We start from the raw sequence: 57,671 nt of genomic DNA on the forward strand, positions 1-57,671 counted from the left end.
GACAGTCGCTTGCTTGGTCATTGAGCGCATACCAATCAACAAGTGCGCGAGCAATCGTCAACCGCTCGTGCACATCAACTGATTCGTCCTTGATCAGCTCCTCAATCTTTGCGATTACCTCGCCCGAGTCTGATTGGAGAGCCTCTTCCATACGCTCGCGCACACGCATGTGCGAAAAACCCGTGCCACTCCCGCCCCAGTCAGGGGCATGCGAATCGGCGGGATTCCCTGCCTCGTCGATAGGGGTGGCAGACGTGCACTGAAGTGCCATGATCGCGTTCCTCCTTGTACGCATTGGTCACTGGTGCACCCACTATCTGCCTTCGATGAAAAGTGCGCCATCTTCCCAGTGGCAAATTGTGGATAACTCAGGGGGTGTGCACTGTGTGGATAACTTCGCGCCCGCCATCACGCGGCACAGGAAGCACCTAACGGCAGGTACTGGCTGGATATCGGATCGGGCGCATGGGACACATCAGGTCGCCCATCCGAGGTTCGCTTGGACCGAGCTCTTGTCGTGAGCCCCAGCGCTATCAGGCGTGAGGGCGCCACTGTGCCTCGCGACACGTGGGAAATGATGCTTCAAGCGCTCAAGAAGCACCCATAAGCGCGTTTAGTGAGCGCATTCACGCCCACTTTCCGCTAAGAAAATAGCGTTCGACGTATCGCGCTGGTAACGTTGTTAGTCGGACTCCCGGCCTGGTCGGGCAGGGGGTCTGGTCCGAGCCGTTTGCGGATGTCCCCACGTCCCAGTCCCGGTTCTGACACAGCCCTCACCGACCCTGTAATCACTTCAAGCAAGGAGTTTTCCGACTGTGGCGAATATTAAGTCTCAGATCAAGCGGATCCGCACCAACGAGAAGCGTCGTCTTCGTAACCAGTCTGTGAAGTCCGAGCTCAAGACGCTCGTTCGCAAGACCCGCGAAGCTGTTGAAGCAGGAGACAAAGAGCTCGCAATCGAGTCCCTCAAGACTGCTTCCCGCAAGCTGGATAAAGCCGTTTCCAAGGGCGTTATCCACAAGAACCAGGCCGCTAACCGCAAGTCCAAGCTTGCAAAGCGAGTTTCTTCGCTCGGCTGATCGCTCATTCTTCACCTTTGGGGTCGCATCCACGTGAGATGCGACCCCAAAGTGTTTGTGTACGGCGTGTTCATCAGGCAACGGACGGACGTGTTGGGTAACCCGTTCGCCCCGCGAACTTGAGCGTTTAACGCCTTCGACGCAACCGACAGATCGTCGTAATGGCCTTTTCAACTGCGTAGCGCGGGTCTCGGGACAAGCCTTTTGTTTCACTGTCTGCACGTCCAAGCGCTTGGATAGCATCTGCGAGCGAACGATCGTTCCACCCCCGCAACTGGCTACGCACGATATCCACCTGCCACTGTTGCATTCCCACGTTGACTCCGCGTCCGCTTGATGAGGCAGATACTTTCACCATCTGTCGGATCTTGATTGCCAGGGCAGCGACAAGCTGTTGAGGTTCAACACCCGTAGCGAACGCGTGCCGTACAAGGGTGAGGGCTCGCGCTGTTTCACCAGCGATGGCTGCATCGGCTACTTCGAATCTGCTTGCTTCAATGCGTCCCGCGTGATAACGATGCACGTCCTCTAGCGTGATTGTGCCGTCGCAATCAGAGAGAAGCTGGGCAACTGCGGCCGCCATTTCGCGCAGGTCGGAGCCAAGCGCGTCAACGATCGCTTGCATCGCATCACGATCCATCTGACGGTGAGCACGGCGAACATCAGAGCGGATCAGCTCAAGCTTATCCCGGTCAGATTTAATGATTTCTGCTGAGATAACGGGGAATTTAGCTTTTGCGATAGCGTCGGTGACCTTTTTTCCCTTCGCGTTTCCGCCGGGGTGAACCAGAAGAAGCCACACATCGAAGGCAGGGGCCGCAATATAGGTCAAGAGGTCGTTGGCAAGAGCGTCGCTCATCGTTTCAAGGTCACGAATGATCACCAGTCGGCTTTCACCAAACAGTGACGGCGAGGTAATCATGTCCAGTTGACCCGTCTGATAGGTGGCAGCGTTCAGGTCTGTGCGTTCAAGGTTTGGATCTACAGAACGCGCCTGCGAGCGCAGAGAATCAAGAGCGCGATCGATCAGCAGCCCTTCTTTGCCCTTAATCAAGACAATAGGAGCCAGTTCAATAGCAACCGGAGCTGGCGGTTTACTTCCCCGACTAGCCATTGATTACCTCTCTTTCTTCGCACGCCCTATAAGTCTGACACGTTCCATGTACACATGCGTTTGCACTCGACGTAGTAGGGGGATGACGAGCGCACGCTTCCAGTAGAGCACCAGTGCCGCGCTCACAATGCTAGCGACGATCACGTCACGCGACGAAAGCTGATGACTAGCCCCTGGAAGGTGTGCAAAGAAGAAAGCAACGTTCGTAATCCACCGCGTGAAGAACGCTGATCCTTGCGCGCACGCGTGAGCGAGCCAAGGAGAGACTCCAAGCAGGCATGTTGCCGCGATCGCCAGCAATGTCGCCGGCGCAACCGCTACCGAGGCCATAACATTCGCAGGTATGCCGTATACCGGGACGCGTGGGTTGGCAAGAAGCAGGATGGGGAAAGTCATCGCATAGCAACTGACTGGGATTGCCAAGTAGTCAATCGCGACGCCAATTGTTTTGCCGATGAGTGTGTCCGAACGGATTTTTCTGCGCCGATAATCGAGGATGTGCCGAGCGATCACAACCATTCCAAAGGTCGCCGCTACGGAGAGTGAAAAACCGAAGTTACTTGCGACCCACGGGTTGAACAGGATTGATCCGATGGTGACTGCGCTTAACGTCGTCACCCCCTGTTTTCCCCTACCGCTAGCCTCTGCCCCAATCCCCAACGCCGAGGTGAGTACCGCTCGCATTACTGCAGGCGTTGCCCCAACTATTGCAACCACAATGGTCAGAACTACTACGATTCCGAACAGACGAAAACGTGTGCGGCCTCGTAGGACGAGGGCGGCAACTCCCATGATGATCGCCAAGTGCGAGCCGGAGACTGCAGTTAAATGCAATAGTGAGGTCCGGCGAAAAGCTTCCTTCAGTTCTTTCGTCATTGCAGAGTCATTACCGATTGCCATTCCCGGAACCAAAGCTTGCGCTTGAGGTTCCAAGTCAGCAACCAGATCGACGAGGCCGGTGCGAATTCTTCGCACCGTAGCTCGCCACCCTTGTGGCCTAGCAACACATTTCAGTTTCGAGGTGTGAATGATTCCTGCCCAAGGAAGATGCGCGCTGAACTCAGTGTCGATCACTCCCCTGGTTTCAACTGTGTCCCCACGATAGAGAGTGGGCCAGTGGCTTCCTGTTAGTCGCACTTTAATAGGGCGAGTTGGTCGCATCCCTTGTGTGCCCGCGCCTGTCACGCGAAGGGAAACGATCTGCGAATCTGACGAGAACTTCCCTGAGACTTCAGATGGATCATCTTCTAGCTCGCCACGTATCGTGATCAGCGATCCGGTTTGAGCCGCTTGAAAGACCTCGGTGCGCCGTGCACTGTTGTGAGCGACCGCCCCCACACACACGGCCACAACAGTGGCAAAACAGACCAGTGCTAGCAGGGCTCGCAGGGAACCAAATGGGATCAGGGTGTGACGCCCTTGGCGTGGATGAACCGCATTCAACGATGCCAGCATCCACACGCACCCCAGGCTTGTAGCACCAGCAACAGCAGCTATGGCCGTGTTGCTGTCCGTTTTCGTTCCGAAGAGGGCACCGCACCAGACTGCCACCGCCACGGGGGCAAGACGCCAATCATGCATTGCCGGTGGCGGTTTCATTGACACGCCCGAGAACGGATCTTCTCTAGTAGTGCTGGTCCTATCCCCGGCACCGCATCAACGTCATCCACCGATTGGAACGGACCGGATTGGTCTCGGAACTCTTTGATTCGCCGGGCAAGTGCCGGACCAACGCCATCTAACTGCTCGAGAGCACCAACATCGGCCGTATTCAGGTCAATACATGAGCTCCCAGTTGTTGATGCGGTCGGTGACGAGGAATCAGAAGGGGTGTGTGCGACCTCGCCCACCCGAGGAATCACAATATGTTCCCCGTCCACTAGTGGGCGCGCTAGATTTACTTGTTCAACATCGGCATCTTCTGCCACTCCGCCCGCTTCTTCGAGTGCGTCAGCGACCCGTTTGCCCATTTCTAGGGTCAATAGGGACGGGGAATTGACCGCTCCCGTCACATAAACGGTGACCTGTTCTCTGTTCTGTTGAGGTGCCGGAAGCGACGTGGGTTGGCTGGCGGATGACGCTACCCGAATCGACTGCCCAGACTCAGTGCTGGCGTAGTCTTCACTGTCATTCATCTGTTTCGCCGACGATGCCGTGGTTGTTTTCCACACACCGATCCCCGCAACAAGAAGAACAACGACTCCCAGTAGCACCATCGATTGAACCGACGGGAGCAGACGCACCTTCCACTCGGGACGCGGCTCATCGAGCGGATCCTCATCTTCAGGCTCAAACACTGCCTCGGTCAGACGAGCGACATTCAGACGATTCGTGACATTCATGCGCACACACTAAGAAGCAACACCTCCTCGCGCACCTACGCAATAAGAAAACTGTGGATAACTCATCCGGCTATCAACAGGTTGGCTTGAGTCACGCCACCCGGCCTCGTCCCCCTTGAGGATGAAAGGTAGAACGTCGAGTTCAGACATTCCCCGAAACGCCTTTGGCGTTGAACGAGGTTCTGACGCATCGTGGTACCGGACAAGCATGTGTCACGGTTCTCAATGAATCAGGTCGCCCAACTCCGGTTGCGCCGACGTCCATGTGGGCACCGCTTGGGTCATGGGACCGGCAAGCGCTGACTTTTGAGAAGGACTCCAAATCAGACAGGCGCGCACACTACGGCCTATCCCAAGTAGGCTAAGGGTGTAAGGAACACAGCAGTGGCGAGCATCTCGCTTCATCCACTGCGGGATGCTTCTTCATCAAGCAGAGCCTGAAAGAGGAATCGACATGCGCATCGGATTTATTGGAGCCGGTTCAATGGTCGCCGCAATTGCACGTGGTGCGGTTGCGGCCGGAATGAACGGAGCTGATTTCCTTTTCACTGACGCGAATGGTGTCCATGCTCCGGCGCTTGCCCGCGAAGTTGGTGGGCAGGTTGCTTCATCCAATGGGTCGCTCGCTCATCAGGTTGACCTGCTTGTCCTTGGGGTGAAACCTCATATTCAGTCTGAAGTGATCGAACAGATCGCTCATATCGTTCGCGAGCGTCCAGATATGGCCGTTGTTTCTTTGGCTGCCGGTCGCACCCTTGATTCGATGCTCCACGATTTCGGCGCAGCGGTTCCCTTGATCCGCGTGATGCCGAATGTCAACGCACAGGTTGGCCAGTCAATGAGCGCAATCTGCTCTCAGGATGCAACCGAGGCTCAGCTTGGAGCAACCGAACGCCTGCTCGGCGCTGTCGGGCGTACCGTGCGAATCAGCGAGAAAGAATTCCCTGCGTTCATGGCGTTGGCAAGTTGCTCGCCCGCGTGGGTTTTCCAGATTATTGAGACGCTTGCCCGAGCCGGCGTGAAACATGGGCTGACGAAGTCTTCTGCCACCTTGATTGCCGCCCAGGCTGTTGCTGGCTCAGCGGACCTGCTTCTTGCAAGCCAAGAACGCGGTGTGAATGCTGCCCAGCTTATTGATTCGGTCTGCTCGCCCAATGGCACCACGATTGCCGGTCTGCTGGCCGCTGAAAACGCCGGTCTGTCCCCCGCACTTGTGACAGCTGTCGACGCTGCTATTGCACGCGATCAGGAAGTGTCTTCCTGATCTTTGTCTATCCGGCGCGTCATCGCTCCCAGTTGCGCGAACCCGACCAAGAAAACCCCATCTCACAATGAATGCTGTTGTCCTCTGATTGCGGATTTCACACTCGCGTGACTGGCTACGAAGGAGACTTCGTAGCCAGCCTTTATTGTGTTTCATTGACGAGGTTCCTCCCCGGGCCTCGTTGATTGATCGCCAGGGGGCAAAGGTCGCGAATACCCGATGCGCACGTTTGGTTTTCCCCTTGAAACCCCACTACTCTAGTGGGGTACATGTCCACGACTCGGATGGAGAATATTGATATGGGTGGCCGTCTTTCGACCCCGACTTCTGTTGTAGCACCGACGGTTCCTGACCGTGTTGGCGCTGAAGGTTTGGAACACAAGTGGGGTGAGAGCTGGGAGAACGCAGGTACCTACGATTTCGATCGTACGGCAACGCGCGAGCAGGTGTACTCGATTGACACTCCGCCACCCACGGTTTCGGGTTCTCTTCACGTTGGACACGTGTTCTCGTACACCCACACTGACGTTATTGCGCGTTACCAGCGCATGATGGGTAAGTCCGTTTTCTACCCGATGGGTTGGGATGACAACGGTCTGCCGACTGAGCGTCGCGTGCAGAACTACTTTGGTGTTCGCGTTGATCCGACGCTCCCCTACGATCCTGACTTTGTTCCCCCACATGAGGGTGGCGAAGGTAAGTCGATCAAGGCTCGTGATCAGAAGCCGATTTCGCGTAAGAATTTCGTTGAGCTCTGCGAACGTCTGACGGTTGAAGATGAGGCTCAGTTCGAGGCGCTGTGGCGCTACCTTGGTCTGTCCGTGGATTGGAAGCAGCATTACCAGACGATCGGTAAGCGCGCCCGCAAGGTCGCTCAGGCTGCATTCCTCCGCAACTTGGCTCGCGGTGAGGCCTACCAGAGCGAAGCTCCCGGTCTTTGGGACATTACATTCCAGACCGCTGTTGCTCAGGCTGAGCTTGAGTCGCGTGAGTACCCGGGTTTCTACCACCGTCTGGCGTTCCACCTCACAGATGCTGATGCTGCCGCGAAGGCTGTCGCTGCCGGTGCTCCCGTGGAGAACGGCGTGGATGTCTGCATCGAGACAACTCGTCCAGAGTTGCTCGGCGCGTGTGTTGCCCTTGTTGCTCACCCGGATGATGAGCGTTACAAGCCGTTGTTCGGAACGACCGTTGCCTCCCCCGTCTTCGGTGTTGAGGTTCCTGTTCTTCCTCATCCGCAGGCCGAGATGGATAAGGGCGCTGGTATCGCCATGTGCTGTACCTTCGGTGACACCACGGATATCGACTGGTGGCGTGACCTCGACCTTCCTCTGCGCGCGATCCTACGTAAGGACGGCCGTATCATCGCTGAAACGCCCAAGTGGATCACGTCCGCTGAAGGTATCGCAGCATTCGAGGCGATCGCCGGTAAGACGACGTTCTCCGCACGCGAGACCCTGGTTGCGATGCTCGCCGAGTCCGGCGAGATGCGCGGTGAGCCGACGAAGACGATGCGTCAGACGAACTTCTTCGAGAAGGGCGATAAGCCACTCGAAATCGTGACCTCGCGCCAGTGGTACATCCGTAACGGTGGCAAGCCGTGGACGAACCCGGCGTCGGGTAAGGATCTGAACGAAGAGCTGGTTGCTCGCGGTCGCGAGCTGGCATTCCACCCCGACTTCATGCGTGTACGCTACGAAAACTGGGTGACTGGCCTGAACAATGACTGGTTGGTTTCCCGCCAGCGTTTCTTCGGTGTTCCGTTCCCGCTGTGGTACAAGGTGAACGAGGCCGGCGAGGTCGATTACAACCAGATCATTACGCCGGCCGAAGATGAACTGCCCGTCGATCCTTCGTCTGATGTTCCGACTGGATACACCGAAGCCCAGCGTGGCGTTGCCGGCGGTTTCGTGGGAGAACTGGACATCATGGACACGTGGGCAACGTCGTCCCTGTCCCCGCAGCTGGCATGTGGTTGGCTCGAGGACGAGGATCTGTTCAGCCGTACGTACCCGATGGATCTGCGCCCTCAGGGTCAGGACATCATTCGTACCTGGCTGTTCTCGACCGTTGTTCGCGCAAACCTCGAGTTCGGAGAACTTCCGTGGAAGCACGCTGGTATCTCGGGCTGGATCCTTGATCCTGATCATAAGAAGATGTCGAAGTCCAAGGGCAACGTGGTCACCCCGATGGGGCTGCTTGAAAAGTACGGTTCGGATGCGGTTCGCTACTGGGCAACGTCCGCTCGACTGGGCTTGGATGCAATCTTCGACGAAGCGCAGATGAAGATCGGTCGTCGTCTGGCAATCAAGGTTCTGAACGCTTCGAAATTTGCTCTGACCATGGGTGGTGAGGGCGCGGCGATCGATCTGGATCCGGCGCAGGTGACGGTGCCGCTGGATCGTTCGGTTCTGGCGACGCTGGCCTCCGTCATCGACGAGGCCTCGGCTGCTCTGGCGTCCTACGAGCACTCTCGCGCGCTCGAGGTCACGGAGTCGTTCTTCTGGACGTTCTGCGACGACTACCTGGAGCTGGTCAAGGAGCGCGCCTACAACCGTGATAGCGCGTGGGACGAGGCCTCGGCCGCATCCGCCCGTGCGGCTCTGGCGATCGTTATCGACAACGTCGTGCGTCTGCTCGCCCCCTACCTGCCGTACGTGACGGAAGAGGTGTGGAGCTGGTACCGCGAGGGCAGCGTGCACACCGCTCCGTGGCCGGTCGTAGCTGACCTGGCTGGCGTCGAGGGCAATCCCTCAGTGCTCGAAGCCGCGTCCTCTGCTCTGATCGCGCTGCGTCGCGTGAAGTCTGAAGCGAAGGTGTCGCCGCGTACGCCGTTCCTAGCGGTGACGGTGCGCGCCCCGCAGGCTCAGGTCGAGGCTCTGAAGTCCGTGAAGGGTGACCTGGAGGCCGCGTCAAAGGCCGTGGATGCCCTGACCGTGACCGCCTCCGATGACGCTGAGGCCACCGAGGCCGTCGTCGAGTCCTTCAAGCTGGGCGAGGCTCCTGCCAAACGCAAGGGCTGAGCGTTAGGCTGCTGGGGCCTCCGTGGGAAACCACGGAGGCCCCTCGTTTTACCCAGTATTGAAAGACGGGGCTAATGTCCGAAAGACACAGGTCTCAACAGCACTGATCTGCACGTTTACGACCTAGGGTGAAGCCATAGCAATCAAGAGGCTCAATGGGTTCCTGGCGACCATCCCACACTCCGACAACCGCGCTCGGATGGTAGAGGTGGCGGACTGGGGTGTTCACACCTACCCGGAACTGGAGCTGCGCATCGCGTGGAACCAGCCGATGTTCGCTCACCACAGCACGTATATCATTCGCGCTGAACTGGGATTGAAATGAACGAGCGATGCTCTCGCCTGATCCTGTCCCGCAAGGCTCGGCGACAGTTCAGAGAACTTCGACGCTCCCTCTCCCCCATTCTACGGGCGCGTAGGATAGGGGGAAACAGTAGGAGCGCCGCTGGCCCCGTCCCGCAGCACACACCGCCCAGCGACCAGGGAGCAGACATGACCGCCGAAGAAACCCCGGCCTCGTCCAACGACGACACGACGACGCAGGCGCAGACGACCACCAAAGCCCTCGAGTGGCACGCCCCCGTCCTGGTGCGCATCGACGATCACACGACGATCCCCCACCTGCTGAAAGAGCGCGTGCAGCGCAGTGCCACCCGCCCCCTCATCCTGCGCAAAATCGGTATCGGCGACACGTGGCGTTCCATCACGGCGCGCGACTTCTACGATGAAGTGCACGCGCTCGCCGCTGGCCTCATCGCGCGGGGCCTCGAACCCGGCGACCGCGTCGCGATTATGAGCCACACCCGCTACGAGTGGACGCTCCTCGACTTCGCGTGCTGGGCGGCCGGCCTCGTCCCCGTGCCCATCTACGAGACCAGCTCCATCGACCAGGTCGCCCACGTCCTCGTCGACGCGGACGTCAACCTCATCATCACCGAAACCGTGTCCATGGCAGAGATCGTGCGCGCGGCAGCAGAGCGAGAAAACCGGGACAGCACCCACGTGCTCTCCCTAGACTCCGAGGCCATCGAGACCCTCATCGCGGAGGGCTCGGCCACCCCGCGCGAGCGCGTCCTCGCCCGCTCGGAGGCCCTCACCAAGGACGACATCGCAACCATCGTCTACACATCGGGCACGACGGGCACGCCCAAGGGCACAGTCCTGTCCCATGAGAACTTCACGAACCTATGCCTGAACGCCCACTCGTGGATGCCGGAGATTGCCGCCGGCAAGGACTCGCGCCTGCTCCTCTTCCTACCGCTGGCCCACGTGTTCGCGCGCTTCCTGCAGGTCTTCCAGATCAGTGGCAACGGCGTGCTTGGCCACGCCTCTAACATCAAGAACCTGCTGAACGACCTGGCATCTTTCAAGCCGACCTATCTCCTCGTCGTCCCGCGCGTCCTAGAAAAGATCTACAACTCGGCGGACACGAAGGCTTCCGGCCCCAAGCGCAAGATCTTCCGCTGGGCCGCCAAGATCGCGATCGCCTACTCGCGTGCCCTCGACACCGAGGAAGGCCCCAGCGCCTCCCTCAAGGCCCAGCACGCGCTGGCGGATAAGCTCGTCTACCAGCAGATCATCCGCCTGGTGGGTGGCAACGCAGACTACATCGTCTCGGGCGGCGCGCCCCTGGCCACTTGGCTCGCCCACTTCTATCGTGGCGTCGGTATCCCCGTTCTAGAGGGCTACGGCCTGACAGAGACGGTCGGCCCGGTCTCTGTCAACACGCCCCACCTGTCCAAGATCGGCACCGTGGGCCCGGCTCTGCCGCCCATGTCCTTCAAGATCAGCGACGAGGGCGAGATCCTACTCAAGGGCCCAAGCATCTTCCAGCACTACCACAACGACCCCGAGGCAACGACCGCCTGCTTCACCGAAGACGGCTGGTTCCGCACGGGCGACCTGGGGTCCCTGGACCGCGACGGCTACGTGTCCATCACGGGCCGCGCGAAAGAGATCATCGTGACGGCGGGTGGCAAGAACGTCGCCCCGGCTGTCCTCGAAAACCCGATGCGCTCCCACCCGCTCATCTCCCAGGTCCTGGTCGTGGGCGACCAGAGACCGTTCATCGCCGCGCTCATCACGCTGGACGCGGAGATGCTGCCCGATTGGCTCGCCACCCACTCGCTGCCCCCGATGAGCGTGGCGGAGGCAGCCACGAACGTCGAGGTCCTGGCCTCCCTAGAGAAGGCGGTGGCCTCGGCGAATAAGCACGTCTCGCGCGCCGAGTCGATCCGCAAGATCAAGGTCCTCACGACCGACTTCACGGAGGCAAACGGCCTGCTCACACCCTCGCTCAAGGTCAAGCGCCTGAAGGCCACGCACCGCCTTGCCTCCGTCATCGACGAGATCTACGGCGGTCCCGTGCAGAACTGACCTGCTCATGAACAAAGCCGTGGCCGGCTCGCTCCCCTTCTTGATGTCGGGGTTGGCGAGCCGGCCACGGCTTTCTTATGTGGGCAACCTACTGCGAGGCGAGCGCCGCTGTGGGTGGCGTGCGGGCCGCTCGGATCGCGGGGTAGAGCCCGGCGACGGCGCCGATGAGGAGAGTGGAGCCGAGGCCTGCGGCGATCACCCACCAGTGCAGAGTGGGCGGCCAGCCGTACGCGTAACACATGCCCCAGGTGACACCGGCGCCGATGAGGCATCCGGCGAGTCCTCCGAGGAAGGACAGCAACAGGGCTTCGGCCAGGAACTGCACAGTGACGTGTCCCCGCTTGGCGCCGAGCGAGCGGCGCAGGCCAATCTCCTTGCGACGTTCCAGGACGGAAATGATCATCGTGTTGGCCACGCCGATGCCACCGACGAGCAGGGCGATCGAACCAACGCCGGCGAGCAGGGTCGTGAGCGTCTGGTCGGCCGCGTTTTGGGCGGCCAGTGCGTCGGAAGGACGTGAGACCTTGAGGCCGGTGGCGCCCTGCGGGGCGAGCGTGGGTCCGAGGAGCTCGCGGACGTTCTCCACCTGGTCCTCGGAGGAGCGCTCATAGATCGTCGTGGGGGTCTTGCCCGCGCCGAAGTACGTGTCCGCGGCGGCAACGCCGATGAGGGCGGCGTTATCAAGTTCCTCGGCCAGGGGTGCTGGATCCATAATGCCCAAGACGGTGAACGACATGCCACCCAGCCACACCTGGGTGCCTGGCTCGACGACGCCGAGCAGCTGCGCGGCTTTCGAGCCCAGGACGACGCCCGGATACTTCGCGGTGGCATCGTTGAGCCACGTGCCCTTCTTCATGGTCCCGGATACGACATTCAGGAGGTTCGTGTCAGCCGCCATCGTGATGATGCCGCCGGTCGCGTTCGGGTCGGACAGGCGCGAGCGGTACACGGAGACGCCACTCAGCGTCGACGTCGAAGCCGCGTCGGTGACGCCCGGGATCATGAGAGTGCGGCCCACGGCGTCCTCGGGCAGGATGAGGTCCGTCCCCGACAGGTCAGCGCCGCTGCGCGCCGTCAGCATGTTGGTACCCAGCGCCCGCAGCTGCTCTTGCAGGCGGGCCTGCGAGGATGCGGAGACGCCGACGACGCCGACCATGGCCGCGATGCCGATCGCGATGCCCAGGGCCGAAAGGACGGCGCGCATAGGGCGAGCGCGTAGGCCCGTCAGGCCCAGGCGCGCGACGTCCGAGAAGCGCAGGGCGGAGCGACCGGTTCCTGAATTCTTCTCACTCTCCATGGTCACCTCCCGGGTGTGCGGAGTCGGAGACGATCTCGCCATCGCGGATGGCGATCTGCCTGGGCAGCGAGGCCGCCAGGTCGTTGTCGTGGGTGATCACGATGATGGTGGTGCCGGCCTCGTTGAGCTCGCGCAGGAGGGTGACGATGGACGCGCCCGAGCGCGAGTCGAGGTTGCCGGTGGGCTCGTCGGCCAGCAGCAGGGCCGGGTGCCCGATGATGGCACGAGCGATCGCGACGCGCTGGCGTTCACCGCCCGACATCTGGTGGGGCTTGTGGTCCATGCGGTGTCCGAGGCCCACGCGGGTCAGAGCCTCACGCGCGGCCTCGCGACGCTTGGCACGGGGCACGCCCCGATAGAGCAGTCCATCTGCGACGTTGTCAAGGGCGCAGACGCCGGCCGTCAGGTGGAACTGCTGGAACACGAAACCGATCAGCGACGATCGCACTCCCGACAGCTCCGTGTCACGCAGGGAGGACACGTCTGTGCCGTTAATGCACACGCTACCCGAGGTGGGGCGGTCGAGCGTTCCGATGAGGTTGAGCAGAGTGGATTTTCCGGAGCCGGACGGCCCGACGATGGCGACGAACTCTCCCTCGTCGACGGCCAGGGATACTCCGTTACAGGCATGCACGGGCGGGCTGCCGAAGGACCGGTGCACGTCGGTCAGTTGCAGGATGTGGCTCATCGGTTGGGCACCACCACGCGCTGGCCTTCGGCGATCTCGTCGCCGCTCACTTCGACGCGGTCTCCCGCGAACAGGCCGACGGTGACAGGGACCCGACGAATCTTGCCCGACTCATCCACGACCTCGACGCCGAACTGGTCGGCACTCAGGGCCACGAGCGCGCTGAGGGGCACGGACAGCACGTCCGTACGAGTCTCGGAGGTCAGGCCCAGGGAGACCGAGGCCTCCTGGAGCCCTTCGAGGGCGGAGGTGTCATCGGGGGTGACGGTGATCGGAATAATTCGTTCCTTGGTCGTCTCCTCGGATCCCTCCTCGCTGGCTTTTTCGCGCGGGGGTTCGACCGAGGTAATCGTTCCGGTCGTCGTGGTGGTGGAGCCGGGCAGGCGCACGGTCACTGAGTTTCCGACGACGCCGAGAGCCTGGTCGGAGAGCTTCAGGTTCGCGGAGATGACTTGACGCGAGGAAGAGGCCGTGAACAGTTCCGTCTCCATCGTCGCGTTGTCGCCGACACGGGCCTTCAGGGCACCAATACGCAGGTCCTCAGGTGCAAAGAGGACGGTGCCCAGCGGCAGTGAGCCGGTTTGGGGCAGGTTGAGGGCCTTTTGCCACCTCTGGATCGCCACGGTCGTGTTCCAGTCGAAGTGGGCATCGGGGGTAGCCTCGAAATAGCCGAGCTCGGACAGCGCGGTCTCCAGCTGGGTGACATCCTCGCCGTTGTCCATGCCTGCCTCAAACGTGCGCCAGGCGGGGGTAGAGCCGTGGAGCAGATACGTGTTGTCGCCACCGACCGTATACACGTGCGATCCCTGGGTGAGGGTCGTGCCGGGCGTGGGCAGGGAGGTGACAACGCCTTCGAAAGCACTCTTGAGGGTGTAGGAGTCGGCGTAGTGGAGGTTTCCCTGGACGGTGGTCTCCCCCGCCAGGTCTCCCTTCGTAATGGTCTCCGTCGCACCGTCAAAGGACTGGGGGGCTTGGGCGTCTGTGTTGGTGCCCGAGCAGGCGGACAGGGTCAGCGCGCCGATCGCCAGGATCGCGAGTGCCGCGGGGCGCAGGGTTTGCGAACGCTTCACTTGGCGGCCCCTGACTGTTGGAAGCACTTGTTGAGCACATCCTCGGGGATGTCCTTGACGCTGATGCCTTCGCCCGCCTGCGGGTCCTTGACGTCATATCCGGCCTCACGCAGGCACTGCGCTGCCTTGACCATTGACTCGCGCGCTGCGGGGTCGTTCGCAATGTTGTCCTCGCCGGTCAAGCCGGAGACCTTCATCATGCACTCGTTGAGGGCAGAGTCGAAGGCGGTGGAGTGATCGTTGAGCTGATCGGGCGTCAGGCCCGTGTCAGGCACGTCGAAGCCCTTGTCACGCATGCACTGAGCAAACAGCAGATTCGGGTCGTTGCTGGCCGCGTTGGTGGCCGTTCCGCTCTGGCTCTTGGTGCTGGACGCGGACGAGGTGGACGAGCCGGTCGATCCGCATGCGCTGAGGACCGTAGCCAGGGTGACGGCGACGACGGCAAGAGCGCGCATCTGCGTGCGATTCTTCATCAAAAAACTCCTTGAGGACTGCTTATCGGCAATGGTTCTCACTGCCTGAATAGATTACAGTCCACAACCCTGAAAGCTGCCTGAAAACTATCGGGGAGCCTGCGCAGAATTTCATCAGACAATCCTGAGAGGGCAAAACGAGACGGGGGACGCTCGCACATCCACCGTCTCTCAACAGATTCTCCTCCTCGTCGGGTGCTTATACGGTCAGTCTTCGCCCCCTCGGAGTGAGCCGTGTTTTTCTTGAGGATGGACAGGATCTCTACGTGCTTGGCCTCACTCAAGGCAACCTACCGGGTGCCCATCATCTCCCAACAATGCCATGCTTCGGTATTGAGTGGGTGCTCCCCTCGTCGTACTCGGCCTTGATGTCTTCGTGGTGGCGAATAACTTCCTTCACCATGAAGGCAAGGAACTTTTCAGCAAAGTCAGGGTCGAGGCCGGATTCTTCGGCGAGCGATCGCAGACGCGCAACCTGTCGTGCTTCACGTGCCGGGTCAGCCGGCGGAAGATCATGGAGAGCTTTGATGTGTCCGACTCGCTGGGTACAGCGGAAACGCTCAGCAAGAATATGGACGAGCGCAGCATCGATGTTGTCGATGGTTCCACGCGCGTCAGCCAGCTCGGCAGGGATGCCTGTTCCGATCAGGGCCTCCCCGGACGTGTGGGCGCTGATCTGCGTTTCTTCTGCCACTGGTTTTCCCATCCGGTTCAGGCGGTGCGAATCTGATGAGCGCGCTCGGCGTAGAGCTCAGGCTCACCTTCACCAAGAACGTACTCGCGCGTAATCACAACGCGCCCCACGTCGTCACGGCTGGGCAGCTCAAACATCAGGTCAGACAGTGTGTTCTCCATGATCGACGACAGGCCACGGGCACCGGTCTTACGCTCGTTCGCCAAGGCCGCGACCTCGAGCAACGCCTCGTGCGTGAACTCCAGATCAATGCCGTCAAGCTCGAAAAGATGCTGGTACTGGCGAACTAGGGAGTTCGTCGGCTCGGTCAGGACGCGGACGAGGTCTTCTTCGGTCAGTTCCTGCGTGGATGTCAGGATCGGCAGACGACCAATGAATTCTGGAATCATGCCGAACTTGTGCAGATCTTCAGGGGTGATCTCTTTGTACAGGTCACCCATTTCAGCAGCAGACTTCAGGTCTGAGCCAAAACCGGTGGAACGCTGACCCAAACGAGCCTTCACGATCTCTTCAATACCTGCGAAAGCCCCCGCTGCGATGAACAGGATGCCCGACGTGTCAATCTCAAGGAACTGCTGGTTCGGGTGCTTGCGTCCGCCCTGCGGCGGCACCGAAGCAACCGTGCCTTCAATAATCTTCAGCAGAGCCTGCTGGACACCTTCGCCGGAAACATCGCGTGTGATCGAGGCGTTCTCTCCTTTACGGCCAATCTTGTCGATTTCGTCGACGTAGATGATGCCCCGTTCAGCCTTTTTAATGTCACCATCCGCGGTCTGGATCAGACGAAGAAGAATATTCTCGACGTCCTCACCAACGTAGCCGGCTTCCGTCAGCGCAGTCGCGTCAACGATCGCGAAAGGAACGTCAAGCATACGCGCCAGCGAACGCGCCAAGTGAGTCTTGCCCGTACCCGTGGGGCCAAGCAACAGAATGTTCGACTTGGTCCCCTGCATATCTTCAGCATGCCCAGCGTCACGCGACTTCACACGCTTGTAGTGGTTGTAGACCGCGACAGACAGCGCACGCTTCGCACGACCCTGGCCGATCACCCACGAATTCAGGAAGTCGTTGATTTCAATTGGCTTCGGCAGGGGCAGCTCCGAGGTTTCTTCGGGAGCCTTGCCCAATTCCTCAGCGATGATTTCGTTGCAGAGGTCTATGCACTCGTCACAGATGTAGACACCGGAACCGCCGATGAGCTTGCGCACCTGCTTCTGACTCTTTCCACAGAACGAGCACTTGAGCAGTTCAGCTCCGTCGGTCAGTCGAGCCACGTTAGCCCTCCATCGATCAAAATTCATCACTACCGCGCGCCACCGGGACGTCACACGTAGATATGTTGGTTGCCACCTAGGATTGGCGTGCAAACGCTTCCGTTCAGCGTGTCTTCAGCCTATGTGAGGACAGGTAAGTCCGCCATTCGGCGCGCCATTTTCTCCCCACAGCGTAGCCACCTTCACGCTAGTGAGCGCCAGCGTTTTAGCTCTTGCGGGACTGAAGAACCTGGTCGATCAGGCCGTATTCTTTCGCCTGGGGAGCGGTCAGGATCTTGTCGCGCTCGATGTCACGGCGGACCTGCTCAACCGGGGTGCCCGAGTGATGCGCGAGCGTATCTTCCAGCCACGCGCGCATACGGTCGATCTCGTCAGCAACGATCTGGATATCGGATGCCTGCCCCTGCATGCCTTCCATGGCCGGCTGGTGGATCAGAACACGAGCATTCGGCAGTGCCAGGCGCTTGCCCGGTGAACCGGCCGCCAGCAGAACGGCTGCAGCCGATGCGGCCTGACCAAGGCACACGGTCTGGATCTGTGGCTTAATGTACTGCATCGTGTCGTAGATTGCGGTCAGCGCGGTGAAGGAACCACCGGGGCTGTTGATGTACATGGTGATCAGCGAATCTGGATCCTGGCTTTCCAGAACCAGAAGCTGCGCCATCACGTCATCAGCAGACGCGTCATCAACCTGCACGCCGAGGAACACAATGCGATCCTCGAACAGCTTGGCGTAGGGGTCCTGGCGCTTAAAACCGTAAGCGGTGCGCTCTTCGAAATTCGGCAGAACATAGCGAGCCTGTGGCATCTGACGGGCGATACCTTCAAAGTACGGGGTGGTGCTCATCAGTTTTCTCCATCCTGGCCGAGCGTGCTAATTTCCTGCGGGTTCACGATGACCTTGTCAACGAAGCCGTATTCCAGGGCCTCGTACGCCGAGAACCAATTGTCACGGTCCGCGTCCAGTTCGATCTGCTCAACGGACTTGCCGGTACGCTCAGCGGTGATCTCGGCGAGTTCCTTCTTCATCTTCAGAATCAGGTCCGCGTTAATACGAATCTCAGTGGCGCTACCACCGGCACCACCAAGAGGCTGGTGGAGCAGGACGCGAGTATGCGGGGTGATGAAGCGCTTGCCCGGCGCGCCTGCGGTCAGCAGGAACTGACCCATCGAAGCAGCCAAGCCCATTGCGACAGTGACAACATCAGGCTTGACGTACTGCATAGTGTCGTAAATTGCCATGCCTGCGGTCACCGACCCACCCGGGCTGTTGATGTACAGGTAGATGTCGCGGTCCGGATCTTCGGCGGCAAGCAGAAGCATCTGGGCGCAGATCGCGTTGGCGTTTTCATCACGGACCTCGCCGTTCAGCCAAATGATGCGTTCTGCAAGAAGTCGCTGGTACACGGAGTCGGACAGACCCATCGGCGATTGCACGCCGCCGCCTGCCATTACAGCCTGGTCGCTCACGAGGATTCTCCTTGGTCGAATAGATCCGCTTTCAGATCCCACTGGGTATAACCTATCGGTTTCACGCGGACAAGGCTCAGCCAATCCCCCTCTGTTCGCTGTAGGCGCAGTGCTCATAGCAGTATGAGGCCTCCCACATGCAATGTGGCCGGTACCCGAAAGTACCGGCCACATTCACTCGCGTGTTGCTAGCGCATGCTTGAATCAGGCTTCAGTGGTTTCTTCTGCCTCTTCAGCTTCTGCTTCTTCCTTTGCAACGTCGCCGAAGAACTCAGAGAGGTCAACGACCGTGCCTTCGGTGTCCTTGACGGTGACCTGACGCAGAGCCTCGATCATAGCCTTGGAACGTCCGAGGTCTGCGACAACTGCTGCCATCTGCTGCGAGGAGGAGAACAGCTGGTTGATGTCGATGCCGAGGTTCTGCGACATCTGGATCGCGTAGTCGATGAGTTCCTGCTGGGAAACCTGAACATCGAACTTCTTCGCGATTGCCTCGGAGAGGAGTTCAGAACGCAGTTCGCGCTCGACGGCCGCGCGCGCTTCCTTCTTTTCTTTCGGCTTGGCATCTTCGGAGACGCGGCGCGAAACCTCGTGCTCGATGACCTCTTCAGGAAGAAGAATCTCAACCTGTTCGAGGAGGTCGGTGATCAGGTTGTCGCGGGCCTGTAGCGCCTGCTGCGAGGTCTTTGACTGGCCGGCCTGCGTGCGCAGGTCTTCCATGAGCTCGTCGATGGTGTCGAATTCAGAAACCATCTGAGCGAAGTCGTCGTCCGCCTTCGGCAGTTCGCGCGCCTTCATGGACTTCACGGTGATGGTGATGTCTGCTTCTTCACCTTCGTGGTCGCCGCCCTTGAGGGTGGACGTGAAGGAAACCTCGTCGCCTGCCTTGGTGCCACGCAGAGCCTTGTCCTGACCATTGAGCATGTTGCCCGAGCCGATTTCGTAGGACACGTCTGCGACCGAGTCGACCTCTTCACCGTTGATGGTGGCAACCATGTCGATGGTTGCGTAATCGCCGGTCTTGGCCTTGCGGTTGATGGTCTTCAGAGTTGCGAAGCGAGAGCGGAGCTCGTCGAGTTCCTTCTGGACGTCTTCGTCGGTGACCTCGGTGGTGTCGACGGTGACAACGGTCTTCTCGTCGAATTCGGGGAGCTCGAAGTCCGGCACAACCGGGACCTCAGCGGTGAAGATCAGCTGCCCCCCCTGTTCGCCGGTGGTGTTCGGGATCTCGGTGACCTCGACCTGTGGCTGTTGCATCGGGCGGAGCGAATGCTCTGCGACTGCATCCGAGTAGTGACCCGGCAGGACCTCGTTGACGACCTGTTCGATGACGGCTGCGCGACCGAAACGCTGGTCGATGATGCGAGGTGGCACGTGGCCCTTACGGAAACCGGGGATGGAGACCTGCTGGGAGATATCCTTGTAAGCCTTGTTCATCTCATCGGACAGTTCCTCGTAGGGAACCTCAACGGTCAGGCGAACCTTGGTGGGTTCGAGAGTCTCAACGGTGCTCTTCACGTGCGTGCACTCCAAAACGTTTCAAATTTGCGGGAGCACCCAATTCGGGCGCATGACAACTCGCCTAGTTTACGACAGACCCGCGTCAATGTCCCTATCGAGACCAGGTTTATGGCTTAAATGCGCGCAACTCCACTAATCGAGGGCGACTCCACCTTCGAAGTTTCCAAGGAGTGATCCACAGACCAGTCATTCGGCAGTCGTGCGCAAACTCGAGGATCCCTAGGCTCTCACATACATAACCCCGACACTGCAGCTTTCGCCAGTGAAAGATCTGGGGTCTTCATCTCAGGCATACAGAAATTATCGCGAGGAGTATCCGCTGGGCGCGCCATTTCCCAGAAGGAGATCCACTCAATCCGTCTGCCTCGCCCTACTTAATCGCCAGAAGAAATCATGGACGCACGGCGTATGCGTAGTACACCGACGAGGCCGAGGACAAGGAAGAGGCTCGCGGCTAGGAGCGCCCAGCTTGTGGCATCGCTAAAGCCCCTCGTCAGTGCTTCCACGGTGAGAGCAGTTTGATCACCAAGGGCGCTGTGATCGCCTTGAGCTCGCAGTTGCGCGATCATGACGCCGGCGGACGAGCGCGTTGCCTCGGCAATGGAATCGAATGCCTCCCCTGTCAGTCCGGCGTCTTCAAGCGCTTGAGGAAGAGCCATCGAGAGCGAAACGGAGAGCATGGCCCCCGCAACAGCAGTTCCCAAAGCCGAACCAATCTGCCTGACCGTACTCTGTGTCGCCGATCCTTGACCGGAGAATTGAACAGGAATATCCCGAAGTACCGTGCCCGTCAACTGCGCTGATGCAAGACCGAGTCCAAGACCATAGACGGTCAGAGGCAGGCCAATCCCCCATCCCGGGGTCGTCGGGCTCACAAGAAGTGCGAGAACCAGAATGCCTACCACTTCCAGAGCCAGTCCGATCAATACTGTCGCCGGAGCGCCGAACCTCGCCGCAAGATGTCGCGCAGACGCACCCGACAAGAACGCACCAACTGCCATCGCCGCAAGGACGAGCCCCGCGCCCATGATGTCCAAGCCAAGTGCGTTGATGAGATACAGGGGAAGAACAAAAATGATCGCGAATTCTCCCACTGCAACCATTCCGGCAGTCACGTTCCCCCACGCAAAGGTCGGCAGAAGGAAGAGGTCCAGGCGAAGAAGAGCTGTGCGCTGAACCTTCTCACGATGGCGTTCCCACATCACGAAGAGAGCCAGCGCAATCACTGCGACTCCCAAGGCAACGGGGACGGGAGAAAGCGCAGCAGTTGTCGGCCAATCCCACCCAAAGATGCTGAATTCACCCTTCGGAGTCCACCACCCAAGGTCAGGGCCCTCGATAACGGCGAAGACAAGAGCTCCGAAGCCAATCGCGCTGAGCATGGCTCCATCAACATCGATGCCGGGACGCCCACTCTTCCCCCGAGTATTCGGCACGGTAAACAGCGCGGCGACGAATACCAGCGCGCCAATCGGAAGGTTGACCAGGAAGATCCACGGCCACGAGGCCCACTGAGTCAGCGCTCCACCCGCAAGTGGCCCAACTGCGGCAGCGCCGGAAATAACGGCACCCCAGACACCGAATGCCGCCGCCCTATATCGACCACGGAATACCGCGTTTACCGTTGAAAGCGTCGAGGGCATGATGAAAGCCGCCCCCAATGCTTGGATCGCGCGCGACGAGATCAGAACCCCCGCGGTTTCGGATTGGGCAGCTACAAGACTCCCCGCTACGAACACGACGATACCGATCAGGAATACTTTTTTACGCCCCCACCTATCAGCCAAGTTGCCCGTCGAAAGCAGAAGCGCTGCGAGCAGGACTGCATAGAGACTGTTTACCCATTGCGCGTCGGTGATATTCAGCTGCAAGTCCCCAATAATGACAGGGAGAGCAACTCCGACGATTGTGCCGTCAAGGACAATGAGCCCCAGACCGATGGAGAGAACTGCTAGAGCCATCCAGTCACGGCGCGTGGGTGCTACTTCAGAATTCTGGTTTACTGCGCTCATACTTCAATGACCTTTGACGTGGATCAACGAACGAATGCCATATACACAATTATTATGACACTCTGTCAGATACTTTGCTGAGCGAAACGCACATAAAAGAGGCAAAGCACCGAAGAGGGACAATCTCGCAGCGCTGAGGGCAAACTTTATCTGGCCAAAGAAGCGAAACCTCACCCCCGCTACCTCGCCACCTCGCCACCCCGCCCTTTTAACGCCACCAAGACAACGGCGGGCAGGTAGTCGCGTTGGGGTTACCTGCCCACCCTGCTGGCCGGCAGCAGGCCGGATACGGACTTGCGAGGGGCGGATGTTAGGAGTTGGCAGACGCGAGAGCGAGACAAGCCCATAATGTAACTAATATCTGCCAGAGAATAGTTGGCGTCTTTGAGTGCTCGTATTGCTTTTCGGGACGCTACGGAGGCTACTTTGGCGGATTCTTCAGCTGTTTTAGATGCTTCGATGGATTGTTTTACTTGGCGGATTGCTCTATCTCAGGGACGATAGTGATGTTCCAGGTGGAGTGATCGACGTTTTCTTCCATCGTGTCGAGGTAGTCGATTACTTGCTGGCGGGCTTTGGGAAGAGTGCGCACTTGTGTCCAGATGTCGTCCCCGTTCCACAGTTCCCAGCCACCACTCCAGCGGCGGGCGGTGATGGTTATCGTGTTCATTTTGTGTTCCTTTTGCTTGCTTCGATTGTTTTGAGCGCTTTGCGGGTCAGACCTGGGGAGATTTCGCGGGTTTGGGTGATGGAAACGATGAAAGACCCGTTTGACCATATTTCGTGGTCACCTTTGCCTTGGCGTGAAGTGAAGCCTGCCTCTTTGAGGAGTGCGGTCAGTTTATGGCATCAGGATCCGTAAAATCCTGACGAGTACTGGAGTCGAATCCTATTCAGAACGGCAATTCAATGATCTCAAGGCTGTTGGGAAGCTACTTGATCGTACAGAAACCGGGAAAAAGTACATCCTGGTAACTGGTAGGCATACTGCTGTAATCAGAAATACAGGGAGCAGATACGAATATTTGGAGCTACAAAGCCCCTATCCAGACGAAAACAGTTGGCATGAGCTCACAAAAACAGAACTGCGAGAGCGTTTCGCCTGTAAAATGTCACATAGTTTCCGAGGTTTTAGGTACGAGGCTGACTCGACAATCGCGGAAATCACCACACTTGCTAGCAGTGATGGCTACGCTGAATTGATGGGCTACCTTAACACTATGGAAACAGCGCAACGAAAGAGGTTGTTAGGTGCTGTTAAATGATGAGTTTGTCATCGACGACCCCGAAGTCGATGATCCTCATATGTGGACCGTAGAGCGCATCTCTGAAGATGGATCTTTTGAGATAGGCCCCCTGTATGTCACGTTCGATAAGAAAACAGTATTGAACCTGTGGACGGACTACCCGCAAAAGTTCACTCCAGAGCAGATTCAGATCCTGCGGGAAGAACAACCGTATTGGTATAAGTTCTTCCTGCCGAGGCTAGAAGAAGCTTGAGGGCTCTATTCAGACGCAGCACCAATACACATCGACATCAGTCGGGCCGAAAGCCGTTTACGACTACAAGCCGGTGCAGATTCATTTCAGCGTTCCCCAAGGAACTCGGGCGGTCAATCCGATGCGGATTGGTCAATACGGTGCAGCTGAGCGCGAAATCATTCTCCACCGTGGCCTGAAATACAGAATCGATCACGTGCAAGAAGATGAAATGGCGGATCAGATTCACGTCTTTGCTACGATTCTCGAGGAAAAAGAGTAGAATAATACCATGGAGCCGAAGAGGAAGAAGCCGCTCTCGAATGAGGAGCTGAACAGGCTCGTCGAAGAATCCGGATGGATCAACGGCGAGTGGCATTCTGCCGCTGCGGCAAGTCCAGCCGGCGAATCGTCCCTCCCGGAGGGTCGCTACCCATGCATGATTTTCCTCGTCGACGAGACGCCAGTCTCATGGGTTGACCTGATCCGCGATGGCAAGGTCGTCGCCATGATCGCCTGGTACGGAGACCCCGTCACCTACATCGACACGGACTGGATCTGCCTCAGCACGCGCGATGATGAGCTCCAGCACTACATGGATGAACTCGGGATCCGCGGGTTCACCATGACTGAGGCGCGCGACCACATCCTGGAGATCTGGGAGCACACCGAGATCCGCGCAGTCACCCTCGGAGAGTACAACGCGATCTACAAAGAACGGGTGAACAAGCTGAAGAAGCCCAAGCGTTAACAGCACCAACACCTTCAACACACAGAGAGAACCCCGAAGCCACTGAGGCTCCGGGGTTTCTTCATGCCGAGGCTAGAAGAAGCCTGAGCGACCAGAAGCTCACAAGCTACTCCCAACCCCTGTCACCCGTTAGTGGTGCCGGGGTTTTCTATACCCAAGTTTCCCTGACCACTGGGGTTCAGTGGGTTCACCATGGCCGACGGGCCTTGTACGGAGAGGACACACTATGGCAGACCAGCAGACCGAGCTATTCCCGATGGATTGATGAATTCACCACTTCCCGCGGCCTGCCGTCAGCGCCCCTCACAATCTGCACGGGAAAGTGAGGGCGTTTTTGCGTATCTGTCATCAATTGGTTGGCTTTGACCAGTTGCCGCGTCCTGGGCGGCGAGCGTTCCACTCGTCGATTGTTTCTGCTTTCCAGCCCATTGTGCGCCTGCCTTCGAGTCCGATGTACACGTCGGGCTCTGGAAGCGTGTAGCGCCCTAGAGTGCCTACTTGTACGCCGATACGGCGGGCAAGGTCAGAGCGAGACAGATAGACGGGTGTCTGGTCTGTCATTTCTTATTCCTTCCCATGATGAATGCAATCAGGTAGATGACCCCTGCGACGACAAGCAACGTGCCTGCGATTGCTGCGTAGACCGTATAGCCTTCGACGGCAAGCCAGACAATGATGCATACGAGGGCGAGCAAGATCAGGATGTCCTTGATGTTGTTCATATTGTGTGGTGGAATTTTTCGTAGGGGCCGGTGGCCCGGAGTTGCTAGTGACATCTCCGGACCATCGGTCTCATTTGCGCTTGCTCCTCGATGCTGTGATCACCTTGGCGCTTGCCTTGATGATTTCAGCGATCCCGAAGAGAATTCCCAGTAATTCCTACGAAATCCGTTTCCTTCACCTCCTTCCTACACCCCCATAATACCACACTAGTAAAGTGTTGACAGGTGGAAAGAGGATACAAAGCAAGAAAATGACTAGAACTTAAAACTCTCCCCCAGCTTCCGCACATTCGGCTTCCTCAGCTTCCTTCTGACGCTTACGGCGCTCAGCAGGTGTGATATACACCCCACAAACCATCTCTGACTTCGCAATCGCCATCGCGTTTTGGGCGTCTTTCAGATTGGAATACGAGCCGATTAGATATCGTTTGCCTTCAAAACTGAAGCGAACGCGATATTTTCCTCGGTATTCCTCGATTCCACGCGGTAAATGTGGCATTTCAGCTCATTGTTTGCGCCTGGTATCAATTTCAGCGGCTCTTGGTATCAGACGGGCTTGATACCAGCATGATACCAATTTCAGGTATCTAAACGGCTTTCACTCTCACCCGCACCACCCCACCACAAACGGCGTGATAGCAACAAAAACCCCCGATTCTCAACGAGAACCGGGGGTTATCAGAGCGGATGACGGGAATCGAACCCGCGTGATCTGCTTGGAAGGCAGAGGCTCTACCATTGAGCTACATCCGCAGACGCATCAAAGCGCGCATGGTCGATAGTAGCGGGTTTTCACGTCGATTGCGAAATTTAACCCTCTAGGCCTTATGATCTTCCATGTAGCATTTCGCTTCGGCGCCCTCAAACGCCGTTGCGTGTGTTTCGGGGTGTGGCGCAGCTTGGTAGCGCGCCTGCTTTGGGAGCAGGATGTCGCAGGTTCAAATCCTGTCACCCCGACAGCCAAAAAGAGGCCGTGACCCGCATAAAGGTCACGGCCTCTTTCACTTCAATGCTCATGAAGCAACGTATTTCAGAACGTTGCCGTATCGATCACGTAGCGGTAGCGCACCTTGGAGTCGACAACGTTGTTGTAGGCCTCGGTGATGTCTTCGCCACTGATGATCTGAACCTGCGGGGCGATTCCATGCTCGCCACAGAAGTCCAACATTTCCTGCGTTTCGGGGATGCCACCAATGTTGGAACCAGCAACGATTCGGTTACCGCCAATGACCGCACGCCACGGCAGGGTCAGCGGCGTCTCGGGCAGGCCGACGTTCACGAAGGAACCGAGCGGACGCAGTGTTGCAATCAGCCCCGCGTAATCAAGGTTCGCGGCACTGACGGTGCAGATAATCAGATCAAAGCTGGAAGCAAGCGAGGCGACTGTCCCCTCTTCACTGGTGGCGTAGAAGTGCGTTGCGCCGAACCGACGCGCATCTTCTTCCTTCGAACGACCGTGCGAGATCACGGAGACCTCGGCACCCATGGCTGCCGCAATCTGGACCGCCATGTGCCCCAGTCCGCCCATGCCCACAATTGCGACCTTCTTGCCGGGGCCAGCTCCGAAACGCTTCAGTGGCGAATACGTCGTAATACCCGCGCACAGCAACGGAGCCGCTGCCTCAAACGGGATTTCATCCGGGATGCGGCACGCAAAGTTTTCCGACACCGTGAAGCCCTGGGAGTAACCTCCGGCAGTCGGATTTCCATCGGCATCCAAACCATAGGTCCAGAGCGCTCCTGGAAGGCCGGCCTCGTCCCCCGTACAGAACTGTTCGTAGCCCGAGGTGCACATTTCACACGTGCCACACGAGTTGGTCAGGCAACCGACGCCGACCTTGTCGCCGACCTTGTACTTCGTGACGCCTTCGCCGACTTTGGCGACGATGCCGGCGATCTCGTGGCCGGGGACCAGAGGGTACTTCTTCGGGCCTCACTCGCCCCTGGCGCTGTGAATGTCGGAGTGGCAGACGCCGGCGTACTTGACCTCGAAGTAGATTTCGCCGGGGCCGGGTTCGCGCAGGTGAATGGTGGTTTTGTGGAAAATGCTGGCGGTGTCGTCGCACGCGTAGGCGAGAACGTCGGGCATGATGCCTCCAAAGATTGTGAGGTGGGTTCGCCGATTATCGGCATCGTTTCATTATCCGCGTTGGGTGCAATTCGCGCACGCCGACGACGGTGATGAAGTTGCTGGCGGCATGAGCACGGTGGACGTGGGTGGATTCAGTTGCCATAAGTGGATCATTCCACGATGCACGAGATCGCACCCCTGATGAGGGCTCAACGCCTATTTGGCGCGAATATCACGAAGCATTTCCGCTGAGCGCTCTGGGGATCCTCGTAGCTCGTCGCCTTACCAGCGACGAAGCGGCACCAACCGTAATCTGAAGGTCGCGGTGGCTGAACCAGGTTTGCCTTCGTCTTCACACACAAACGAGAAAAGATCATCAATCATTTCTCGCAATTCGCGGAGCGTGTGACCCTGCGTGTGGTAGGTCTGCCCAGCGTACGTTAAATGAGCGATCCACCAGCCACGATCACGAGCGACCTCAACGGTCATCATTTCCCCTCCAGTTCCTCGTAGGAAAAATACCACTGTAGTCCTCAGGCATTCGCGGAGCACCCCTTATTCCCCTTATGCCCCCGTCAGCGTAGGAAACTCCTTACGAAAACAAAATCCCGGAACCGCAAGGTTCCGGGATTCATCTGGGTGGCTGACGGGACTCGAACCCGCGACGTCCTGGACCACAACCAGGTGCTCTACCAACTGAACTACAGCCACCATTGAAGCGCTTAGCGCAACGGAGAAAACTCTAGCAAATAAGTCACCTCAAATGAAAATCGTACTGGGTACTAGCGCGTGTCATTCGCCACGTCGCCCCCAACAAGCGCAAAGCCACACCAAGCAAGGCGCCACGTCACCAACCGCACCCAACGCGACAAAACCGAGCTTTTAAACCCACATTCGTCGCACCAAGTGCACGTGGGAACAGAAAAGACTCAGCCAGGCACCGATGCAATATCGGAATCAGACCCTTGAGACCCTAACCACCTAGAATTAAACCAGTCCAACTTCCGGGGGCTAGTTCACCAACTGCCGGGGGCTAGTTCAGGCCTTCGCGGCGTCCTCACTCAAGCGAGATGCTCACCAGTGCGCACGCACCGAGATTGCGTCAGCAAAGTTTCCGAGCGCTTCCGGCGTCGCCCCCAGGTACAGGTCAGCGTCAACCAAAGACACTTCCATGACCAGGAACGAGCCCTTACCGTCCGGCACCAGGTCCACGCGGTTGAACAGGAACTGTTCGTCGCGTCCAATGCGTTCCTTCACGTATGCGTGCAGGTTACGGCGGATTTCTTCGCCCCACTGCCATGCGACAGAGTCGGCTGCCTGAGCGGTAACGACTGCTTCGTGCATGCTCGGGTCGGTGACGGATGCGGGGTGCAGCTGCGCACGCTTCACAACAGCGTGCGAGACCAGACCATTGAAGAACACCAGCGAAATCTCACCGTTGGTGTCGATTTCTTCAAGGTAGCGCTGAACCATGACCGCACGTCCCTCGCCCAACAACTGCTGGACCTGCGCGATGGCGGCTTGACGCTGCGGGGTGGAAAGAGTGGTGTATCGGCCGATATCACGCACGCCGGACGAAACGGCGGGCTTGACAATGAACTCACCAGAGGCCGGGAATCGTGTGTGGATCTGGTGCTTCGACAGATTCTGCTCAGGTTCCAGCCAAGTGGTGGGAATGGTGGGCAGACCGCGCTTCGCCAGCGAGCGCAGGTAGGTCTTATGCGTGTTCCACTCGAGAATGTCGGGGTGGTTCAGGATTCGCGGAACCTTCTTGGTCCATTCGAGGAAGGTGTCGCGTTGCAACGGGTAGTCGCTGACCGAACGAACGATAACCATTCCGGCTTCGTTCCAGTCCACGTCCGGGTCGTTCCAGACTTTAATGTGGGGGTCGCATCCGCGTTCCGCGAGAGCATCCAGCAACCCTTCCTCACCGTGGTAGAGGTTCGGCATTGCAGATGAGGTCACCAGCGTGACTTTGGGCTTGGTCGTCATAGTTCCAAAGATACCGAATCGGCGCATGCTTGTGGGAGTTAAGTCCTGAGAGCCAGCGCACGCCACAGTGGTCGTTTGTTCGCTCAGCAACGAGGCCGCCTCCACTTAGAAACCGTCTCACCACTACAGGGGCGGGGCACACTCGCGCCTAAGATCAAGGAGGGGCGTACTCAAATCTGGGTACGCCCCTTCCCGTTGTCATTATCGGTTCGACACTTATCGCAATCCGAGTTCCCGATCGAGCGCTTCTTCAAGAAGTGTGTCAATCAAGCTGGTGTAGTCGAGTCCTCCCTTTGCCCACATTTGCGGGAACATGGAGATCGGCGTGAATCCGGGCATGGTATTCACTTCGTTGATGATGACGGATCCGGTTTCTTCATTGTGGAAGAAGTCGACACGTGCCAGACCTTCGCATTCCAAAGCGTCGAACGCGCGGGCAGCCGTGTCGCGGATCTTCTTTTCGAATTCGGGCGCCACGTTTGCCGGGCACACGAGGCCGATGGCTTCGGTGTCGACGTATTTGAGTTCGTAGTCGTAGAACTCGCCTTCGGGGACCTCGATTTCGCCGAGGGGCGCGGTGCGCGGGTGTCCCGTGGCGGATCCGAGGACGCCGCATTCGATTTCGCGTCCAACGATTCCGGCTTCGACGATGACGCGCGGGTCAGCGTTTTGCGCTTCCTTCATGGCGACTGCAAGCTCGCCCGCGGAATCGACTTTGGTGATACCGATGGAGGAGCCTGCGCGACAGGGCTTCACGAACACAGGGTATCCAAGTGCGCTCACGCGGTCGGTGCATGCCTTGGGGTCTTCTGCCCATTGAAGAGCGGTGATGAGTTCCCACTGCCCCACGTCGATTCCGGCTGCGGCAAGCACGGTCTTCGTCAGGTGCTTGTCCATAGAGATTGCGCTGGAGGTGACGCCGCATCCGACGTAGCGGACGTTCGCCATCTCGAAGAGGCCCTGGATGGTGCCGTCTTCGCCGTAGGGTCCGTGCAACAGAGGCAGGACAACGTCAACATGTCCAAGGTCTTCAACGCCGGAGACATGAGAATCTAAAGCCGAGGGATCGCCTTCGTAGGTGACGTCAAGCAACGACCCAGAACCGGGAGCAAGAACAACGCGCGAGGCGCCGGCCGTCACGCTCTGGCCGTGTCCGTCTTTGAATTCCAACGCCGAAGGGTCATCGGCTACGCGCACCCATTCCCCATCGTGAGTAATACCGACGGGCAGAACATCCCACTTCTCGCGATCAATTGCGCGCAGAATTCCGGCCGCTGTCGCACACGAAACCTCGTGTTCACCTGAGCGTCCACCAAAAACGATGAGGACGCGACGCTTTTCAGTTTCAGTCATGCGTTAAGAGTATCGCCACCGCGCGCCCGTTCGACTACGCGGTGGCGGTGTGCCCGTTTACTCGCATTGCCGAAGCCGCGCTCGGCATATTTTCACGCTACACGTGAACGCCACCCGAACAAGGGCGCGAATAGGAACCTCAGAGTAACGAGATCTCCCAGCCATCCATCTTCTGCGGGCGCGCAAGGAGCATCTGCCCCATCTGTTCGATCGTGGCGTCACCGCTGACAACGGCTAGAACGGCTGCGCTGATCGGCATATCGATGCCCAGCGAATCAGCGACGGCAAGGATCGGCTCGGCAGAACGCACACCTTCAACAACGCCAGGTGACAACGCGAGGGCCTTGTCCAAACTCAAGCCCGTACCCATACGATGACCCAAGGAGAAGTTACGTGACAGGCGCGACGAACAGGTTGCCATCAGATCACCAATACCGGCGAGTCCAGCAAAGGTAGCGGGGTCTCCCCCAAGCGCTTGACCCAGGCGAGTCATCTCAGCAAGACCTCGTGTAATGAGAGTCGCGCGGGTATTGAGCCCCAGCCCCATCCCCTCTGCAGCGCCAATAGCCACGGCAATGACATTCTTCGTCGCGCCCGCGATCTCACAGCCAATAACGTCCGTCGAGACATACGGCCTAAAGTACGAGGTGTGACACGCCTTCGCAATATCGATAGCCAACTGCTGGTTCGTTGAGGCAACGACTGTGGCCGTCGGCTGATGCTCGGCGATTTCGCGCGACAGGTTCGGCCCGGAAATGATAGCAATACGATCTTGGCCTAGTCCCGAGGCTTGTTCGATAATCTCGTCGACGCGCAGATGACTTGCAAGCTCCAAGCCCTTCGCAAGAGACACGATCACAACATCATCACTCAAGCATGGGCGCGCAGCCTCCAGAGTCGAACGCACACCGGCAACCGGCACAGCGATAACGATCAGTTGAGCGCCGGTCACAACCTCTTCGATAGACGTCGACGCACTGATCTGATCCGACAGTTCAATACCGGGAAGATAGGTCGCGTTCTCACCCGAGTTGATGAAGTCAACCGTGGTAGCTTTACGACCCCACATTGTTACATTGAGCCCAGCATCCGCAAGAATCTGCGCAAAAGTAGTACCCCAAGCGCCGGCACCTAAAACCGCCGCGCGCGTAAACACACGTTCCTTACTCATATGTGAGACCCTACTAGCACCTCGACAATTATGGCGGTGAAGATTCAATGATGTCTCGTAAGCGTGTGATTGGCGTTGCCCTACTGGCATCCTGCGGTGTGATCTTGGGCGCGTGCGCACCTCAAGTCGACGACACTATGAGTGATGGATCGACACCACAACCGATGCCCTCACAATCTGGCCAGTCAGGCCAGTCGGGTGATGCCACCCCAGAATCTGGCCCTGACAAACAAGAACAGGGCACGCAGCCAATTAACGGCGACGCTTGGGTCAACGAGTTGGAAGACGCCCCGTCTCAACCTGGTAAAACCCCCGCGATCTTCCACGATATGCGTGTTGGCGAACACGACACTTTCTATCGCATTGTCGTTGAGTTCACCGGCGAGGCCACCCTGGGCTACCACCAATCGTGGGCCGACAAGCCGATCGAACAGGGACGCGGACAGGAATTGGACGTGGAAGGCGTCGCCTATCTTGATTTCGTCCTGACCGGAACATCAATGCCGATCATGGACGGACAACTCGAGCAGTATTATCAGGGGCCACGAAACCTGCAGGTTGGTCCCTTGGACGTACGCGAAGACGGAACCTTTGAAGATTCGACCCACATCGTGATCGGTATGGATCACGCGAGGAATTTCCAGCTCGGCTTCCTGACACATCCGCTTCGAGCAGTAATCGACATCCAGAAATAGCAAGCAGAGCTAATCCAGAAATAGCAAGCAGAGCGAGAGCCTCGGGAGAGCTTGTCTCCCCCAGCCTATTTGCCTGCCTTCTTCGCCTTCTTCGCCTTCTTCTCTTCGAGCTTCTTACCTTCTTTTTCCCACCACGGGCCGGCCTTCGTCTTCGCCTGCCACATACGAGTCGGAGGTTCAAGGCCGCGCAGTTGTGCCACTCCCTTGGTCAGCGCAGTGTGCATGCGCGAAGTCGCTTCTTTCACTGCCTCGTGATTATCTGCCCCTTGGTCACTCATCAGATCCGACAGGTCAACAGGAGGCATGATCTGGTAGCGAATCGTGCGCCCAGGGCGGAAATCAATCTTCGACGAGTATGGGCCCTTGACGAATTGAGCACCCCATTGGGCAATCGGAACCACCGACACACCGGTGTCCAACGCCAGGCGCGCAGCACCCGTCTTGAACGACATCGGCCATTGATCGGGGTCTTGAGTGAATGTGCCTTCCGGCCAGATAGCGACAATATCGCCGTCTTTCAGAGCCTCGGTGGCAGCTTCCAAAGACTGAGCGGGATTCACTTCGCGGTCAACGGGGATCAGCCCCATGCCCGCAAAAATTGTGCCCATCACCGGCACAGAGAACATCGACTTCTTCGCCAGAAAACGAATCTTCGTCTTGCGCTTCATATAGAACCAGCAGAGGCTCAGCGGATCAACGGCTGACAAATGGTTCACAATCAGCAAATACGGGCCGTTTTCCGGGATGTTTTCGGTACCCTGCGCATCAATCTTCACCCACGGTGTCATGATCGGACGCAGGACGTTCTGGGCGAAGCGGTAGACGCCAGTGATCTTCGTGCTCATGGATCGAAGTCTAACGTGAGAACAGGCACTCGCCGCGGAATGTCAGGGTGCTGTCCACCTGCGCCTTTGCGTCTAAGGTCGGCGAATGGGTGCAGGAGCGATCCGTCACGCCTTACGCCGACTACGTTCCTCAGACCAGAACGTCGACGATGTGCGGCGCCGAAGTCACGGTGAAGGGAATCTCGGCCACCTTATCGCCGTCCGCCATGGCAACCATGCCAACGGGCTGGGTAATTTCAATCGACGAGGCCGGCTCCACATGGATGACCTCATGCCCCTGCGAGCGGCCACCCACAACCTTCGCCAAGATCGGAAGAGCCTTCAACAACGGGATGTCTTCAACGTGGCACAGTTCCATGATCCCGTCGGTCATATCGGACTGAGGAACAAGGCGAACGCCACCACCCAATCGTCCAGAGTTAGAAACGGACGTGATCCACCCAGTAAGCTCGCGTTCTTGCCCATCAATCTTCAGCGTAATGGTGGAAGGACGATGGGTTGCGAGAGCAGCGAACGCTCCATAGCCGTATGCGATAGGACCAGACGTAAACATTGACTCGTTCGCCAATAGATTCGCCTTCGCATCCAAGCCCAAAGAGACCAGGCCCAAAACCAGGGAATGAACAGTTCCGTCTGGGGTGGTCACCCACATTCCGTCCATCGGGCGAATTCGCGAAGCAAATAGCTCGTCGCTTTCTTCGTTCACAAAACCCAATTCTGCCAACTGTTTCGCGCGAGCTGACGCATCGGGGCTGATCCCAAGAGCTCGACACAGATCATTGCCTCGTCCGCCAGGAATCGGCGCGAACAACGTGCCAGTTTCGTGGGCGCCTCGTGCGATCGCCGAAATGAAACCGTCACCACCCAGGGCGCCAATCACATCCTCGGTTGTTGCAGACGCAATCTGACAAGGGTCATCTGACGCTCTGGTGACGCTGACTCGGACCGCCCAACCACCGCCACGTAAAATGCGGACAACTTCGGGGCCGACGTTCACTGAACGACCACCGGCTGACATAGAAGAAATCAGCAGATGGATTGATCGCCTCTTCGCCGTAGTGTGCGCAGTCATTGATTCGCTTACTTCACGTAGTCGACGCGAGCATCCAGCTGGTGCAGCTTCTTCGTAAAGTGCTCATAGCCTCGAGCAATCACATCAATGCCAGCAACCGTAGACGTTCCCTGAGCGGCAAGCGCAGCAATCAGATGCGAGAAGCCACCGCGCAGATCAGGAACCTCGATGTCCGCACTATGCAGCGGAGTGGGGCCGGAAATAACAGCGGAGTGGAAGAAGTTACGCTGGCCGAAACGGCACGGTGTTCCGCCCAGGCACTCGCGGTAGACCTGAATATTTGCGCCCATCTTGCGCAGGGCCTTCGTGAACCCAAATCGGTTCTCATAGACAGTTTCGTGAACGATCGACAGGCCTTCAGCCTGAGTCAAAGCAACGACAAGAGGCTGTTGCCAGTCGGTCATAAAGCCCGGGTGTACGGCCGTTTCAAGGGCAATCGACTTCAGTTCGTCACCGGGATGGTAGAAGCGGATGCCGTCAGAGTCGATGTTGAACGCTCCACCAACCTTGCGGAAGGTGTTAAGGAAGGTCGTCATGTCGGGCTGGTGTGCGCCACGGACATAAATATCACCGCGGGTTGCCAGCGCAGCGGCGCCCCATGATGCAGCCTCAATACGGTCAGGAAGTGCGGTATGGCGGTAGCCCTTCAGCGTGGGCACGCCTTCGATGCGGATCGTGCGGTCCGTATCGACGGAGATGATGGCACCCATCTTCTGCAGGACGTTAATGAGATCCATGATCTCAGGCTCGATCGCCGCCCCCTTCAAGGTGGTAATACCTTCAGCACGAACAGCGGTCAAAAGGGTCTGCTCGGTGGCACCGACTGAAGGGAATGGAAGCTCAATAACCGCACCGTGCAAGCCCTCTGCGGGCTTCGTGATGTGGACGCCGTCAACACGCTTATCGACGTTCGCGCCAAACTTGCGCAGGCCTTCAAGGTGGAAGTCAATGGGGCGACCACCGATGTTGCACCCACCCAGTTCCGGGATGAAGGCTTCACCGAGCTGGTGCAACAACGGACCGCAGAACAGAATCGGGATGCGCGAAGCCCCGCCGAGGGAATCGATATCAGAGCGCGACGCAACCTGAACGTTCGTCGGGTCCAGCGTCATCACACCGGTTGTTTGGTCGAAATCAACAGTCACGCCGTGAAGGCGCAACAGGTCCGACACAACATCAACGTCGCGAATCAACGGCACGTTCGACAGCTGTGATGGAGATTCACCAAGAAGCGACGCAACCATCGCTTTGGGCACGAAGTTCTTGGCACCACGAACAGTGATTTCACCGGTTAGCGGGTGACCGCCTTCAACGCGAAGCACGGAGGGCATGAATCAGGCTCCTCAAAAAGATGAATAGTCTGCCTCAACTTTAAAGCACGGCGTGCCGTGAGCGTCTGCAAAGGAGAGTCACGTCTCCCACAGATTCACTCACGGCACAACACACTCAGATGAAACCGAGTTTCGAAGTATTCAGTGATCCGAACTCATTCAGCGAGCGGACGGCATTCCCAGTCCAACAGGACGAGCAGGAATGACCTCTTCCTTCGGAAGATACTTCGCCGGAAGCGTCTTCGGCTTGAAAGAAGGACGGCTGGTTTCGTAGGCGTCGATTGCGTCTTCGTCGCGGAGAGTGAGAGCAATATCGTCGAGGCCCTCCATCAGGCACCAGCGCACGTAGTCATCAATCTGGAAGGACGCGGTGACCGGACCGGCGGTCACCGTCTTGTTTTCAAGCGAAACAGTGACTTCTGTGCCCGGCTCGTTTTCGAGGATCTTCCACAGGGACTCACAGTCTTCTTGAGAGATCACGCCAGCAACAAGACCCTGCTTACCCGCATTGCCTCGGAAAATATCGGCAAACTTGGCAGACAGGACGACGCGAAAACCGTAGTCCTTCAACGCCCATACCGCGTGTTCACGCGACGAACCGGTACCGAAGTCGGGGCCGGCAATCAGGACAGAGCCAGAGCGGTACGCATCCTGGTTCAAAATGAACTCGGGATCGTTACGCCAAGCAGCGAAGAGAGCGTCTTCGAAGCCGCTGCGAGTAATGCGCTTCAAGTAGACGGCGGGAATGATCTGGTCGGTATCGACGTTCGAGCGACGAAGCGGAACACCAACACCGGTATGGGTCGTGAACTTCTCCATGAGTGTTATCTCCTTCTTCGTTTCTTACAGATCAGCGGGGCTGGACAGGGTGCCTCGAACCGCAGTTGCAGCGGCAACCAGCGGGGAAACCAGGTGGGTGCGACCACCCTTACCCTGGCGACCTTCGAAGTTACGGTTCGAGGTGGATGCTGAACGCTCCCCTTCCTTCAGCTTGTCGGGGTTCATTGCCAGGCACATCGAGCAACCGGCATTACGCCATTCGGCGCCGAAGTCGGTGAAGATCTTGTCCAGTCCTTCAGCTTCAGCCTGCAGGCGCACGCGAGCAGAGCCGGGCACGACCAGCATGCGCAGGCTGTCTGCCTTCTTACGACCCTTGATGACGGCTGCCGCTGCACGCAGATCCTCGATACGACCGTTCGTGCACGAGCCGAGGAAGACGGTATCGATCGGGATTTCACGCATCGGAGTGCCCGCCTCGAGCCCCATGTATTCAAGCGCACGCTGGGCTGCCATCTTGCCAGTCTCATCGGTGAAGTCATCCGGATTCGGGACAGTGGCTGAGAGCGGCACGCCCTGGCCGGGGTTTGTGCCCCAAGTGACAAATGGTTCAATATCGGCTGCTTCGAGGATGACCTCGTTATCGAAGACGGCATCATCGTCGGATCGCAGAGTCTTCCAGTATTCGACTGCGCGTTCCCATTCTTCCCCTTCGGGAGCGTGCGGACGTCCCTTGATGTATTCGAAGGTGGTTTCGTCGGGAGCAACCATGCCGGCGCGGGCGCCCGCTTCAATCGACATGTTGCAGATCGTCATGCGGCCTTCCATCGACAGCTCGCGGATTGCTTGGCCTCGATATTCCAGAACGTAGCCCTGGCCACCGCCGGTGCCGATCTTTGCGATGACAGCGAGGATGATGTCCTTCGCAGTCGACCCTGCAGGCAGGGAACCGTTGACGGTGATTGCCATGGTCTTGAACGGAGCCAGTGGCAGGGTCTGGGTTGCCAGAACGTGTTCGACCTGGCTGGTACCGATACCGAATGCGAGTGCGCCGAATGCACCGTGCGTCGAGGTGTGCGAGTCACCGCAGACAATTGTCATACCCGGCTGAGTGATACCCAGCTGCGGGCCGACAACGTGAACGATGCCCTGGTCGGCATCACCCAGCGAGTGCAGACGAATACCGAACTCTTCAGCGTTCGAACGCAGAGTGTGAATCTGTGTACGGCTGGTCTCATCAGCGATCGGCAGGTCGATATCGAGGGTCGGGGTATTGTGATCCTCGGTGGCGATCGTCTGATCGGGACGACGAACCTTTCGCCCTGCCAAGCGCAGCCCTTCGAAAGCCTGGGGACTGGTCACTTCGTGAACAAGGTGGAGGTCAATGTAAAGAAGGTCAGGGGCGCCACCTTCGCCCTTTTTCACAATATGGTCTTGCCAGACCTTTTCGGCCATTGTGCCGGTCATGTTTCCCCCTTGCGTGCGTTCAAAATAGTCCTGAACAGCGCTTACTTACAGGCAAACGGTCACCGAGCGACTTATTCGCTTGCTGTTTCCTTGTTCATCGTCTGCCGTTTCAGCATGCGAAGAGTTGCAGTCTCATTGGTTGAGATGGCAAACTTTTGAATATGGAGGATTCAACGACTAGTGGAGTCGGAGTTCTTGACAAGGCAGCACTCGTTCTCGGCGCGCTTGAAGCCGGACCTGCTACCTTGGCTCAACTCGTCTCCGCGACAGGTTTGGCCCGACCCACCGCGCACCGTCTAGCGGTTGCCCTTGAGTACCACCGCATGGTTGCTCGCGACATGCAGGGACGTTTTGTTCTCGGTCCCCGCCTCCAAGAACTCGCTTCGTCTGCTGGCGAAGACCGTCTGCTTGCGGCGTCGATGCCCGTCCTGAAGGCTCTTCGGGATCATACGAAGGAATCCTCACAGATCTTCCGTCGCCAAGGCGACTACCGTGTCTGCGTTGCCGCATCCGAACGTGAGATGGGTCTGCGCGACTCCATCCCGGTTGGCGCAACTCTATCGATGTCCGCCGGTAGCGCAGCACAGGTTCTGCTTGCATGGGAAGAACCCGACCGCCTCCACCGTGGTCTTTACGGAGCCTCTTTCAACGCAACGACGCTCTCTCAGGTTCGTCGTCGCGGGTGGGCACAGTCTGTCGGCGAACGCGAGCCGGGAGTCGCGTCAGTTTCCGCTCCGGTACGAGGCCCCTCGGGTCGAGTCCTCGCCGCCCTGTCGATTTCCGGTCCGATTGAACGCATGGGGCGCCAGCCCGGTCGCCAGCACGGCCCGTCCGTCGTCGCAGCGGCAAACCGCCTGTCTGACTTCCTGCGTAGTGTCGAAGACGGCGAGCTCTAGCCTCCTCTGCCGTCTTTAACCTCCAACGCATAAAAGTGTGAGCCCCAAGAAAACTCTTGGGGCTCACACTTTTGGCTATCGAGTCGTCAGCAGTCCGTTGTCGTGTTCAGACGCAGGACACCGTAGGTCCAACCGTGTCGGTGGTAGACGACGCACGGTTGCTTCGTTTCCTTGTCAATGAACAGGAAGAACGGGTGGCCAACCATTTCCATCTGGTTGAGTGCTTCATCAACCGTCATCGGTTCGGCTTCGTGAACCTTTTGACGAACCAGGATCGGAGTATCGCCAAGCTGCTCTTCGCGCGCTTCGCCAACCTTGAGGTCTTCCGCAGAGCGAAGTTTGAGCGGAGCGGCCTCTTCGATGGTATCTTCAACCGGCACGGGTTCTTCGAGGAACTCGACCTCATCCATCTCGTGAGAGTAGCGACGACGATGATCCTTGGCGCGGTCACGCAAGCGACGGAGGCGTTCGAAGAGTTTACCGGCCGCAATATCTACAGCTGCGTAGCGGTCGCCGGATTCTGCTTCTGCTCGAATGATTGGACCCTTGCCGTAGACCGTGAGCTCAATTCGCTCGGCGGTATCTGCTTGGCGAGGATTACGTTCGTGTGTCAGTTCCACGTCGACGCGCTGAGCGCGCGGGTAGAACAGGGTAATCTTCGAGACTTTCTCTTCGACGTACTCACGGAAGTTCGGGTGGATTTCCGCGTTGCGTGCGACGACAGTGATGTCCATTTTTCCTCCATGGGAAGCTGGCGAGCTTCGTTGCTCGCGGGGTTGAATGTCCGATTGCCTCATCGCATCGGACGGTGATCGTAGCTATCACCCCCAGTCACTGGGCAAAGACGCCATTCTTCGGGTCATCTTTGCTCTATCGGTTATACGCCTATCATACCCCTTTTTTCGTGAGCTGCGTCATAGAAAGGCTAAACTCGGGCACATACGCCGACCGCGTCAACCCGTCCAACAGCGCGCGCCACCTCACGGCATGTCGCTCCTGTTGTCAACACATCATCAACAATCACTACCGCCACATTGGCGGGAATACGAAGCCGCCGGCGCATGGATCCGGCTCGATCGAGACGGCGGCCTCGTCCCCCACGACCCGCTTGAGAGCGCACGCCAAACCGCAAACAAACTGCGCCAACCACCCGCGCTGGCCGTCCACTGACCTGCGCAAGCCCTAACGCAACACCCCGGGCAAAAGCGCCGGTCACATTCTTACCGTGAAGCACTCGTTTCCAGCTCGACGGCGCAGGAATCACCCACCACGGCTCATCGCCTGGAAGCGCAGTGGCAAGACAACGCCCCACACTTGCGCCCGCGTCATATAAGAAGTCGTCGCCACGAAAGGTCGGCGAATGTTTAGAGGCGATGATGATGTTCCTCAACTCGCCGTCATACCTTCCGATAAACGCCATCGGCACGGTGGCGCCACTTCCGTCATTATCACAGGGCGCGCATGGCATTCCCGTTTCGCTCTTCCCTAAGGTCACGAGACCGATCCGCTCTAATCGAGCGGATCGAAGCGCGATACTACGACAACGCGGACACACGACATGATCCCAGACCATACAACCCGCACATTGAGCAGGCATCAGTATTGACAGCAGGGACAAAACCGCGATGCGTAAACGCTGAAGAAACTCCATTTCTCCATCATGTGCCTCTGCTTCAAGGAGAGCGAACGGGGAATCTGCATTCTGTGGATAACCCGCCTCAATTGCTACGGTGTTTAACAATTGTTCACTTTGACGTGAAAACGAAACTGAAAACGAATCAGATATGCACTCTAGCCGGGGAATCGCACGTCGGCGAAAGTTGCGGGCATAGCCTGCCATAAAGCACCCGTTCGACACGTGACGCTACCCGAACGGACCTTCACACACACATTCGCCGTCGTCAGACCAGCACTGACTGCTAAGGCCTGATCTGGAACCTCGGACTGGGAAACAAAGCCACCAATCGCAACTTCATCGAGTTCCATATCGTCACTATCAGCCGACGATTCAGCCGAACGAACAACCACATAGGACGACGAACCAGCCCACGAAAGATCAGCAATCTGCCCGTGAATACCGAGAATCGCCTGACCGTCTTCAAGGCCTAATGGCACACCGCTACTATCTCGCGCAACCGCGAACATCCAAGCGGTCGCGTTCGACGGCGTTCCAGACAAAACAAGAGCTCGCGCGCCATCGGGCGAAATGGCAACGCGAAGCACGCTCACAACACCTGTTTCATTCATGGGAACACGTCCAACCTGGCCGTCGGGAGTCGTTGCAATGATCGGTCCGCTTGTTGAAGCGGGCGACCAGACCCAGCCGAAGCGGTCAATCGAAGGAGCCCCGGCCTCGTTCCCCGACCCCACGTCCACCGACGAATGCGCGCCTTGAGCACCCGAGGCGGACACGACCAGCGAATTTCCTTCGCGCCATGCCACAACATCGCGGTTAATCGGCGACACCGCCGGATACGACGCGGAAGACGCAGGAGAAATCGGCAAGTCAAACGGTGTCAGAGTAGAGCCCGCCAGCGATCCAATGCGGCCTGCCTGCAAAGCAATTCGCGTATCCAACGAATAGGAGGACAACGCCGGAGTCTCGACCCCTTCAAGAGAAACCCCGGAAAGACTCAGATCCACTGTGGAAATCTGCGAATCCTGAAGGAGGGTTTCCGTCACCTCCCACGCAAGAAGCTGACGCGGGGTTCCCTCGCCAACCGTGGGGGAGCTCAGATCCACTTTCGCGATCTGATCACTGATTTCAACCCCCTGAGCCGGGAACGTCGTTCCACCGGGAATCGCATTCATGACCGCCGCTTCGATCGTTTGGCTCGGCCCAGCGATCAGACCTGAGAGCAGATGCGAGGCAAGGCGACGCGAAGGATACCAACGAGGATCCGCAACCAAGGCATCCCCGGTCCTCGCTGGGAAATAGAGGTTCGCTTGTTCATAGGCAGCGCTGAACGCCGTTTGAGAAACGATGAACGCATCTTCGGGGGAATCGATGCGCCACTGCCCGCCCTCTTGGACCAGGTTGAACGTCGACGAGATCATGGAGTCTTCGCTCCGCGTCATCACGCCTTCACTGTTCACTGAGGCGACAGCGGGAACAGTCACCGTTGCTGTTAACGTTCCCGATCCCTCATCACCTTTAATTGAAATCGACGGCGACGAAGCAGTGTCATAGATCAGAGCCTCATCATCTGGTGCCCACACCTGCTGGGAAGCAGCCGTTAAAAACAAGCGCGCAGTCGCAAAATCATCATTCGTTCCCGCAGCGCTTGCAAGAAGAAAATCAGAAATCAACGTCTGCGGATCAGAATTCTTCAAAGGCCCATCAGCAGCAAATTCAACGGGATCAACGTCAGGAACAGACACCTCAAAGGGCGCTGGATCCGATGCCAGAGGCAACGCAATACAGCCGGCAAGGCCAAACATGAGGATTCCGGACAATAATCCGGACGCACATCGTCGCTTGAGGGCACACCTCATCATGTGGCTTCCTCCCACAATTCAAGAGGAGTCGACACTACGGTCCCACCCGCCGCCTTCGGCAGGGTCATCACGAACGAGGCTCCTTCGCCAATCTTTCCTGTCGCAACCAAAGTGCCCCCGTGAAGCGCCACGTCCTCTGCAGAAATGGACAGACCCAACCCGGTACCACCCGTTGTGCGTTTACGCGAAGAATCCGCGCGGAAGAAGCGGTCAAAAACGTGGGAGGCTGTTTCCTCACTCATACCGGCGCCATGGTCGCGCACCCTGACAGCAACGTCTGTTTGACTCTGAGCGACCGTAATATCAACCGGAGTTCCTTCAGCGAATTCAAGAGCATTCACGAGAAGATTGCGTAGCACGCGCTCGATACGACGCACATCAATCGGGCACGCGCACCGTTCTTCGCCCGCGTGAAGTGCGACGGGTACACCCAGCCGATATGCCAGCTCAGTATTAGCTTCAATAACCCTGGCAACAACCGTCTTCAGGTCCGTCATTTCAGCTTCAAGATCGGCTGAGCGAGCATCGTAGCGTGAGATCTCAAGCAGATCGGTAAACAGTGAATCCATTCGTTCTGTCTGATCGTGGAGAAGTTCAGCCGATCGTTTCGCCAGAGCGGGGAGGGCATCCCGGTTATCCCAGATGACTGAATCCGCCATCTTGATTGTCGTCAAAGGCGTTCGAAGTTCGTGGGACACATCGGAAACGAAGCGCTGCTGAAGCTGTGAGAGCTCATCGTATTCTTCGATCTTTAATTGTAAGGATTCAGCCATCAGGTTGAAGGCCCCCGACAGCTGAGCCATTTCGTCACTGCCCTTGACGTCAAGACGAACGTCCAGATCACCGGTAGCAAGTTTCTTCGCCGCATCTGCCGTTTTGCGAACGGGACGAAGCAACTGAAATAGCATCCAAAACGCGCCAACTGGCAGAGCAATCATCAAGGGAGTGGCGGCGACCAAAAGGACACGCATCACCATATTCACTTGGCGTTGATCGGAGGCAAGGGAATAGACGATGTACAGTTCGTGCGTTCCTGCTCGAGGAAGACGCACCGTCGTTCCGACAAGGATTCCCGGATCCACGTGATCGCCGTTGGCTGGGATGGCAACAGACTTCCACTGAGCCTGTCCCCCGTTTTGCACGGCATCACGCATTTCGGTGTCGATCAACGCATCAACATTCGCGTCGACGATCTGGTTGATACGGAACGTCGATGTCGAGGTCTGAGAACGCAAGAGAATAACAGAAACAGCACCCGCACCGCCGGCAGATGCCCGAATGTTCTGAACAACCTGACGGGCAGCTTCCTGAACCTGATCGGGAGTTGAAGCCGTTGACTGGTCGAAAACAACCTGGGCGCTTGAAAAACGCAGGGCTGCGTCTTCGAGGATCTGAATTCGACGCGACTCAAATGCGGTATCTTTCAACTCAGCAGACACGAGCAGTCCGAAAACAGTGATCACTCCGAGGGCTGCAACCGTGATCGCTAAAGCCGAACGAAGTGATAGCGAGGCGCGGACCGCGCGCGCAGGCCCAGAGCGATAGACGGCTGTGTAGACACGCGAGTTCGTCCACTTACGCACACGTGTTCGAAGGCTCTGAACCCACTTCTTCAGCCGCGGATACTTGTGATAAGGCGTGTCAGGCGAGCTGGCAACATCGCTGGTTGAAGTCACCGCGTCATCTTGAACGAGCTCCGAGTCAGTGTCGCTTGCCACGCCACGGTCAGGCGCCTGCGCCGGCACGGTAGCCGACTCCCCTCACCGTGATAACAACTTCAGGCTTTTCCGGATCTCGTTCGATCTTCGAACGCAGACGCTGGATATGAACATTCACAAGACGTGTATCCGCCGCATGGCGGTACCCCCACACCTGCTCAAGAAGTTCTTCTCGACTAAACACCTTCCACGGTGCTCGCGCCAGCGCGACAAGAAGATCGAATTCAAGCGGGGTCAGCGAAATTGCTTCGCCCCCACGCATGACCTCGTGCCCAGGAACATCAATCTCGACGTCATTAATCGACAGCTTTTCGTCACCTGAGTCGTCACGCCCACGCAGACGTGCACGAATTCGAGCAACAAGCTCCTTCGGCTTAAACGGCTTTGCCACATAGTCGTCCGCACCTGCTTCCAGGCCAGCCACAACATCTGACGTATCCGTGCGAGCGGTCAGCATGACAATCGGAACATCCGACTCCAGACGAATCTGTCGGCAGACTTCAATTCCGTCGAGACCGGGCAGCATGAGATCCAAGAGGATCAAATCAGGATTCGACGCGCGGAAAGCCGCGAGCGCTCCGCTTCCATCTGAGCAGGTGGCGATAGCAAATCCTTCGGCTTCTAATACGATGCCAATCATCTCTGCAAGGGCGACGTCATCGTCGACTACTAGGATTCGCGAAGTCATATAACGATCGTGTCACGATCGAACGGTTTTTGTGACTCGACTCGCCAAATGGTTCAACGTTACCCCTTTTCGCTACCCTTTTCCCTTATCTTTTTATCGTCTCATGCCATACTTTTTTCATCTTCATTGATTGAAGTGACCTCCAGAGAGCCGTCATGACTGATTCAAACGACTTCCGCCACCTCCACGTGGGTTCATGGGGAGAACCGGATTCTCCGAACACTCCACAGTTCCACCCACAGGACAATGCCACTGTGTGTGCCTCTCAGGATCCTTCGTCCACCCAGGGATTCAATCAGCCTCCCCTTCAGGCAATGAACTCCACGCCAATGTCGCCCGGTTCTCCCTCCCCAGTTCAGCCCGGAATTATCCCCCTGCGCCCACTGGGCGTGGGTGACCTGTTTTCTGGAACGTTCGAGGCTCTTTCAAAGAACCCGTTCATCTTGTTTATTCTTCCCGGAATCGTCACGATTGTTACTGGGATCATTACGCTCGTCACGATCTATTTCGCGTTACCGAATTTCACGTCGCTTGTTGATTTTGACGGTCGCATATCGACCGATGACCTGTCGACAATCGGGATGACGATGACGCTTCGTACTATTCCCTTCGTTCTGATTCTGCTTGGTCTAGCTGGCTTGTTCCCAGCGATCGTGGTTCCAAACGGTACGGCTGACGCGATCATCGGTAAGAAGCTATCCGCCGAAGATGCCTTCAAGCGCTTTAAGTCCAGACTGCTTGCCATGATCGGTTTAAACATTCTCTGGGCATTCCTCTTCACCCTGATCGTCAGCGTTACGTTCACCGTATTCTCGCTGGTCGCCCTAGGCGTAAACTACGTCACCGACCGTAGCCACACTCAGATGATGATGGTTTTCTTGCTCTTCGGCTCAGTTGGAGCGATCACGACATTCCTTGTGTGCGTGTTCTTCCACGTTCGGTTCATTTTTGCTCAAACGGTATGCGCGGTAGAAAATCTCTCCCCATTTAAAGCGTTGAAGCGCTCGTGGAAGCTCACACACGGCGTAGCGTTCAAGACTCTTGGACGCACCATCCTGATTGCAATGGTGATGGGCGCGATCGGAAGTATTTTCTCCGGAGTGCTCTCCACATTCACTACGTTCACCATCAGTACCGATCCGCAGATGTATCTGACCGCAATTCCGTTAGCGGCAGTAGCATCCACGATCGTGCAGATGCTTGTCATGCCTCTTTCGCAGACATACATCGCGTTGATGTACGTCGACGAACGTATCCGCAAAGAAAACTTCGCTTACACGTTGATGGAGCAGATTCGTCACTGAGCCTGCTGAGCGCGTCCGTTTAGTGTGAGTGCGGAGCGTCAGAATCAGAAATAACCGTGAACTGAGCCCTGCGTTTCGCATACGGAGACTGCGGGTCAAGAGGGCTTGAAGTATCAGGATCTTGGGACGTAAACGGACCTCGTTCGCAGGCCTCGTAGGTTCGCGGTCTGGAACTACGCGATGGCGAATCCGTTGCCTGAGAGGCGGACGAACGCGGAGGAACTCCAGCCTGCGATGCTTCGGATGACGAGGTAGGCGTCTTGGCGGCCTGGCGAACCGCGTCCACAAGGGCAAGCAGATCGTCGCCCGAAGGCGGAACCGAATCAAAGTGGGTAACAAGTCGGATGAGCTGCCAGTCCTGAGGCGGATTAAAGCGGTTCGCGTGGTCTTCGCACATGTCATACGCGTTGGGTTGCGCATATGTTGACAGTGGGCCGAGGACAGCCGTAGCGTCCGCATAGTCATAGGTCAACGTGGCAACTGCCGGACGCGAGCATCCTGGCTTAGAACAAAGACGAGCCGAAATCACCCCCATAGCCTACGCCAGGATTACCCATTCGGGGCGTTGGCACTCTGGCTAAGGCGAAGCACGTTAATGTTGTGGGGTGCCTAGTCGAATTCATCATCCTCGTCGCGATCCTCATGGTCGTGGTGGCAGGGGTCCCGTCTTTTTCCCGGGAACACCCGCATGGCGAACCAGGCGCGAAGCCTTCGATGAAATGATCGGCGCGCACATCGTAGAGCTCACTCGACGCTGGCCCGAAGTGGCAACAATCGAATTCGCTACCGAGGATGTTCCTCCGTCAAATCCAGCTCCGTGGGAATCTCACGCTGAAGTGCTTGCGCGCATTTTCCACGCTGATCGCAGGCGAGGTCTTCGAGACAGAATTGTCATCTATCGGCTTCCGATCGTTCTTCGCGCAGGCGATCAGGACATCGTGAAGATTACACGTCAGATTCTGGTCGACAGGATCTCGCACATCTTGGCGATTCCGCCGGATGAATTAGACGAATACCTGCGCTGACAGGTTGAAGACACACTGTCAGCCGAACACGTTGTCAGCGCGTCGGCTAATATGCGTGCCTTACCTAGTTGAAAACACACTGCCAGCCGGGACGCCGTCAGGGGCCGACGTGGACCCTAGCTTGTTGCGTTGCCAACCCTCCGGTGCCGACATTCCACGTTGCATGCACAACACCATTCGGAGTTGTTGCGCTGACAACGATGGAGGCGTAAATCTGCTGATCAGATGTCACCTTGCCGTCATCTCTAGGAAGATCAACGACGGTGGATGTGCCCGCAGGAACTTGGACTTCCCGACCAGCAACGCTGACCGTAGCATCTGAGGACGCATCCGTGAGAGGATTCACCAGTACCATCTGCGCAGTCACGTCGCTCACACCGGAGTTACTTTCCAGAGACGTTGCGCGCAGAGGCGTGGCACTCAGTTCCTTTGTTACCAGATCACTCAGGGTTGTTAGCCCCGGAACATCTGCCTTCGAGAGAGCGTTCGCAGTGGCGATACTCGACAGGATCGTCCACGTCTGATCCGTCTGCGCCCACTTTCCGCCATCCCACGATTGTTCAATGGCACTCACGACCGGCGCATCGGAAGTGACCATAATGCCACTGGCGGTTGACGCGATACCCGTCAGTGGAATATCCAGAACGGTTTGGGCATCAATTTCCAGTTCTGTTCCTTCGACAACCTTTGACCCGTCCTCGCCGATCAAGGTGACCTGAATCGACGCGGGGTCTTCCCCGGGGACACCGATGCGGAGAAGAGACGCTGTTTCGCCACCAAGACCCGCGAACACTACTTGTGTCGCAGGTTTCGTCGACGCACTCCATGTGGCACCAGCGGGGATTTCGCCATCCAATCGGGAAGTTTGAGCCCACGCGGAGATGCCCACCGAATCGGACTCAATATGCAGGGCGATTCTCTCTTCGTCGGGGTACCAGCCCGAGGGCACGACGGTGATCGTTTTCCCAGCGGGCACGGTGAGCGTGTGCGGAGCATCGTCCAGCAATCCAATCGGCCCATAGCCGGTCACGGAAACGGTTGCTGGGGTTGCGCTGGGATTGGCCAGAGCAAGAACAACGTCATTACCCGCATACGTCGAGCCCGTAAGAATCCATTGATCACCGCTGGGAAGTGAGCAGCCCGTGGCTGACAATCCCAGTAGTTCTCCGCCGCCTTGGCCAGTGATGACAACACCTGTAGGAACGCTGATTTCTTCATTTGGCGCCCCTGAGGCAGTGATCGATCGGGCCAGTTCATCACCGTCTGTGGGGGCAAGAGTCGACCAGATGTGTCCTGCAGTCGTGGTGGCAGGAGTCGACGCGAATGGGTCAATGATTCCCGGTGGACATGCAAGCGTCACCGATGACGGGGCAGCCGTGATGACGGGTGTTTCAATCGTCGTGGGTTCTTCACCGGACAGGAACGTTGTAGCGCTAGCGGCAAGCCCCAAGAGTGCAAGCGCACCAAGGGAAGCGAGCAGTGCGACCGGTTTGTTCATGCGTTCAGTCATGAGCGACGCTTCCTCCACGGCATACCGGCCAAGAACGCGAATCCTAGAGCCACCAGTGATGCGATCATCCACGGGAGTTGCCACCAGCTTTGATGCCACACGTGAAGCTCTCCGTCGGTAACCCCACTAAATGCTTGCGCCCAGCCATTGGAGGCCAGCTGCGGGGTGAGCTCGGTTCCGTTCACTGTTGCTTTCCAGCTGGAATGCGCGCGTTCTGCCAGCTGCACTGTCGCATTCGTTCCGGTGTTTTCAACCGTTCCACGCGCATCAAGCAAGCCGGAGTCGAGGCTGGCGACGGTGTTGAACGCATTCAGTGTCACCCGCGCAGGGGTACGGCCTTGCGGGCGGATACGCCACAGGTATCCCGCATCGGTTTCGCCAACGCGTTCAATGTCAGGGGCAGATGCCAGTGCTTGCACGAACTGCTGGACTTGTACAGAATCAGAGCGCACCAAAATCGAGTCGATTCCGTGCTCACCGATTGCCTGGACTGTAGAGGCGTCAGGGTAGGAAACGAGCGTGAGCACCAGCGTTTGAAGGTCTGCTGTTGCTGCGTCCGATGGTGCACCCGAGGTGGCCTCGTGGTAGGCGATCGCGCGGGTAAGCGCTGTTGAGTCGGTGAATGACGGTCCGTTTGCGCGCCACACGTTGGCATCAATGACGAAGAATGTTGCGTCTGCGTCCAGGACAAGAACGCGTCCTGCAGTTTCGGACGTTTGCGCCTGCTTGGACACTGCCGCGATCACATTCGGGTTGGCGACGACGTGGTCTGAAGTCAAGCGTTGAGTTTGCGTCAAGTCGCCGTCAGCGCCAAGCGCACGAATGTGAGTGAAAGCAGGAAGCACCCCACCGGCGACGATTCCGATTGTGCCGATGAAAGCGACCAGTTTCAGCCAGAACGGTGCTTTGGCGTCCCACGTCTTGACGTGAGAGGACGAAAGTGCAATGGCAACAAGCATGCCGACCGCGCCAAGCGAGAAGTAAGTGCCAGTCCAGATAGTTGTCGTGGTTGCTCCGCTCAGGCCTGCATCGAGTCTGGAGGCGAAGGGTGTCGACGCAAGAATCAGTGCACTGGTGAACACGATCAGTGGGACGACGCGGTTGCGACGGTGCGCGCTAAGCGTCGACGAGGTCATGACTGCGAAAGAGCATGCCACTCCCCCGATGATTAAGAATGCCGAAGGCGCGACCCAGATGCTCATTTCAAGAATCGACGAGGCCGCGCTTCCCAATCCGAGCACCGTGAACCACGAGGGCGCGGTCGTGGAAGCAAAGGTTCCGCCCGAAGCGTCCAGCAAGGCTCGCCAGCCTCCGGGACTGGTCAGGGCGAAAGCGTAGAGCGGAGTGACAAGAGCGACCGAAGGAAGAAGAGCGAGCAGAGCGCGAACCCATGGCAGGCGCCGGGTTGCGGTAGCCACAATCAGTACGAAGAGCACTGCAAGAAGCCCGGAAGGAAGCGCTGCAACAAGGAAAGCCGAGGTCAACGCAAAGCGCGCTAACGCACCGGTTCGTTCTGACCTGAGCAGTTCCACGGTGCCTTGCGCTCCGGCAATTCGCAGAGGCTCTGGCGCAGTGAGAACGCGGAACCATTGGTCAACGGCAAGGGGAAGCAGGACGTGGAAGAGTGCCGGTCCGATACGCCCCTGCGAGGCGGCAAGGCTGAGGGACGGAAGGAATGCCCATGCGAGCGATCCCAGGGCACGCACTGCGATGGACTGAGTCAGACGACCGGTCAGGTGCCATGCGCTCAGGCAGGAAAGTGGCCCGGTGAGCATCGCAATGATGCCGATAACGGTAGTCGGTTCGATGCCGGCAAAAGAGAAAGGCCACGTAATAAGTGCGAAGGGAATCAACAGCGGATCGTTAGGGCCGGCCATACCATCGCCACCGGGGATCCATGAAGCCCATGCTGCGTCCCAAAGATCGCTCCACGACGAAGGGAGAGTACGCCACGCGCCACCACTCACTGACGAGGTACGTCCCCACCAGAAGGCCACGCCGAGGGCGATCGTGGCGAGCATGATGGTCGCGAAAGCTACGCGTAAGCGCGAACGATACTGAGCGCGCGATGCGGTAACCAGCGGGTCTTCGTCTTTGTCTTGACCGATTGCCTGACGTCGTCTGCGCGCACTGTCACGCACCTGTCGACCGCTTACGTACAGCTCGCGAAGAACCTTGACGGGAACGATACGACTACGTGCTGCACGGTGACGCGCTAAGAGCAGGTGCGGGGTTATCGCAATCAGAGCCAACCATGCCCGCAATTCAGGCCAGAACAGTTCACCGCGACCGCTGACTAAGCGCCCAAAAGCACGCGCGGGCGACCAGAAGGCAAGCCAGAGCGCCAAGAATGGCAAAGTGAAGACTCGCACGCCCTTTGCCCAGTTATAGAGCTGGGCAAAGCGACGCTGGCCAAAACTCATATCGCGGGGGACGCGCGCGGAAATGGAGGAAGGCTGGTTGAACAGATCGAGAACGCGGGCATCGTCACTCGCTGTTGCAGGCTGGTCGTCTAAAGACTCTTCAGTGTTTTCGCTGAGCGCCAGTAGTGTCGGAGGAATGTACGAGGTACGAAGGTGGCGAATCCTCGCTTTGGGCGCTACAACAACGCGATAGCCGGCAAGGTGCAACCGGCGGGAGAAATCGAGGCCTTCTCCGAACGGACCGAGAGCAGTGTCAAATCCTCCCACTGCGTTCCAGGCAACGGTGGAGACGAGCATTCCCGCAGTGCCGACGCCCAGGACATCAGAGGTTGAGTCGTATTGTCCTTGGTCGATTTCGCCACGGAGAATTCCGTCAGCTCGACGCGCGCTGGACGTTGCCTGAATACCGCATTCAATGATGTGGGACCCATCGGAGCACATTTGTTTTGGACCGACGGCACCGATGGTGCGTGAGCGGTCTGCATGTGCCCAGAGGGCATTCAAGCAGTCTGGTTCAGGAATGGAATCGGAGTGAAGGACCCACGCCCACGCGTAGGTGTTCAGAGCAGCGTCTTTATCGGCGAACGCCCGGTTGAGAGCCTGCGAAATGTTCTTGGCGCGGGGCGCGCTGATTCTGTGGGCCGTGGGAGCAATGCGACCAATGAGCCCAGCAATTTCAGTGTCTGACGCTGGAGAACAATCAATAACATAGGTTGCACCAGGCTTCATTGTCTGGGCTTGAACAGCAACGAGGACGTCGCTGAGGATTTCAGTGGCCTCGTGAGCAACAACGAGAGCTACGACAGAGGAGCTCACTGGAGAGTCATCTTTCAGATAGCGAGGCGACGCATACGACGGCGTTCGCGCTCTGACAGCCCGCCCCAAATACCGAATCGCTCGTCGTGGTCGAGAGCGTACTGCAAGCATTCTTCACGAACTTCGCAGGACTGGCAGACAGCTTTTGCTTCGCGTGTTGACCCGCCCTTTTCGGGGAAGAAGGCTTCCGGGTCGGTCTGAGCGCAGAGTGCGTGCTCTTGCCATGCAAGAGGACCGTCAATCGACGCGTAGAAGTCAGCATCGAGTGCTTCAGACCAAGAAATCGGTCCGTCACCGAGAATGTTCCACACGCGAATATCTCCTTGCAGTTTTACATCAATATAAGAATTACACGCGTGTCATCTTCATAAGTCAAGCCCGAGGGAGTAATTGAGAAATCCTTGCCTGCCAGTTGCAAGAAGTGAACTATTGTGGTTAGCCAGTATTTGTGCGCCTCAAGCAGGTTTTCGGCAGGAATCCGGCATTGTTATTCGATGAGCTTGGAGAACATCTGTCCACTACGATTCCACTTATGACCACTTTCCCGCAACTCATTTCGCTTCTGGCAACACGTCCATCCCCGCAAATGACGATCTATTCGCACGAACGCGTTGAGTTCAACGGACCGGTCATTGCCCGCTGGTTCGCGAAGGTCGCCAATCTTCTGGGAAGCGACCTTGCTCCGAACCTGTTTGATGGCCCCTTTGGCTTCGAAACTCCCTCGACCGTCTCTTCTGACTCCAACAATGAGACGCGCCAAACACTGTGCCTCGCCGTGGGCCCGTGGCAGAAGCTCACGTGGAGCGTTCCCGCGCTTGCTATGGGATTGAAGCTCTGCAGTGATTCAGCAACGCTAGGTGTTTCCGACATCCTTGTGACAGATTCGGTTGACGAGGCCTCACGCGACGCGCTGAAGCGCGGCGCGTGGGTGTTAGCCCAACCAAGCACCTACCTCACGTTTTCGTGGAATGGAGAGCCCCTGCCTGATGGAGTGCTCGATGCACTCATGGAGGTCGGCGCTCAAAGCGACGCACTCGAAGTACCCATTCCACAGCGGGCACCCACATCCGTTGAAGAAGCGTGTGGCATCACCCACCCGCTTCCACCAGACACCGCGTCTTCTGAATCGCAACGCATTGCCCTTTATCAGTTGGATCATTGCGCCCCCATCGCAGTCACGCACTGGTTAACTGGGCGCAGCCTCGTACTTATTGATCCGAAACTGTATTCCGAGCAAGAGGCACAACGAATCGCTCAGTCAGAAGGCGCATCGCTCCTTCACGACGGCGCGCACTGAACGCGACTGAACAATCGGCGACTACCACACGCCCAATACGTGTGCGAGCGCCAGCTGGAAACCTTCACGAGGCTTGCGTCGAATCTGACGCCAACGACGAGCGAACTTCAGACGACCAGAAACAGACGTGTCCTCAAGCTCGCCGATCAATGTACTCAGATCCGCCATCACCTGATCGTCGTATCGTGCCACCTGACGCACAGCACGCGCGACCGCCAAGAACTGACCACGATAGAAACCGCTACGCAGACGCGCAAAACGGTCGGCATACGCTCCCAATCCCCTATTCGCGCCCTGCACATTCGCTTCATGCTGACGATAATCCAGGGTCGGCGTCGCACTCACAATCCACTTGGCACCAATCGCACGCGAAATCGCATACACGTACCAATCGTGGACACCGATGGCAGAGTAGTCCAAAAGCTCTAGAGCATCACGAAGTTTTTCATGGAATTCCGGCGTAAAAACATAGGTCGACCCCGGTCCGGCAGCCTCAAAAATGTGGTCCCACCGTTGCATGGCACCCGCTTTATCAATCAGAGTCTTCTTCCCCGACTGATCGAAGCTCGTGACATTCGAGGATGTCACATCCGCATGTTCAGCTTCAAGAATCGCAATCTGTCTGGACAACTTATCCAGATGCCACACATCATCTTGATCCGTAAACGCAACATACGAACCATCCGGACGATGCGTCATGAACAGATGAAGGAAATTCCCCGTCACACCCGGCGTACCGTCGCGAGGCGGAAGAAGCCGAATACGTCGATCCTGACCAGCGCGCTGTGCAACGTGTTCAACAGTGCCGTCTGTTGACCCGTCATCAGAAACGAGCAACGTTACGTCGACTCCCCTCTGATCAAGGATTGAATCGATCTGTTCGTCAATCCACGTCCGACCGTTGTAGGTCGCCATTAAGACCGTGACGCGCGGGTTTTCACCCAACGCGCCACGTGCGTGGCTATCCACGAATCAGTGACCTTCAGCCGCGTACTTCGCTTCGACGGCTTCCTTCAGCGGCGCCCACCATGCTTCGTTATCGGTGTACCACTTGATCGTGTCGGCAAGACCCGAGCGGAAGTCCGTAAAGTGGGGCTCCCACCCAAGTTCTTCGCGGAGCTTCGTGTTATCGATCGCGTAGCGCAGGTCGTGGCCAGGGCGATCGGCGACATGATCGAAATCGTCTGCCGGGTAGCCCATCAGTTCGTTCAGGATCGTGACAACATCATGGTTGTTCGTTTCACCGTCAGCGCCGATCAGGTATGTTTCGCCGATACGACCCTTCATCAGGATGTCCCAGACCGCCGTGTTGTGGTCGCGAACATGGATCCAGTCGCGAACGTTCAGACCATCGCCGTACAGGCGCGGACGGACACCGCGCAGACGGTTCGTGACCATGCGAGGAATGAACTTCTCGATGTGCTGGTAGGGACCGTAGTTGTTCGAGCAGTTCGAAATCGTTGCTTCCACACCGAACGAACGCACCCACGCGCGAACCAGATGGTCCGAGCCGGCCTTCGATGCCGAGTAGGGCGACGAGGGGTTGTAGGGAGTGGTCGGCGTGAACTTAGCGGGATCGTCCAGTTCCAGATCGCCGTAGACCTCGTCGGTTGAAATGTGGTGGAAACGAACCTTGTGGCGTCGGACTGCTTCAAGCAGGGTGAACGTACCAACCAGGTTCGTCTGAATGAACGGCGACGGATCGTTCAGAGAGTTGTCATTGTGTGACTCGGCAGCAAAGTGCACGACAGCATCAGCCTTCGCAACGACTGAATCGACAAGATCAGCATCCGCAATGTCGCCTTCAATGACGCTCAGACGTTTCGCCATGTCCTCGGACACATCGGTCAACGAGCCACGGTTGCCTGCGTAGGTGAACGCATCAAGAACAACAACATCTACATCCGGATGGTCTTCAAGAAGAGTGTGGACGAAGTTAGCTCCGATGAAACCAGCACCACCAGTAACGACGATTCGCACGATGAACTCCTAACAATTGAACAGCTTTATAGGCAATTATGCCGTACGAGGACATTGAATGAGCTTCAGACGCACCATCAACAGAAAAGAGAAGCCGGGGGAAGCACATTTCTTGATGCCGTGCTTGCGAGCACAAGAAGCCCTGATCACCTGAGGGGAGAAAGACGCACTCCCCTAGTCCCCATCAGCTAGATATCGTCTCAGGAATCAAAGCTTCGCAGAAGATCACGACCGAACGCCCAGATACCCCGCGAATACTTCGAGTAGTTGCCTTTAGACGCCTCCCCCATAAGCGTTGGGATCCGAGAAAGATGCCCTTTGGGCATGAGTGAACGAGCCTGCTGATGCTTCGCTGCCCGTTCTAAGCGTTCTCTGTCCTCTTCGAGTCCACGGTTGGTGCTGGCGACAAAGTGGAATGCGCTGAGGGCTCGCGTCAAGCGTCGCGCGTCATCATCAGAGTCTGCTGAAATCTTGCGTTTGATCTGAACAGATAACGGTTCTTTTTTCGCGCCAATTTGGTTATTCTCATGCTGGCGATAGTCCGTCAGGGCTTCTGGAAGAAGAACCAGCTGACGGTCAAAAGCGGCAATGAACGCAAGCCACTCGTCGTGGATCCAGCCGTCAGGAACCGGCATAATACTGCGCGCGAATTCCCCCTTCACCGCAGCCGTTGCGCCCGTAACAAGGTTCCGCTTGAGTAGTACCGCGAGCGCATCGCCATCGACGAGGTTCCGTTTCTCCCACGCGCTGACGTTGAGCTCTTCAAGAAGCGCCGATCCCTTTGGATTCCCCTCAGCGTCGACAAGGCGGGCATCAGAATGAACGAGCTCTTTGTCGTCAAGAGTTTCAACTAGTTTCTCAACTTTGTCCTGATGCCAGACATCATCCTGATCGCACAAAATAATGACGTCACCGGTCGTCGCGCTGATTGCATCAGCAAAGTTACTCCTGACGCCAAGGCCGGGATTATGACGCCGGACCATGAGGTCGATGTTTGTTCCAGCAACACGCTCTTCAACAATCTGAACTGTGTTGTCACTAGAAGCGTCATCGCCCAGAACAATTTCATCCACCGGCATGGATTGAGCCAGAATCGACTCAATCTGCTGAGCGATAAATCGTTCGCCGTTATACGTACACAGGGCGACGCTGATGCGCGGAGAATCAATCATTGAAAGTAATTGTTGGCATCATCGCAATCGGCCCCGTACCTGCATAAGGCCCAGCAACGATCAAGTCCCACGCGTTGTGGCGATGATTGATGGTCCTCCCAAGTCCATCTGCAATCCCCGCATGAAGGCGATACATTCCATCCCCAAGAGGAAGATTAGGAATCGAGAATGTGACTCGATTCTGACCCGTAACTGAAGGCATCACCGATTTTGAGGCATTGGTATCAAATGTAAACAAGTGCTGACCAAGATTGGTCTCGAATGTAATACCAACCAGCCAGTCATCCATTTTCTCTTCAGTGGTGAAAACCATCTGGACTTTCATATCATCGCCAGTATTCAGGCGATGAACACGATTACCGTGTGCGTCCTCAATATAAACATCATCGAGACGGACTTTGCCAAACAAGTAATCTGAAGGATCGCTTTCCTTCTGTTCCCTATCGGCAAGCTCAAATGCTTCACGAAGAGCATGAACTGCTTCTTGCGTATTACCGTCAAAAACAACGTGTCCATGATCGAGAACAACACCGCGGTCACAGACCGCATTCACTTGATCTGCTGAGTGCGAGACAAGAAGAATCGTTCGTCCTTCACGTTGAAATTCGGAAATCTTATCCATGCACTTTCGTTGGAATGGCTCATCACCAACCGCAAGGACTTCATCAACAAGAAGAATGTCCGGATCCGAGTGAACCGCAACTGCAAAGGCTAGGCGCACATACATTCCGGAGGAATAGAACTTCACCTGAGTGTCGATGAAGCGTTCGATTCCAGAAAAGGCAACGATCTCATCGAACTGTCGTTCAGTCTCCACGCGAGTCATGCCAAGAACTGATGCATTGAGAAAGACGTTCTCTCTACCAGTTAAATCCTGATGGAAGCCAGCTCCAAGCTCAAGTAAAGCCGCCATGCGCCCACGTGTAGTCACCGTTCCTGTCGTCGGACGAATGATCGAGCCCATGATTTTAAGCAGTGTAGATTTACCAGAACCGTTGTGTCCCATCAGACCGACTGTTTGATTCATTGGGATCGACAAAGAAACGTCTTCCAACGCATTAAACTCTTCGATATGAGCTTTTGAAGAATGGACGACTCGATCCTTTATCGACATATCTCGATGGATCTTAAAAGATTTTGACACATTATCTACACGGATAACATCTGGATAAGTCTTAGCCATTATCACAGCTCCTGTGCGAAGTTACCTTCGAGACGCACAAACACGCGGTGCGCTCCGAAAAGAAGAAGAATTCCGACAATCAAAGCAATTGTCATGCGGAGAATCATATGAGTGGGATAGGGAGCATCGACTCCTGCCGCCCACATTGTCCTTTGGAACCCAAGAATTGCTAGGGTAATTGGATTAGCCAGGTACAGTTCAAGAATCCATCCGGAAACTGTGTTTGCTACGAAAGAATAGGAATAGACAATAGGGGAAGCCCAGAATCCTAGAAATGTAATCACTTCAATCAGATGTTGAACATCACGCAAGTAAACATTTATTGCTGAGAGAAATAAGCCTCCAGCCAAGCCGTAAACGATAAGGAGAAGAAGGGCTAGCGGAAAGAATACGAGTAAATGCAGATGCGGGAATTGAAAAGTACATACGACAGCAATCAGGAGGATGATGAACTGAGTTAAGAAGTTAACAAGCGCATTTCCTGCAACAGATAGTGGGAATACCTCACGTGGAAGGTAAACCTTCTTTACAAGCCCGGAATTTGCGACAATTGATCCGGTTCCTCCATTAATGATGTCAGCGAATAGCGTCCATGCTGTCAACCCGGAGAAGACGAAGATAGCAAACTGCGGGATACCTCGCGCTGCTCCAAGAAAATGACCAATAACGATGAAGTAGATCAGCAATTGTGCCAGTGGCTTCACTAGCGACCAGGCAAAACCGAAAGTTGAGTCCTTG

Annotated in this window: 52 protein-coding genes, 3 tRNA genes and 3 pseudogenes (2 of these 58 cut by a window edge); 15 read left to right on the plus strand and 43 right to left on the minus strand. The window is 57.4% G+C overall.

The genetic code is table 11. The annotated features are described in order from the left end of the window. Positions 1-271 carry the beginning of a tetratricopeptide repeat-containing protein gene (locus tag QP503_RS07585; protein ID WP_285101487.1) on the minus strand. It extends 752 nt beyond the left edge of the window, so 271 of the gene's 1,023 nt are visible here — the first part of the coding sequence; the start codon lies at positions 269-271; its stop codon lies beyond the left edge, outside the window. 141 nt (positions 272-412) lie between these two features. On the opposite strand from QP503_RS07585, the pseudogene QP503_RS07590 reads away from it, so the two are divergent. Together QP503_RS07590 and rpsT are read left to right on the plus strand one after the other, a co-directional pair. Next, positions 413-607 (plus strand): annotated as a pseudogene (locus tag QP503_RS07590) (type II toxin-antitoxin system PemK/MazF family toxin); the annotation flags it as partial. A gap of 208 nt (positions 608-815) precedes the next feature. Beyond that, positions 816-1,079 carry a 30S ribosomal protein S20 gene (gene rpsT / locus QP503_RS07595; protein ID WP_006681291.1) on the plus strand — a complete coding sequence of 88 codons (264 nt, stop codon included), beginning with the start codon at positions 816-818 and terminating at the stop codon, positions 1,077-1,079. A gap of 127 nt (positions 1,080-1,206) precedes the next feature. Here the strand turns inward: rpsT and holA are convergent, their stop codons facing one another. From holA to QP503_RS07610, 3 genes are read right to left on the minus strand one after another with little or no spacing between them, the layout of a single operon-like run. Beyond that, complete coding sequence (holA, locus tag QP503_RS07600; protein WP_006681292.1) at positions 1,207-2,193, minus strand: DNA polymerase III subunit delta; 987 nt, start codon at positions 2,191-2,193, stop codon at positions 1,207-1,209. A gap of 3 nt (positions 2,194-2,196) precedes the next feature. After that, complete coding sequence (locus tag QP503_RS07605; RefSeq protein ID WP_285084363.1) at positions 2,197-3,792, minus strand: ComEC/Rec2 family competence protein; 1,596 nt, start codon at positions 3,790-3,792, stop codon at positions 2,197-2,199. After that, positions 3,789-4,535 carry a helix-hairpin-helix domain-containing protein gene (locus QP503_RS07610; RefSeq protein WP_219585226.1) on the minus strand — a complete coding sequence of 249 codons (747 nt, stop codon included), beginning with the start codon at positions 4,533-4,535 and terminating at the stop codon, positions 3,789-3,791. The genes QP503_RS07605 and QP503_RS07610 overlap by 4 nt, the downstream gene beginning before the upstream one ends. A gap of 137 nt (positions 4,536-4,672) precedes the next feature. Here QP503_RS07610 and QP503_RS07615 point away from each other — a divergent pair. The 4 genes and pseudogenes from QP503_RS07615 to QP503_RS07630 all read left to right on the plus strand — a co-directional run. Next, a pseudogene (locus tag QP503_RS07615) lies at positions 4,673-4,836 on the plus strand (helicase HerA-like domain-containing protein); the annotation flags it as partial. A gap of 153 nt (positions 4,837-4,989) precedes the next feature. Beyond that, the gene (proC, locus tag QP503_RS07620) at positions 4,990-5,799 is read left to right on the plus strand and encodes a pyrroline-5-carboxylate reductase (RefSeq protein WP_285068051.1); all 810 of its coding nucleotides are present in this window, start codon (positions 4,990-4,992) and stop codon (positions 5,797-5,799) included. Positions 5,800-6,098: 299 nt separating this feature from the next. Continuing rightward, positions 6,099-8,822 (plus strand): valine--tRNA ligase, encoded by a 2,724-nt coding sequence (valS, locus tag QP503_RS07625; RefSeq protein ID WP_219585228.1) that lies wholly within the window; start codon positions 6,099-6,101, stop codon positions 8,820-8,822. 492 nt (positions 8,823-9,314) lie between these two features. Then, on the plus strand, positions 9,315-11,198 hold the full coding sequence (locus QP503_RS07630) for an AMP-dependent synthetase/ligase (RefSeq protein ID WP_285084362.1): 1,884 nt from the start codon (positions 9,315-9,317) through the stop codon (positions 11,196-11,198). An 88-nt stretch (positions 11,199-11,286) separates the two neighbouring features. Here QP503_RS07630 and QP503_RS07635 read toward each other — a convergent pair whose 3' ends face one another. The 12 genes from QP503_RS07635 to QP503_RS08915 all read right to left on the minus strand — a co-directional run bounded on the left by QP503_RS07635 (position 11,287) and on the right by QP503_RS08915 (position 22,537). Next, a complete protein-coding gene (locus QP503_RS07635) occupies positions 11,287-12,495 on the minus strand; it encodes an ABC transporter permease (protein ID WP_285084361.1) in 1,209 nt (402 codons plus the stop codon). After that, positions 12,485-13,183 carry an ABC transporter ATP-binding protein gene (locus QP503_RS07640; protein WP_285084360.1) on the minus strand — a complete coding sequence of 233 codons (699 nt, stop codon included), beginning with the start codon at positions 13,181-13,183 and terminating at the stop codon, positions 12,485-12,487. The genes QP503_RS07635 and QP503_RS07640 overlap by 11 nt, the downstream gene beginning before the upstream one ends. Next, entirely contained in the window at positions 13,180-14,253 is a 1,074-nt protein-coding gene (locus tag QP503_RS07645) for a peptidoglycan-binding protein (protein WP_181002091.1), read from the minus strand. The genes QP503_RS07640 and QP503_RS07645 overlap by 4 nt, the downstream gene beginning before the upstream one ends. Next, the gene (locus QP503_RS07650; protein WP_103631957.1) at positions 14,250-14,726 is read right to left on the minus strand and encodes a hypothetical protein; all 477 of its coding nucleotides are present in this window, start codon (positions 14,724-14,726) and stop codon (positions 14,250-14,252) included. Before QP503_RS07650 ends, QP503_RS07645 begins: the two co-directional genes overlap by 4 nt. Positions 14,727-15,030: 304 nt before the next feature. Continuing rightward, positions 15,031-15,420 carry a chorismate mutase gene (locus tag QP503_RS07655; protein WP_103631958.1) on the minus strand — a complete coding sequence of 130 codons (390 nt, stop codon included), beginning with the start codon at positions 15,418-15,420 and terminating at the stop codon, positions 15,031-15,033. Between the two features lie 17 nt (positions 15,421-15,437). Beyond that, positions 15,438-16,694 (minus strand): ATP-dependent Clp protease ATP-binding subunit ClpX, encoded by a 1,257-nt coding sequence (gene clpX, locus QP503_RS07660; protein ID WP_285101490.1) that lies wholly within the window; start codon positions 16,692-16,694, stop codon positions 15,438-15,440. A 205-nt stretch (positions 16,695-16,899) separates the two neighbouring features. Further along, complete coding sequence (locus tag QP503_RS07665) at positions 16,900-17,541, minus strand: ATP-dependent Clp protease proteolytic subunit (protein WP_103631959.1); 642 nt, start codon at positions 17,539-17,541, stop codon at positions 16,900-16,902. Continuing rightward, positions 17,541-18,146 (minus strand): ATP-dependent Clp protease proteolytic subunit, encoded by a 606-nt coding sequence (locus QP503_RS07670; protein WP_040318567.1) that lies wholly within the window; start codon positions 18,144-18,146, stop codon positions 17,541-17,543. Before QP503_RS07670 ends, QP503_RS07665 begins: the two co-directional genes overlap by 1 nt. 222 nt (positions 18,147-18,368) lie before the next feature. Next, a complete protein-coding gene (tig, locus tag QP503_RS07675; RefSeq protein ID WP_006681306.1) occupies positions 18,369-19,682 on the minus strand; it encodes a trigger factor in 1,314 nt (437 codons plus the stop codon). A gap of 377 nt (positions 19,683-20,059) precedes the next feature. Further along, entirely contained in the window at positions 20,060-21,697 is a 1,638-nt protein-coding gene (locus QP503_RS07680; RefSeq protein WP_285101492.1) for an MFS transporter, read from the minus strand. Positions 21,698-22,166: 469 nt separating this feature from the next. Continuing rightward, the gene (locus QP503_RS07690) at positions 22,167-22,367 is read right to left on the minus strand and encodes a hypothetical protein (protein WP_103631961.1); all 201 of its coding nucleotides are present in this window, start codon (positions 22,365-22,367) and stop codon (positions 22,167-22,169) included. Further along, complete coding sequence (locus QP503_RS08915) at positions 22,364-22,537, minus strand: type II toxin-antitoxin system HicA family toxin (RefSeq protein ID WP_502929452.1); 174 nt, start codon at positions 22,535-22,537, stop codon at positions 22,364-22,366. Before QP503_RS08915 ends, QP503_RS07690 begins: the two co-directional genes overlap by 4 nt. A 411-nt stretch (positions 22,538-22,948) precedes the next feature. Here QP503_RS08915 and QP503_RS07695 point away from each other — a divergent pair, with 411 nt between their 5' ends. From QP503_RS07695 to QP503_RS07705, 3 genes are read left to right on the plus strand one after another with little or no spacing between them, the layout of a single operon-like run. Then, positions 22,949-23,197, plus strand: coding sequence for a DUF7675 family protein (locus QP503_RS07695; protein ID WP_285069661.1), 249 nt, complete (start codon positions 22,949-22,951; stop codon positions 23,195-23,197). Between the two features lie 7 nt (positions 23,198-23,204). Then, positions 23,205-23,459, plus strand: coding sequence for an ADP-ribosyltransferase (locus QP503_RS07700; RefSeq protein ID WP_285069676.1), 255 nt, complete (start codon positions 23,205-23,207; stop codon positions 23,457-23,459). Positions 23,460-23,468: 9 nt separating this feature from the next. Further along, on the plus strand, positions 23,469-23,927 hold the full coding sequence (locus QP503_RS07705; RefSeq protein WP_006681892.1) for a hypothetical protein: 459 nt from the start codon (positions 23,469-23,471) through the stop codon (positions 23,925-23,927). A 348-nt stretch (positions 23,928-24,275) separates the two neighbouring features. Here the strand turns inward: QP503_RS07705 and QP503_RS07710 are convergent, their stop codons facing one another. From QP503_RS07710 to QP503_RS07725, 4 genes are all read right to left on the minus strand, one after another. Next, positions 24,276-24,488 (minus strand): helix-turn-helix transcriptional regulator, encoded by a 213-nt coding sequence (locus tag QP503_RS07710; RefSeq protein WP_285069660.1) that lies wholly within the window; start codon positions 24,486-24,488, stop codon positions 24,276-24,278. Then, positions 24,485-24,649: a hypothetical protein gene (locus QP503_RS07715; RefSeq protein WP_285068049.1), complete on the minus strand. Its 165-nt coding sequence runs from the start codon at positions 24,647-24,649 to the stop codon at positions 24,485-24,487. The genes QP503_RS07710 and QP503_RS07715 overlap by 4 nt, the downstream gene beginning before the upstream one ends. A 262-nt stretch (positions 24,650-24,911) precedes the next feature. Next, positions 24,912-25,148 (minus strand): hypothetical protein, encoded by a 237-nt coding sequence (locus QP503_RS07720; protein WP_103631967.1) that lies wholly within the window; start codon positions 25,146-25,148, stop codon positions 24,912-24,914. Between the two features lie 183 nt (positions 25,149-25,331). After that, positions 25,332-25,402 (minus strand) — tRNA-Gly (locus QP503_RS07725). Between the two features lie 130 nt (positions 25,403-25,532). Between QP503_RS07725 and QP503_RS07730 the strand changes: the two genes are divergently transcribed. Further along, positions 25,533-25,606, plus strand: a tRNA-Pro gene (locus QP503_RS07730). A gap of 73 nt (positions 25,607-25,679) precedes the next feature. Here the strand turns inward: QP503_RS07730 and QP503_RS07735 are convergent. From QP503_RS07735 to QP503_RS07755, 5 genes and pseudogenes are all read right to left on the minus strand, one after another. Next, positions 25,680-26,738 (minus strand): annotated as a pseudogene (locus QP503_RS07735) (NAD(P)-dependent alcohol dehydrogenase). 620 nt (positions 26,739-27,358) lie between these two features. After that, positions 27,359-27,431, minus strand: a tRNA-His gene (locus tag QP503_RS07740). 363 nt (positions 27,432-27,794) lie between these two features. After that, the gene (locus tag QP503_RS07745) at positions 27,795-28,712 is read right to left on the minus strand and encodes an ATP-grasp domain-containing protein (protein ID WP_040318568.1); all 918 of its coding nucleotides are present in this window, start codon (positions 28,710-28,712) and stop codon (positions 27,795-27,797) included. Between the two features lie 216 nt (positions 28,713-28,928). Further along, positions 28,929-30,065 carry a D-alanine--D-alanine ligase family protein gene (locus tag QP503_RS07750; protein ID WP_006681317.1) on the minus strand — a complete coding sequence of 379 codons (1,137 nt, stop codon included), beginning with the start codon at positions 30,063-30,065 and terminating at the stop codon, positions 28,929-28,931. Positions 30,066-30,204: 139 nt separating this feature from the next. Next, a complete protein-coding gene (locus QP503_RS07755; RefSeq protein WP_285068048.1) occupies positions 30,205-31,236 on the minus strand; it encodes an NAD(P)H-dependent glycerol-3-phosphate dehydrogenase in 1,032 nt (343 codons plus the stop codon). Between the two features lie 50 nt (positions 31,237-31,286). Between QP503_RS07755 and QP503_RS07760 the strand changes: the two genes are divergently transcribed. Beyond that, positions 31,287-31,931 carry an AMIN-like domain-containing (lipo)protein gene (locus QP503_RS07760; RefSeq protein WP_285068047.1) on the plus strand — a complete coding sequence of 215 codons (645 nt, stop codon included), beginning with the start codon at positions 31,287-31,289 and terminating at the stop codon, positions 31,929-31,931. Positions 31,932-31,996: 65 nt separating this feature from the next. Here the strand turns inward: QP503_RS07760 and QP503_RS07765 are convergent, their stop codons facing one another. From QP503_RS07765 to leuC, 5 genes are all read right to left on the minus strand, one after another. Continuing rightward, on the minus strand, positions 31,997-32,776 hold the full coding sequence (locus tag QP503_RS07765; protein ID WP_285068046.1) for a lysophospholipid acyltransferase family protein: 780 nt from the start codon (positions 32,774-32,776) through the stop codon (positions 31,997-31,999). A gap of 130 nt (positions 32,777-32,906) precedes the next feature. Continuing rightward, on the minus strand, positions 32,907-33,848 hold the full coding sequence (locus QP503_RS07770; protein WP_285101494.1) for a diacylglycerol/lipid kinase family protein: 942 nt from the start codon (positions 33,846-33,848) through the stop codon (positions 32,907-32,909). Between the two features lie 8 nt (positions 33,849-33,856). Beyond that, complete coding sequence (gene murA, locus QP503_RS07775; RefSeq protein ID WP_285068044.1) at positions 33,857-35,179, minus strand: UDP-N-acetylglucosamine 1-carboxyvinyltransferase; 1,323 nt, start codon at positions 35,177-35,179, stop codon at positions 33,857-33,859. 159 nt (positions 35,180-35,338) lie between these two features. Then, positions 35,339-35,998, minus strand: a complete 660-nt coding sequence (leuD, locus tag QP503_RS07780) for a 3-isopropylmalate dehydratase small subunit (RefSeq protein ID WP_006681323.1) — start codon at positions 35,996-35,998, stop codon at positions 35,339-35,341. Positions 35,999-36,022: 24 nt separating this feature from the next. Then, the gene (gene leuC, locus QP503_RS07785; RefSeq protein WP_219585304.1) at positions 36,023-37,423 is read right to left on the minus strand and encodes a 3-isopropylmalate dehydratase large subunit; all 1,401 of its coding nucleotides are present in this window, start codon (positions 37,421-37,423) and stop codon (positions 36,023-36,025) included. Positions 37,424-37,584: 161 nt separating this feature from the next. Here leuC and QP503_RS07790 point away from each other — a divergent pair, with 161 nt between their 5' ends. After that, positions 37,585-38,319 (plus strand): IclR family transcriptional regulator, encoded by a 735-nt coding sequence (locus QP503_RS07790; protein WP_006681325.1) that lies wholly within the window; start codon positions 37,585-37,587, stop codon positions 38,317-38,319. Positions 38,320-38,405: 86 nt separating this feature from the next. On the opposite strand, the gene hpf is transcribed toward QP503_RS07790, so the two are convergent. The 4 genes from hpf to mtrA form a co-directional block, all read right to left on the minus strand. Next, the gene (gene hpf, locus QP503_RS07795; RefSeq protein ID WP_285068043.1) at positions 38,406-39,053 is read right to left on the minus strand and encodes a ribosome hibernation-promoting factor, HPF/YfiA family; all 648 of its coding nucleotides are present in this window, start codon (positions 39,051-39,053) and stop codon (positions 38,406-38,408) included. A gap of 1,057 nt (positions 39,054-40,110) precedes the next feature. Next, positions 40,111-41,775: an LpqB family beta-propeller domain-containing protein gene (locus QP503_RS07800; RefSeq protein ID WP_285101496.1), complete on the minus strand. Its 1,665-nt coding sequence runs from the start codon at positions 41,773-41,775 to the stop codon at positions 40,111-40,113. Positions 41,776-41,813: 38 nt separating this feature from the next. Beyond that, positions 41,814-43,400 (minus strand): MtrAB system histidine kinase MtrB, encoded by a 1,587-nt coding sequence (gene mtrB, locus QP503_RS07805; RefSeq protein ID WP_285101511.1) that lies wholly within the window; start codon positions 43,398-43,400, stop codon positions 41,814-41,816. A 142-nt stretch (positions 43,401-43,542) separates the two neighbouring features. Continuing rightward, positions 43,543-44,223 (minus strand): MtrAB system response regulator MtrA, encoded by a 681-nt coding sequence (gene mtrA / locus QP503_RS07810; RefSeq protein WP_285068039.1) that lies wholly within the window; start codon positions 44,221-44,223, stop codon positions 43,543-43,545. Between the two features lie 155 nt (positions 44,224-44,378). On the opposite strand from mtrA, the gene QP503_RS07815 reads away from it, so the two are divergent. After that, entirely contained in the window at positions 44,379-45,527 is a 1,149-nt protein-coding gene (locus QP503_RS07815) for a DUF7847 domain-containing protein (protein WP_285101498.1), read from the plus strand. Between the two features lie 19 nt (positions 45,528-45,546). Here QP503_RS07815 and QP503_RS07820 read toward each other — a convergent pair whose 3' ends face one another. Beyond that, complete coding sequence (locus QP503_RS07820; protein ID WP_006681332.1) at positions 45,547-46,056, minus strand: DUF3499 domain-containing protein; 510 nt, start codon at positions 46,054-46,056, stop codon at positions 45,547-45,549. Positions 46,057-46,132: 76 nt separating this feature from the next. Between QP503_RS07820 and QP503_RS07825 the strand changes: the two genes are divergently transcribed. Further along, complete coding sequence (locus QP503_RS07825) at positions 46,133-46,552, plus strand: metallopeptidase family protein (RefSeq protein ID WP_257878415.1); 420 nt, start codon at positions 46,133-46,135, stop codon at positions 46,550-46,552. A gap of 97 nt (positions 46,553-46,649) precedes the next feature. On the opposite strand, the gene QP503_RS07830 is transcribed toward QP503_RS07825, so the two are convergent. Genes QP503_RS07830 through QP503_RS07840 form a run of 3 tightly spaced genes read right to left on the minus strand, consistent with a single transcriptional unit; the run spans position 46,650 to position 51,612 of the window. Further along, positions 46,650-48,062 carry a DUF5719 family protein gene (locus tag QP503_RS07830; RefSeq protein WP_285101500.1) on the minus strand — a complete coding sequence of 471 codons (1,413 nt, stop codon included), beginning with the start codon at positions 48,060-48,062 and terminating at the stop codon, positions 46,650-46,652. Further along, a complete protein-coding gene (locus QP503_RS07835; protein ID WP_285101502.1) occupies positions 48,059-51,301 on the minus strand; it encodes a glycosyltransferase family 2 protein in 3,243 nt (1,080 codons plus the stop codon). Before QP503_RS07835 ends, QP503_RS07830 begins: the two co-directional genes overlap by 4 nt. 14 nt (positions 51,302-51,315) lie before the next feature. Further along, on the minus strand, positions 51,316-51,612 hold the full coding sequence (locus QP503_RS07840; protein ID WP_103631983.1) for a WhiB family transcriptional regulator: 297 nt from the start codon (positions 51,610-51,612) through the stop codon (positions 51,316-51,318). Positions 51,613-51,833: 221 nt separating this feature from the next. Here QP503_RS07840 and QP503_RS07845 point away from each other — a divergent pair, with 221 nt between their 5' ends. Then, positions 51,834-52,598 (plus strand): hypothetical protein, encoded by a 765-nt coding sequence (locus QP503_RS07845; RefSeq protein ID WP_219585315.1) that lies wholly within the window; start codon positions 51,834-51,836, stop codon positions 52,596-52,598. Between the two features lie 21 nt (positions 52,599-52,619). Here the strand turns inward: QP503_RS07845 and QP503_RS07850 are convergent, their stop codons facing one another. From QP503_RS07850 to QP503_RS07870, 5 genes are all read right to left on the minus strand, one after another. Beyond that, positions 52,620-53,567 carry a glycosyltransferase gene (locus QP503_RS07850; protein ID WP_285101505.1) on the minus strand — a complete coding sequence of 316 codons (948 nt, stop codon included), beginning with the start codon at positions 53,565-53,567 and terminating at the stop codon, positions 52,620-52,622. A gap of 3 nt (positions 53,568-53,570) precedes the next feature. Next, entirely contained in the window at positions 53,571-54,578 is a 1,008-nt protein-coding gene (gene rfbB / locus QP503_RS07855; RefSeq protein ID WP_103631986.1) for a dTDP-glucose 4,6-dehydratase, read from the minus strand. A 200-nt stretch (positions 54,579-54,778) separates the two neighbouring features. After that, positions 54,779-55,750 carry a glycosyltransferase family 2 protein gene (locus QP503_RS07860; RefSeq protein ID WP_285101507.1) on the minus strand — a complete coding sequence of 324 codons (972 nt, stop codon included), beginning with the start codon at positions 55,748-55,750 and terminating at the stop codon, positions 54,779-54,781. Then, positions 55,743-56,933, minus strand: a complete 1,191-nt coding sequence (locus QP503_RS07865; RefSeq protein ID WP_101627516.1) for an ABC transporter ATP-binding protein — start codon at positions 56,931-56,933, stop codon at positions 55,743-55,745. The genes QP503_RS07860 and QP503_RS07865 overlap by 8 nt, the downstream gene beginning before the upstream one ends. Before the next feature lie 2 nt (positions 56,934-56,935). Further along, positions 56,936-57,671, minus strand: the 3' portion of a protein-coding gene (locus tag QP503_RS07870) for an ABC transporter permease (RefSeq protein ID WP_219810862.1). It continues 245 nt past the right edge of the window; only the last 736 of its 981 coding nucleotides appear in the window; its start codon lies off the right edge, out of view; it ends in the stop codon at positions 56,936-56,938.

The sequence above is a fragment of the Pauljensenia sp. UMB0895 genome (assembly GCF_030218905.1).
Lineage (GTDB): Bacteria > Actinomycetota > Actinomycetes > Actinomycetales > Actinomycetaceae > Pauljensenia > Pauljensenia turicensis_A.

What these genes read in the sequence shown, in the direction of transcription:
- holA (WP_006681292.1), bottom strand. Translation starts at nt 2,193, where the DNA reads ATGGCTAGTCGGGGAAGTAAACCGCCAGCTCCGGTTGCTATTGAACTG.
- QP503_RS07605 (WP_285084363.1), bottom strand. Translation starts at nt 3,792, where the DNA reads ATGAAACCGCCACCGGCAATGCATGATTGGCGTCTTGCCCCCGTGGCG.
- QP503_RS07610 (WP_219585226.1), bottom strand. Translation starts at nt 4,535, where the DNA reads ATGAATGTCACGAATCGTCTGAATGTCGCTCGTCTGACCGAGGCAGTG.
- proC (WP_285068051.1), top strand. Translation starts at nt 4,990, where the DNA reads ATGCGCATCGGATTTATTGGAGCCGGTTCAATGGTCGCCGCAATTGCA.
- valS (WP_219585228.1), top strand. Translation starts at nt 6,099, where the DNA reads ATGGGTGGCCGTCTTTCGACCCCGACTTCTGTTGTAGCACCGACGGTT.
- QP503_RS07630 (WP_285084362.1), top strand. Translation starts at nt 9,315, where the DNA reads ATGACCGCCGAAGAAACCCCGGCCTCGTCCAACGACGACACGACGACG.
- QP503_RS07635 (WP_285084361.1), bottom strand. Translation starts at nt 12,495, where the DNA reads ATGGAGAGTGAGAAGAATTCAGGAACCGGTCGCTCCGCCCTGCGCTTC.
- QP503_RS07640 (WP_285084360.1), bottom strand. Translation starts at nt 13,183, where the DNA reads ATGAGCCACATCCTGCAACTGACCGACGTGCACCGGTCCTTCGGCAGC.
- QP503_RS07650 (WP_103631957.1), bottom strand. Translation starts at nt 14,726, where the DNA reads ATGAAGAATCGCACGCAGATGCGCGCTCTTGCCGTCGTCGCCGTCACC.
- QP503_RS07665 (WP_103631959.1), bottom strand. Translation starts at nt 17,541, where the DNA reads ATGAGCACCACCCCGTACTTTGAAGGTATCGCCCGTCAGATGCCACAG.
- QP503_RS07670 (WP_040318567.1), bottom strand. Translation starts at nt 18,146, where the DNA reads ATGGCAGGCGGCGGCGTGCAATCGCCGATGGGTCTGTCCGACTCCGTG.
- QP503_RS07680 (WP_285101492.1), bottom strand. Translation starts at nt 21,697, where the DNA reads ATGAGCGCAGTAAACCAGAATTCTGAAGTAGCACCCACGCGCCGTGAC.
- QP503_RS07690 (WP_103631961.1), bottom strand. Translation starts at nt 22,367, where the DNA reads ATGAACACGATAACCATCACCGCCCGCCGCTGGAGTGGTGGCTGGGAA.
- QP503_RS07705 (WP_006681892.1), top strand. Translation starts at nt 23,469, where the DNA reads ATGGAGCCGAAGAGGAAGAAGCCGCTCTCGAATGAGGAGCTGAACAGG.
- QP503_RS07710 (WP_285069660.1), bottom strand. Translation starts at nt 24,488, where the DNA reads ATGACAGACCAGACACCCGTCTATCTGTCTCGCTCTGACCTTGCCCGC.
- QP503_RS07715 (WP_285068049.1), bottom strand. Translation starts at nt 24,649, where the DNA reads ATGAACAACATCAAGGACATCCTGATCTTGCTCGCCCTCGTATGCATC.
- QP503_RS07720 (WP_103631967.1), bottom strand. Translation starts at nt 25,148, where the DNA reads ATGCCACATTTACCGCGTGGAATCGAGGAATACCGAGGAAAATATCGC.
- QP503_RS07745 (WP_040318568.1), bottom strand. Translation starts at nt 28,712, where the DNA reads ATGACGACCAAGCCCAAAGTCACGCTGGTGACCTCATCTGCAATGCCG.
- QP503_RS07750 (WP_006681317.1), bottom strand. Translation starts at nt 30,065, where the DNA reads ATGACTGAAACTGAAAAGCGTCGCGTCCTCATCGTTTTTGGTGGACGC.
- QP503_RS07755 (WP_285068048.1), bottom strand. Translation starts at nt 31,236, where the DNA reads ATGAGTAAGGAACGTGTGTTTACGCGCGCGGCGGTTTTAGGTGCCGGC.
- QP503_RS07760 (WP_285068047.1), top strand. Translation starts at nt 31,287, where the DNA reads ATGTCTCGTAAGCGTGTGATTGGCGTTGCCCTACTGGCATCCTGCGGT.
- QP503_RS07765 (WP_285068046.1), bottom strand. Translation starts at nt 32,776, where the DNA reads ATGAGCACGAAGATCACTGGCGTCTACCGCTTCGCCCAGAACGTCCTG.
- QP503_RS07770 (WP_285101494.1), bottom strand. Translation starts at nt 33,848, where the DNA reads ATGACTGCGCACACTACGGCGAAGAGGCGATCAATCCATCTGCTGATT.
- murA (WP_285068044.1), bottom strand. Translation starts at nt 35,179, where the DNA reads ATGCCCTCCGTGCTTCGCGTTGAAGGCGGTCACCCGCTAACCGGTGAA.
- leuD (WP_006681323.1), bottom strand. Translation starts at nt 35,998, where the DNA reads ATGGAGAAGTTCACGACCCATACCGGTGTTGGTGTTCCGCTTCGTCGC.
- leuC (WP_219585304.1), bottom strand. Translation starts at nt 37,423, where the DNA reads ATGACCGGCACAATGGCCGAAAAGGTCTGGCAAGACCATATTGTGAAA.
- QP503_RS07790 (WP_006681325.1), top strand. Translation starts at nt 37,585, where the DNA reads ATGGAGGATTCAACGACTAGTGGAGTCGGAGTTCTTGACAAGGCAGCA.
- hpf (WP_285068043.1), bottom strand. Translation starts at nt 39,053, where the DNA reads ATGGACATCACTGTCGTCGCACGCAACGCGGAAATCCACCCGAACTTC.
- mtrA (WP_285068039.1), bottom strand. Translation starts at nt 44,223, where the DNA reads ATGACTTCGCGAATCCTAGTAGTCGACGATGACGTCGCCCTTGCAGAG.
- QP503_RS07815 (WP_285101498.1), top strand. Translation starts at nt 44,379, where the DNA reads ATGACTGATTCAAACGACTTCCGCCACCTCCACGTGGGTTCATGGGGA.
- QP503_RS07830 (WP_285101500.1), bottom strand. Translation starts at nt 48,062, where the DNA reads ATGACTGAACGCATGAACAAACCGGTCGCACTGCTCGCTTCCCTTGGT.
- QP503_RS07845 (WP_219585315.1), top strand. Translation starts at nt 51,834, where the DNA reads ATGACCACTTTCCCGCAACTCATTTCGCTTCTGGCAACACGTCCATCC.
- QP503_RS07860 (WP_285101507.1), bottom strand. Translation starts at nt 55,750, where the DNA reads ATGATTGATTCTCCGCGCATCAGCGTCGCCCTGTGTACGTATAACGGC.
- QP503_RS07865 (WP_101627516.1), bottom strand. Translation starts at nt 56,933, where the DNA reads ATGGCTAAGACTTATCCAGATGTTATCCGTGTAGATAATGTGTCAAAA.